This window comes from Kitasatospora sp. NPDC087315 (assembly GCF_044744345.1).
Classification (GTDB): Bacteria; Actinomycetota; Actinomycetes; order Streptomycetales; family Streptomycetaceae; genus Kitasatospora.
The window spans coordinates 223702-276559 of sequence record NZ_JBIUYD010000011.1; the positions used below are offsets into that span (position 1 = coordinate 223702).

General features: G+C 71.8%; 51 protein-coding genes and 1 other RNA gene (1 of these 52 cut by a window edge). 21 read left to right on the top strand and 31 right to left on the bottom strand.

Annotated elements, in window-relative coordinates:
• From ACIO5D_RS18310 to lanL, 4 genes are all read right to left on the bottom strand, one after another.
• Nucleotides 1-372: the 5' end (the start) of an ATP-binding cassette domain-containing protein gene (locus ACIO5D_RS18310; RefSeq protein ID WP_400796306.1), read on the bottom strand. The gene continues 1305 nt to the left of window position 1, outside the view; the window shows 372 of its 1677 coding nt (coding positions 1-372); the start codon lies at nt 370-372; its stop codon lies off the left edge, out of view.
• Between the two features lie 142 nt (nt 373-514).
• The gene (locus ACIO5D_RS18315; protein ID WP_153882823.1) at nt 515-658 is read right to left on the bottom strand and encodes a VenA family class IV lanthipeptide; all 144 of its coding nucleotides are present in this window, start codon (nt 656-658) and stop codon (nt 515-517) included.
• A gap of 139 nt (nt 659-797) precedes the next feature.
• Nucleotides 798-2813 carry an alpha/beta hydrolase family protein gene (locus tag ACIO5D_RS18320; RefSeq protein ID WP_400759068.1) on the bottom strand — a complete coding sequence of 672 codons (2016 nt, stop codon included), beginning with the start codon at nt 2811-2813 and terminating at the stop codon, nt 798-800.
• Nucleotides 2810-5779: a class IV lanthionine synthetase LanL gene (lanL, locus tag ACIO5D_RS18325; RefSeq protein WP_400796308.1), complete on the bottom strand. Its 2970-nt coding sequence runs from the start codon at nt 5777-5779 to the stop codon at nt 2810-2812. The genes ACIO5D_RS18320 and lanL overlap by 4 nt, the downstream gene beginning before the upstream one ends.
• Nucleotides 5780-6257: 478 nt before the next feature.
• On the opposite strand from lanL, the gene ACIO5D_RS18330 reads away from it, so the two are divergent.
• Genes ACIO5D_RS18330 through ACIO5D_RS18340 form a run of 3 tightly spaced genes read left to right on the top strand, consistent with a single transcriptional unit; the run spans nt 6258 to nt 9032 of the window.
• Nucleotides 6258-7094 (top strand): Nif3-like dinuclear metal center hexameric protein, encoded by an 837-nt coding sequence (locus tag ACIO5D_RS18330; RefSeq protein ID WP_400796311.1) that lies wholly within the window; start codon nt 6258-6260, stop codon nt 7092-7094.
• Between the two features lie 23 nt (nt 7095-7117).
• Nucleotides 7118-7861, top strand: coding sequence for a C4-type zinc ribbon domain-containing protein (locus tag ACIO5D_RS18335; protein WP_363610047.1), 744 nt, complete (start codon nt 7118-7120; stop codon nt 7859-7861).
• A gap of 4 nt (nt 7862-7865) precedes the next feature.
• Nucleotides 7866-9032 carry a bifunctional RNase H/acid phosphatase gene (locus tag ACIO5D_RS18340; protein ID WP_400796314.1) on the top strand — a complete coding sequence of 389 codons (1167 nt, stop codon included), beginning with the start codon at nt 7866-7868 and terminating at the stop codon, nt 9030-9032.
• Between the two features lie 42 nt (nt 9033-9074).
• Here the strand turns inward: ACIO5D_RS18340 and yaaA are convergent, their stop codons facing one another.
• Both yaaA and ACIO5D_RS18350 read right to left on the bottom strand, forming a co-directional pair.
• A complete protein-coding gene (gene yaaA, locus ACIO5D_RS18345) occupies nt 9075-9872 on the bottom strand; it encodes a peroxide stress protein YaaA (RefSeq protein ID WP_363610043.1) in 798 nt (265 codons plus the stop codon).
• A gap of 88 nt (nt 9873-9960) precedes the next feature.
• Nucleotides 9961-10410 carry a DUF3995 domain-containing protein gene (locus ACIO5D_RS18350; protein ID WP_363610041.1) on the bottom strand — a complete coding sequence of 150 codons (450 nt, stop codon included), beginning with the start codon at nt 10408-10410 and terminating at the stop codon, nt 9961-9963.
• 142 nt (nt 10411-10552) lie between these two features.
• On the opposite strand from ACIO5D_RS18350, the gene ACIO5D_RS18355 reads away from it, so the two are divergent.
• The 5 genes from ACIO5D_RS18355 to rnpB all read left to right on the top strand — a co-directional run bounded on the left by ACIO5D_RS18355 (nt 10553) and on the right by rnpB (nt 14861).
• Entirely contained in the window at nt 10553-10918 is a 366-nt protein-coding gene (locus ACIO5D_RS18355; protein WP_400796318.1) for a hypothetical protein, read from the top strand.
• Nucleotides 10915-11310, top strand: a complete 396-nt coding sequence (locus tag ACIO5D_RS18360; protein WP_363610037.1) for a Fic family protein — start codon at nt 10915-10917, stop codon at nt 11308-11310. Before ACIO5D_RS18355 ends, ACIO5D_RS18360 begins: the two co-directional genes overlap by 4 nt.
• 92 nt (nt 11311-11402) lie before the next feature.
• Nucleotides 11403-12905, top strand: a complete 1503-nt coding sequence (locus ACIO5D_RS18365) for an RNB domain-containing ribonuclease (RefSeq protein ID WP_400796321.1) — start codon at nt 11403-11405, stop codon at nt 12903-12905.
• A gap of 25 nt (nt 12906-12930) precedes the next feature.
• On the top strand, nt 12931-14448 hold the full coding sequence (locus ACIO5D_RS18370) for an MFS transporter (RefSeq protein ID WP_400796324.1): 1518 nt from the start codon (nt 12931-12933) through the stop codon (nt 14446-14448).
• Nucleotides 14449-14461: 13 nt separating this feature from the next.
• Nucleotides 14462-14861, top strand: an RNA gene (gene rnpB, locus ACIO5D_RS18375) — RNase P RNA component class A.
• 166 nt (nt 14862-15027) lie between these two features.
• Here the strand turns inward: rnpB and ACIO5D_RS18380 are convergent.
• From ACIO5D_RS18380 to ACIO5D_RS18390, 3 genes are read right to left on the bottom strand one after another with little or no spacing between them, the layout of a single operon-like run.
• On the bottom strand, nt 15028-15879 hold the full coding sequence (locus ACIO5D_RS18380) for a helix-turn-helix domain-containing protein (protein WP_400796327.1): 852 nt from the start codon (nt 15877-15879) through the stop codon (nt 15028-15030).
• A 4-nt stretch (nt 15880-15883) separates the two neighbouring features.
• Nucleotides 15884-16384 carry a DUF6879 family protein gene (locus ACIO5D_RS18385; RefSeq protein ID WP_400796330.1) on the bottom strand — a complete coding sequence of 167 codons (501 nt, stop codon included), beginning with the start codon at nt 16382-16384 and terminating at the stop codon, nt 15884-15886.
• A complete protein-coding gene (locus ACIO5D_RS18390; RefSeq protein ID WP_400796333.1) occupies nt 16353-16631 on the bottom strand; it encodes a hypothetical protein in 279 nt (92 codons plus the stop codon). The genes ACIO5D_RS18385 and ACIO5D_RS18390 overlap by 32 nt, the downstream gene beginning before the upstream one ends.
• Nucleotides 16632-17205: 574 nt before the next feature.
• Here ACIO5D_RS18390 and ACIO5D_RS18395 point away from each other — a divergent pair.
• Together ACIO5D_RS18395 and ACIO5D_RS18400 are read left to right on the top strand one after the other, a co-directional pair.
• On the top strand, nt 17206-18666 hold the full coding sequence (locus ACIO5D_RS18395) for an ASCH domain-containing protein (RefSeq protein WP_400796336.1): 1461 nt from the start codon (nt 17206-17208) through the stop codon (nt 18664-18666).
• Nucleotides 18659-19078 (top strand): low molecular weight phosphatase family protein, encoded by a 420-nt coding sequence (locus ACIO5D_RS18400; protein WP_400796339.1) that lies wholly within the window; start codon nt 18659-18661, stop codon nt 19076-19078. Before ACIO5D_RS18395 ends, ACIO5D_RS18400 begins: the two co-directional genes overlap by 8 nt.
• Nucleotides 19079-19157: 79 nt before the next feature.
• On the opposite strand, the gene ACIO5D_RS18405 is transcribed toward ACIO5D_RS18400, so the two are convergent.
• The 7 genes from ACIO5D_RS18405 to ACIO5D_RS18435 form a co-directional block, all read right to left on the bottom strand.
• On the bottom strand, nt 19158-20510 hold the full coding sequence (locus ACIO5D_RS18405; RefSeq protein WP_400796341.1) for a DUF3987 domain-containing protein: 1353 nt from the start codon (nt 20508-20510) through the stop codon (nt 19158-19160).
• A gap of 73 nt (nt 20511-20583) precedes the next feature.
• Nucleotides 20584-21297 (bottom strand): histone-like nucleoid-structuring protein Lsr2, encoded by a 714-nt coding sequence (locus tag ACIO5D_RS18410; protein ID WP_400796344.1) that lies wholly within the window; start codon nt 21295-21297, stop codon nt 20584-20586.
• Nucleotides 21298-21791: 494 nt separating this feature from the next.
• The gene (locus ACIO5D_RS18415) at nt 21792-22703 is read right to left on the bottom strand and encodes a hypothetical protein (RefSeq protein ID WP_400796347.1); all 912 of its coding nucleotides are present in this window, start codon (nt 22701-22703) and stop codon (nt 21792-21794) included.
• Nucleotides 22704-22718: 15 nt separating this feature from the next.
• The gene (locus tag ACIO5D_RS18420) at nt 22719-23069 is read right to left on the bottom strand and encodes a hypothetical protein (RefSeq protein WP_400796350.1); all 351 of its coding nucleotides are present in this window, start codon (nt 23067-23069) and stop codon (nt 22719-22721) included.
• Between the two features lie 15 nt (nt 23070-23084).
• Nucleotides 23085-23438: a hypothetical protein gene (locus tag ACIO5D_RS18425; protein ID WP_400796353.1), complete on the bottom strand. Its 354-nt coding sequence runs from the start codon at nt 23436-23438 to the stop codon at nt 23085-23087.
• A 914-nt stretch (nt 23439-24352) separates the two neighbouring features.
• Nucleotides 24353-24508 carry a helix-turn-helix domain-containing protein gene (locus ACIO5D_RS18430; RefSeq protein ID WP_400796379.1) on the bottom strand — a complete coding sequence of 52 codons (156 nt, stop codon included), beginning with the start codon at nt 24506-24508 and terminating at the stop codon, nt 24353-24355.
• A 79-nt stretch (nt 24509-24587) separates the two neighbouring features.
• Nucleotides 24588-25139 carry a hypothetical protein gene (locus ACIO5D_RS18435; RefSeq protein ID WP_400796356.1) on the bottom strand — a complete coding sequence of 184 codons (552 nt, stop codon included), beginning with the start codon at nt 25137-25139 and terminating at the stop codon, nt 24588-24590.
• 294 nt (nt 25140-25433) lie between these two features.
• On the opposite strand from ACIO5D_RS18435, the gene ACIO5D_RS18440 reads away from it, so the two are divergent.
• Entirely contained in the window at nt 25434-26501 is a 1068-nt protein-coding gene (locus ACIO5D_RS18440; RefSeq protein ID WP_400796358.1) for a tyrosine-type recombinase/integrase, read from the top strand.
• A 225-nt stretch (nt 26502-26726) separates the two neighbouring features.
• Here ACIO5D_RS18440 and ACIO5D_RS18445 read toward each other — a convergent pair whose 3' ends face one another.
• The 6 genes from ACIO5D_RS18445 to ACIO5D_RS18470 all read right to left on the bottom strand — a co-directional run bounded on the left by ACIO5D_RS18445 (nt 26727) and on the right by ACIO5D_RS18470 (nt 32609).
• Nucleotides 26727-27338 (bottom strand): NYN domain-containing protein, encoded by a 612-nt coding sequence (locus ACIO5D_RS18445; RefSeq protein ID WP_400796361.1) that lies wholly within the window; start codon nt 27336-27338, stop codon nt 26727-26729.
• A 270-nt stretch (nt 27339-27608) separates the two neighbouring features.
• On the bottom strand, nt 27609-27866 hold the full coding sequence (locus ACIO5D_RS18450; protein ID WP_363610019.1) for a Prokaryotic metallothionein: 258 nt from the start codon (nt 27864-27866) through the stop codon (nt 27609-27611).
• Nucleotides 27867-28013: 147 nt separating this feature from the next.
• Complete coding sequence (locus ACIO5D_RS18455) at nt 28014-28412, bottom strand: ACT domain-containing protein (RefSeq protein WP_363610017.1); 399 nt, start codon at nt 28410-28412, stop codon at nt 28014-28016.
• 55 nt (nt 28413-28467) lie between these two features.
• Nucleotides 28468-30093: an alpha/beta hydrolase gene (locus ACIO5D_RS18460; protein WP_400652315.1), complete on the bottom strand. Its 1626-nt coding sequence runs from the start codon at nt 30091-30093 to the stop codon at nt 28468-28470.
• Between the two features lie 696 nt (nt 30094-30789).
• A complete protein-coding gene (locus ACIO5D_RS18465; RefSeq protein WP_363610013.1) occupies nt 30790-31452 on the bottom strand; it encodes a response regulator transcription factor in 663 nt (220 codons plus the stop codon).
• Nucleotides 31449-32609 (bottom strand): sensor histidine kinase, encoded by a 1161-nt coding sequence (locus ACIO5D_RS18470; RefSeq protein WP_400652321.1) that lies wholly within the window; start codon nt 32607-32609, stop codon nt 31449-31451. The genes ACIO5D_RS18465 and ACIO5D_RS18470 overlap by 4 nt, the downstream gene beginning before the upstream one ends.
• 454 nt (nt 32610-33063) lie before the next feature.
• Here ACIO5D_RS18470 and ACIO5D_RS18475 point away from each other — a divergent pair, with 454 nt between their 5' ends.
• On the top strand, nt 33064-34554 hold the full coding sequence (locus ACIO5D_RS18475; protein ID WP_400652323.1) for a dienelactone hydrolase family protein: 1491 nt from the start codon (nt 33064-33066) through the stop codon (nt 34552-34554).
• A 267-nt stretch (nt 34555-34821) separates the two neighbouring features.
• Complete coding sequence (locus ACIO5D_RS18480) at nt 34822-35418, top strand: PadR family transcriptional regulator (RefSeq protein WP_400659763.1); 597 nt, start codon at nt 34822-34824, stop codon at nt 35416-35418.
• A 49-nt stretch (nt 35419-35467) separates the two neighbouring features.
• Here the strand turns inward: ACIO5D_RS18480 and ACIO5D_RS18485 are convergent, their stop codons facing one another.
• Both ACIO5D_RS18485 and ACIO5D_RS18490 read right to left on the bottom strand, forming a co-directional pair.
• Nucleotides 35468-35671 (bottom strand): hypothetical protein, encoded by a 204-nt coding sequence (locus tag ACIO5D_RS18485; protein WP_363610111.1) that lies wholly within the window; start codon nt 35669-35671, stop codon nt 35468-35470.
• A gap of 26 nt (nt 35672-35697) precedes the next feature.
• Entirely contained in the window at nt 35698-35928 is a 231-nt protein-coding gene (locus tag ACIO5D_RS18490; protein WP_363610005.1) for a hypothetical protein, read from the bottom strand.
• A gap of 416 nt (nt 35929-36344) precedes the next feature.
• Between ACIO5D_RS18490 and ACIO5D_RS18495 the strand changes: the two genes are divergently transcribed.
• A complete protein-coding gene (locus tag ACIO5D_RS18495) occupies nt 36345-37046 on the top strand; it encodes a bifunctional DNA primase/polymerase (RefSeq protein WP_363610003.1) in 702 nt (233 codons plus the stop codon).
• A 55-nt stretch (nt 37047-37101) separates the two neighbouring features.
• Here the strand turns inward: ACIO5D_RS18495 and map are convergent, their stop codons facing one another.
• On the bottom strand, nt 37102-37947 hold the full coding sequence (gene map, locus ACIO5D_RS18500) for a type I methionyl aminopeptidase (protein ID WP_363610001.1): 846 nt from the start codon (nt 37945-37947) through the stop codon (nt 37102-37104).
• A gap of 103 nt (nt 37948-38050) precedes the next feature.
• Here map and ACIO5D_RS18505 point away from each other — a divergent pair, with 103 nt between their 5' ends.
• The gene (locus ACIO5D_RS18505) at nt 38051-38281 is read left to right on the top strand and encodes a hypothetical protein (RefSeq protein WP_363609999.1); all 231 of its coding nucleotides are present in this window, start codon (nt 38051-38053) and stop codon (nt 38279-38281) included.
• Nucleotides 38282-38292: 11 nt separating this feature from the next.
• On the opposite strand, the gene ACIO5D_RS18510 is transcribed toward ACIO5D_RS18505, so the two are convergent.
• Nucleotides 38293-39654, bottom strand: a complete 1362-nt coding sequence (locus tag ACIO5D_RS18510) for an MFS transporter (RefSeq protein ID WP_363609997.1) — start codon at nt 39652-39654, stop codon at nt 38293-38295.
• A gap of 120 nt (nt 39655-39774) precedes the next feature.
• Entirely contained in the window at nt 39775-40380 is a 606-nt protein-coding gene (locus ACIO5D_RS18515; protein ID WP_363609995.1) for a hypothetical protein, read from the bottom strand.
• A 47-nt stretch (nt 40381-40427) separates the two neighbouring features.
• Between ACIO5D_RS18515 and npdG the strand changes: the two genes are divergently transcribed.
• Together npdG and ACIO5D_RS18525 are read left to right on the top strand one after the other, a co-directional pair.
• On the top strand, nt 40428-41120 hold the full coding sequence (npdG, locus tag ACIO5D_RS18520) for an NADPH-dependent F420 reductase (RefSeq protein ID WP_363609993.1): 693 nt from the start codon (nt 40428-40430) through the stop codon (nt 41118-41120).
• Between the two features lie 94 nt (nt 41121-41214).
• On the top strand, nt 41215-41400 hold the full coding sequence (locus tag ACIO5D_RS18525; RefSeq protein WP_363609991.1) for a hypothetical protein: 186 nt from the start codon (nt 41215-41217) through the stop codon (nt 41398-41400).
• A 45-nt stretch (nt 41401-41445) separates the two neighbouring features.
• Here ACIO5D_RS18525 and ACIO5D_RS18530 read toward each other — a convergent pair whose 3' ends face one another.
• Nucleotides 41446-42261, bottom strand: a complete 816-nt coding sequence (locus ACIO5D_RS18530; RefSeq protein ID WP_363609989.1) for a site-2 protease family protein — start codon at nt 42259-42261, stop codon at nt 41446-41448.
• 166 nt (nt 42262-42427) lie between these two features.
• Between ACIO5D_RS18530 and ACIO5D_RS18535 the strand changes: the two genes are divergently transcribed.
• Complete coding sequence (locus ACIO5D_RS18535) at nt 42428-45787, top strand: AfsR/SARP family transcriptional regulator (RefSeq protein WP_400796364.1); 3360 nt, start codon at nt 42428-42430, stop codon at nt 45785-45787.
• Nucleotides 45788-45897: 110 nt separating this feature from the next.
• On the opposite strand, the gene ACIO5D_RS18540 is transcribed toward ACIO5D_RS18535, so the two are convergent.
• The 3 genes from ACIO5D_RS18540 to panB form a co-directional block, all read right to left on the bottom strand.
• Entirely contained in the window at nt 45898-46710 is an 813-nt protein-coding gene (locus tag ACIO5D_RS18540) for an ABC transporter permease (RefSeq protein ID WP_363609985.1), read from the bottom strand.
• The gene (locus tag ACIO5D_RS18545; protein ID WP_400796367.1) at nt 46707-47726 is read right to left on the bottom strand and encodes an ATP-binding cassette domain-containing protein; all 1020 of its coding nucleotides are present in this window, start codon (nt 47724-47726) and stop codon (nt 46707-46709) included. Before ACIO5D_RS18545 ends, ACIO5D_RS18540 begins: the two co-directional genes overlap by 4 nt.
• A 178-nt stretch (nt 47727-47904) precedes the next feature.
• Entirely contained in the window at nt 47905-48774 is an 870-nt protein-coding gene (gene panB, locus ACIO5D_RS18550; RefSeq protein WP_363609981.1) for a 3-methyl-2-oxobutanoate hydroxymethyltransferase, read from the bottom strand.
• 259 nt (nt 48775-49033) lie between these two features.
• Here panB and ACIO5D_RS18555 point away from each other — a divergent pair, with 259 nt between their 5' ends.
• The 3 genes from ACIO5D_RS18555 (at nt 49034) to ACIO5D_RS18565 (ending at nt 52767) form a co-directional block, all read left to right on the top strand.
• Nucleotides 49034-50659 (top strand): MFS transporter, encoded by a 1626-nt coding sequence (locus tag ACIO5D_RS18555; protein ID WP_363609979.1) that lies wholly within the window; start codon nt 49034-49036, stop codon nt 50657-50659.
• Between the two features lie 172 nt (nt 50660-50831).
• Nucleotides 50832-51464 (top strand): TetR/AcrR family transcriptional regulator, encoded by a 633-nt coding sequence (locus ACIO5D_RS18560; protein WP_363609977.1) that lies wholly within the window; start codon nt 50832-50834, stop codon nt 51462-51464.
• Nucleotides 51465-51660: 196 nt separating this feature from the next.
• Entirely contained in the window at nt 51661-52767 is a 1107-nt protein-coding gene (locus tag ACIO5D_RS18565; RefSeq protein WP_400796370.1) for an endonuclease/exonuclease/phosphatase family protein, read from the top strand.
• The last annotated feature ends 91 nt before the right edge of the window (nt 52768-52858 follow it).

A 52858-nucleotide genomic window follows, 5' to 3' on the forward strand; every position in this document is an offset into this window, starting at 1 on the left:
GGCGGGCAGCCGGCCGCCCGCGTCGGCGGCGGAGCCCACCAGGCGCGCGGCCAGGTCGCCGGGGGGCGGCCCGCCGCGGAGCAGCCGGCCGCCGGGGCCGAGGGCGAGCAGCCGGCGGACCAGCCGTGCCCGCAGGGCGGCGGTGGTCTCGGCCGCGCAGGCCGGACCGGCCGCGGCGGCGACCGCGTTGGCGGCGGCGGCCGTCCCCAGGGCGAGGACGAGCAGAACGAGGGCGCCGGGCCCGGGTTCACGGTCGAGCGCGGCGTCGACGGCCCCGGCGAGGGTGGCGGGCAGGGCCAGTGTGGTGGCGGCCTCGACGGGCAGGGCGACCGCCAGCGCGAGGGTCCAGCCGGTGGTGGGGCGGCGGGGCATGAAGGGCTCCCGTCGGGTGAGTGGTCGAAGGAGAGAGGGCGAAGAAGAACGAGGAGGAGGGCGAACGGGTCGCCGGGAAGCAGGACGGCGCCGTCCCCGCCTGTCCGGACAGGCGGGAACGGCGCCCGCGGGTGCCGCGTGACTAGCTGATCGTGAAGATCAGGCAGGTCAGGATGAGACAGGTGTACTGGCAGCCGCCGCCGTGGCCGGTCAGCTCGACGGACTCGGTCTCCGGCAGCTCCTGGAGCGCCGCGAGGTCGGTCTCGAAGTCCACCATGTTCTCCATGATCGGGTTCCTCCCCTGGTACTTCCGCCCGCCGCGATCTGCTCTGCGGGCGTCGGGTGTTGCTCCCCGGGCGGCTCGGTCCGCCGCGCCGGGGTCCGTCCCCGGGCCGCAAGGCCCGGGAGTCTGTGGGGCCGGGTGGTCACCCCGGCCGGCCGGTCCGCAGGAAGGCGGCCAGCAGTTCGTGGAGCACGGCCGCGCCCTCCTCGGCCAGCACCTCGTGCCCGGCGCCGGCCGCCTCCACGTACCGGAAGTCGGCGCCCTCGGTGCGTCCGATCCGCAGCAGCTCGTGCCGCAGTGAACGGGACTGGCTCACCGGGACGACCTCGTCCCGGTCCCCGTGCACCACCAGCAGCGGTGCGCTCAGCCGGTGCGCGAGCTGGAGCACGTCCCGTGGTCCGCGGGCGTCCTCGATCGGCTCGCCGCCGCCCAGCCGGGTCGTCAACGCCCTGACGGGGGGCGCCGCTTCGGCCAGCAGCCGGCCGCCGGACAGGAACGGTGCGACCACCGCGCAGCGCGCGACCTGATCGGCGGGCGCGTGCGCGGCCGCCAGCAGGGCCAGGAACGCGCCGTAGCTGACGCCGAACAGGGCCGGCGGTTCCAGGCCCAGCGCGGCGCGCTGACCGGCGATGCCCTCCAGCAGGTACAGGATGTCGTCGAGGTCGGGACCGCCCCAGGCGCCCCGGATGGCCATCGCGTGCGCCACCCCGTAACCGGTGGAGCCGCGCTGGTTGGGCGCCACCACGGCCAGGCCCTCGGCCGCCATCCGCTGCAGTGCCGGATCGAACTCCAGCCGCCAGGCGTCCGCCGGGCCGCCGTGCAGTGCGAGCACCAGGTGCGGGCTGCTCAGCCAGCCGTCGCCGCCGTACACCACGGCCTCCATCGGCCCGGCCGGTCCGGCGAGTTCGAGGCTCTGCGCGGGCTGCCAGCGGCCGCCGTCGCACGGCGGGGTGCTGCCGTCCAGCCGCCAGCCGGGCAGCGGCGTCCGGGAGACGCGCGGTGCGCCGGGCTGCCAGGGCAGGATGGTGTCCCGCCACGGACCGGGCAGCCCCGAGCCGAGCGGCGCCAGTTGCAGGGGCAGCGGCACCGGTCCGGACACGGCGGTGGGCGGGCCGTGCCGCAGCAGCGCGTCCACGTCCAGGGTGGCCAGCGCGGCCGGGTGGTCGGGCGACGAGTACGGCAGCCGCAGTCCCGCCGCCGACCAGTGCCCGACCGCGCCGAGCCGGCCGGGCGGCACCGGCAGCGGGTCCAGCCTCCCGGCGGCGGGCTGCCACAGGGCGAGCGCCGAGCCGGCGCCGTGGTCGATCTGGACGGCCACCCGGGCCCCGTCCGGCGCGGGCCGCAGGGCGACCGGCCGCAGGAACATGCCCGCCATGTGCAGCCGGTCCGGGAACCGCAGCGGTGCGTCCCCGCCCAGCACGCCCCAGCCGAGCCGGTCGGTGCCGGGCGCGTCGCTGCGCACCATCGCGAAGCGGCTGTCCGGGTCGAACAGCACCAGCCGGTCGTTGCTGCGCTCGCCGATCTCCAGCAGCGGGCTGACCGTGCCGTTGCGCAGATCCAGTACCACGGTGCGGACGGTTCCGGCGCTGACCCGGTCGAGCGCCAGCAGGGCCCCGGTGTGGTCGAGCCAGACGCCGCCGCCGTGCAACCCGGGGATCTCGGCGAGCTGTTGGGGCTCGCTGCCGTCGGCGCGCACCAGCCACACGGTGGTGGCAGGCCGGGTGTCGGTGCCCAGGACGAGCGCGACCGGCGCGCGGGCGGCGTTCGGCGGACGGGGGTCGCCCGGGGCCGCCGGGATCGGCAGCAGCCGCAGTCCGGGCATCCGGATGGAGGCCAACTGCCTTTCCATGGTGGCTGGTTCACGGCCGTCCACGGAGGCCCGGAGCTGCACCAGGTCGTGCCGTTCGCCGTCGTGCCGGCAGACCAGCACCGAGCCGTCCGGCAGCGCGATCAGCTGCGAGCGCAGGCTCTCGGACCGGTTCCCGGGCAGCGGCAGCGGGGTCGGCAGGGCGGGCCCGACCGGCGGCAGGTGCCAGCTCTCCGCGTACCAGCCGCCATCGGCGGCGGAGGCCAGACAGGCCGCGTGGCTGCCGCCGGCCGCGAAGGTGAAGCTGAGGCGACGCAGGGCCTGCGTCGCGGAACGGGTGGCCACGTTCATGCCGCACTCGTCTCGTTCGGGCCCGGCCGGGTGCGGCCGGTCGTCCGGGGGTGGCGGGCCGCGGCGGGCGGCACCGGGTCCACCCAGAGCCGGGGGCCGCCGTGCCGCAGCCGCAGCAGGAAGGCGAGCGCGCCCGCCGTGCCCGTGCCGTACGCGGTGGCGCAGCCGGTACCGGTCTCGTCCGGCAGCACCAGCAGTCCGTCCCGCAGGGCCGACCTGGCGGCGATCAGCTGCGCCAACTCCTCGGCCCCGGAGCGGAATTCCGGCTCACCGGTGGCCTCGGCCAGGTCGAGCAGGTACTCGCCGCCGCCGGCCAGCCCGTGGCAGGCGCTGACACCGCTGTGCCAGCGCCCGGCCAGCACCGCCCGCCCGGCGGCGAGGGCGAGTTCGTACGCGGTGGCGTCGCCGGTGGCCTGCCAGAGCCGGATCAGGAAGCTGCCGGCGCCGGAGGAGCCGCTGCACCAGTGCGCCAGCCGGACGTGCTCCGGGTCGCCCGCGCTCTGCGGCCACCAGACGGTCCACGGTGCGCCGTCGCCGTTGTCGCCGTCGCCCCGGCGGGCGGTGGCCGCGAGGGTGCGCCCGGCCTCGGCGGCGCCGGCGAGCAGCGCCGCGTCGCCGGTGGCCTCGGCGGCGGCGAGCAGGAAGGCGCCGATCCCGGCGACCCCGTGGGCGAATCCGAGGTGGGTGATCCCGGCCAGCGCCGAGTCGAAGTCGCGCGGCACCGGCCAGACCGTGCCGTACGGCTCGCGCCGGGCGGCGGCGAGCAGCGCGTGCCCGCAGCGGGCGGCCCGGTCCAGGAACTCCCGGCCGTCGTCGTTCGCACCGGCGTCGTCGTTCCCGTCGGCGCCCTCGGGCAAGGGTGCCGCGGAGAGGCGGAGCTGGAGGAGGCCGGAGCCGGCCGCGCCGTGGCAGACGTCCGGGTTGGGCCAGGTCACCGGGATCCGGCGGGCCAGGGCGGTGGCGCGCTCGGCGAGCGGGCGGTCGGCCAGGGCCCCGGCGGCGTCGAGCAGTGCCCAGGCGACGCCGGAGCGGCCGAAGTGCAGCCCGGGCAGGACGACCGGCTCGGCGGCGCACCGGCGCTCGATCCACTCGGCGGCGGTCCGCGCCGTCCGCCGGGCCTCCGCGCGTATCCCGTCCGGCAGCCCGTCGGCGAGCGCCGCCCGGGCGAGCAGGGCGAGCACCCCGGCGGCGCCGTGCTGCACATTGCACGGGTCCGACCGCTGCCCGGCCGGCACGACGGGCCAGAGCCGGTCCGGCCGCTCGGGTGTGGCGCTCACGGCGAGATGCCGCAGCCCGTCGTGCAGCACCCGGTCGACGACGGCCGCGTCGCGCTCCCGGGCGGTCGTCTCGGTCCGCGCGGGTCCGTCCATGGGTCCGCTGGTGGGCTCGGGCCCGGCCGCGAGCGCCGCCCGTGCCTCGTCGAGGCTCCAGCGCCGCTCCGGCTCCCGCGCCCGGAGCCCGAGGACGACCGGGGCGAGCCGCCGGGCGGTGCCGCCGGCCCGGGCGGCGAGGGCGAGCCAGCGGCCCAGGCGGTCGGCGACCGGGCGGGCGTGCGGCAGGTCCTCGGGGAGCAGTGGATCGTGACCGGTGGCGAGCAGGAAGAACAGCCCGCCGAGCGCGTACAGATCGGCGGCCGGCTCGGCCCTGCGGCTGCCGTCGGTCACCAGGGCGAGCCGCCCAGGCCCCTGTTCGGGTGCGCGGTAGCCGGGGGTGCCGGCCGAACCGGCCCGGGTGCCGGCCTCGGCGGCCAGCTCCAGGTCCACCAGCCGCAGCGAGCCGTCGGGCCGGACCAGCACGTTGCCGGGGGAGAGGTCGCGCAGCACCAGCCCCTGGGCGTGCACCCGCTCGACCAGGTCGAGCAGGGCGTGGGCGAGCGGTCCGGCCTCGGCCCAGTCCACGTCCGGGCTGCCGTCGCGCCGCAGCCGTGCGGCGACCCAGGCGCCCAGCGGCTGCCCGGCGATTCGTTCCTGCACCAGGAACAGCGAGTCGTCCTGCTCGATCAGTTCGACCGGGCGCGGCGCCAGCCCCTGTCCGTCCAGCCGGGCCAGCATCGCGGCCTCGTGGCGCAGTGCCGTCCTGGCGTCGGTGCCGGAGCGGTCGACCTCGATGTGCGCGCGGGCCTGCTTGACCACGACCTCCGCGCCGCCGCCCGCGTCCCGTCCGAGGAAGACGCCGCCCTTGGCGCCGTGCCGGACGGCGGCGGTGAGCGCGTACCGCCCGGCGAGCAGCACCCCGCCGGCCCGCTTGGCGGCGGCCGGCTTCGGCGTACCGGTGGCCGGCCCGCGCTCACCGCCGCCGTCCGGAGGGCCGCCCGCCAGCGGGTCGCGCGCCCACGGCGGGCAGCGGTACGAGGCGCCGCGCACGTCCTCGACCCGCTCCCCGGCGGGTCCGTGCAGGATCGACCGGTACGCGCCGTCGTTGCCCAGCTCGGCGCGGGCCGCGAAGGCGCCGTACCGGTAGTGGACCCGGCTGCCGGGCCGGTACGGCCGGTCGGAGAGCACCACCGGGCCGGGCCGGCCGGCCGTCGCCCGGTGCAGTGCGGCGGCGAGCCGCCGGAACTGCTCGTCGTCCCGGGGGTAGACGGTGATGAACTTGCCCGCAGATCCCCGGTCGCTGTTACGTGAGTTGAGCTCGTGCAGCCGCTCCGGACCGGCGGCGAACTTGAAGGTGCACGGGTCGCCGGCCAGCACTCCGGCGACGGCCGCCAGCACCGCGCCGCCGACCTCGGACGCCGCGCTGACGTGCAGCTTCCAGCCCTGTCCTGCGGGCTCTTCCGGGACGCCTCCCGCGGTCGGCCTGGCCGTGCACCAGAAGCCCTCGACGGTGACGTCCCAGTCGCCGCCTCCCCGGCCCCCGGCGCCGGCCAGCGCCGTCCGCGCGACCTCCGGCCACGGGCCGGCCGCATCCGGCCCGTGGCCCGCCGATCCCCTGCCCCCGGCCGTACGCAGCGATGTGCCCGCCCCCATCCGCATTCACACCCCTTCGTCTCGGCCGCCGCCCGCCGGTGCCCACTGCTCCGGCACCCGGGCGCACGGCCACGGCCTGATCGGTTTCTCGGAAGTACGGGAGCGCCGCCCCGGCCGCGTCCGCCCCGGGCCCGGTCACACCTGGACCCGCTCTTCGGCGGAGCGCCGTCCCGACCCCCCGGGTCGGGGCAACTCCCGTTCGCAGAACTGAAGTTACTTTCGAGACGGGGGAGGCTCAACGCGAAGGCGGTCACTTCACTCGTAAGGGTGATCTGGAACGGGTTTCGAATATGTGCGAACGGGCCGGTGTGAGCAGCGCCCGCCCGGCACCCCGGCGCGCGGCGCCCCCGGGGCGCCGTCCGAACACCTCGAACCGCAGGTTGACGCGCACCCGGGCGTCCGCCGCGCCCCCGCCGCACAGCGGGCCGCGGCCCGGCCGGCGGCCCGACCGCCCCCGCGCGCACGGTAGTCTCGACAGGTGCCGAAACTGTCCGACGTCATCACCGCGCTCGAAGAGGTCTACCCGCCGCAGTGGGCGGAGTCCTGGGACGCCGTCGGCCTGGTCTGCGGAGACCCTCAGGCCGAGGTCCGTCGCGTGCTGTTCGCCGTCGACCCCGTGCAGACGGTCGTCGACGAGGCCGTCGAGTGGGGTGCCGACCTGGTGGTCACCCACCACCCCCTCTATCTGCGCGGCACCACGAGCGTCGCCGCCACCACCTTCAAGGGCCGGGTCGTGCACACCCTGATCCGGCACGGGATCGCCCTGCACGTCGCGCACACCAACGCCGACCACGCCGACCCGGGCGTCTCGGACGCGCTCGCCGAGGCCGTCGGAGTGCGGGTCACCGGCCCGCTGATCCCGGACCCGACCGACCCGCTGGGCCGTCGCGGTACCGGGCGGATCGGCCTGCTGGAGCCCCCGCTCACCCTCTCCGCCTTCGCCGCGCAGGTCGCCGTCGGCCTGCCGGCCACCGCCGCCGGCGTCCGGATCTCCGGCGACCCGGACCGGCTGGTCGGCCGGGTCGCGGTGTGCGGCGGCTCGGGCGACAGCTTCTTCGCCGAGGTGCGGGCGGCCGGCGTGGACGCCTACCTCACCGCCGACCTGCGCCACCACCCGGCCTCCGAGGCCGCCGAGGCGTCGCCGGTCGCGCTGGTCGACGCCGCGCACTGGGCCACCGAGTGGCCCTGGCTCACCCTGGCCGAGCGGGCTCTGCACCGGGCCGCCGACGCGTCCGGCTGGGCCGTGGAGACCAAGGTCTCCCACCGGGTCACCGACCCGTGGACCGCGCACGCCCCCATGTCCTTCACCGCCTGACCCGATTCACAGGAGCTCTCCGCTTGAACGCCGCGCCCGCCGACCAGATCCGCCTGCTCGACCTCCAGGCCATCGACTCGAAGCTCGACCAGCTGGCCCACCGGCGTCGCAGCCTGCCCGAGCACGCCGAGATCGAGAAGGCCACCGCCGACCACACCGCGCTCAAGGACCTGGTGGTCGCCGCCCAGGCCCAGCAGGGCGACACCGCCCGTGAGCTGACCAAGGCCGAGCAGGACGTCGAGCAGGTCCGCGCCCGGTCCGCCCGCAACCAGCAGCGGCTGGACTCCGGCGCGATCACCTCGCCGAAGGACCTGGAGAACCTCCAGCACGAGATCGGCTCGCTCGCCAAGCGCCAGGGCGACCTGGAAGAGGTCGTCCTGGAGATCATGGAGCGCCTGGAGTCCGCGCAGACCCGGGTGACCGAGCTGGGCGCGCGGCTGGAGCACTCGACCATCGTCCTCACCGAGGCCGAGGGCCGCCGCGACGCCGCGTTCGCCGAGATCGACGCCGAGGCGGAGAAGGTCAGGCGCGACCGCGAGGCCGTCGCCGCCGTCGTCCCGGCCGACCTGCTCAAGCTCTACACCCGCCTGCGCGAGCAGCAGGGCGGCGTCGGGGCGGCCCGCCTCTACCAGCGCCGCTGCGAGGGCTGCCGGGTCGAGTTCGCCGTCTCCGACCTGAACGCCATCAAGGCCGAGCCCAAGGACGCGGTGGTCCGCTGCGACAACTGCGGCCGCATCCTGGTGCGCACCCCCGACTCGGGCATCTGATCCGGTGGCGGGGCGCAGGTTCATCGTCGAGGCGGACGGCGGTTCCCGGGGCAACCCGGGGCCGGCCGGCTACGGCGCGGTGGTCCGGGACGGTGACACCGGCCAGATCATCGCCGAGGCCGCCGAGTTCATCGGCCACGCCACCAACAACGTCGCCGAGTACAAGGGCCTGATCGCCGGTCTCAGGGCGGCCAGGGAGCTCGACCCGGACGCCTCGGTGGACGTCCGGATGGACTCCAAGCTGGTCGTCGAGCAGATGTCCGGCCGCTGGAAGATCAAGCACCCCGACATGCAGCCGCTCGCCGCCGAGGCGCGCACCGTCCTGCCGCGCGGCCAGGTCAAGTACACCTGGATCCCGCGCGAGCGGAACAAGGACGCCGACCGGCTGGCCAACGAGGCGATGGACGCGGGCCGGGCCGGCCGGCAGTGGGAGCCGAAGGCGGCCGGGGCCGTTGCCGCGGGTGCCACCACCGCCGTCGCCGTCGCCGAGGAGCCGCCGCTGGAGACCGCCGCGCCCAAGGTGGGCTGGGCGGCCTCCGCCGACCTCGGCACCCCGACCACCTTCGTCCTGCTCCGCCACGGCGAGACGGCCCTCACCCCGGAGAAGCGGTTCTCCGGCAGCGGCGGCAGCGACCCGGAGCTCTCCGAGAAGGGCCGCTGGCAGGCCGAGCGGGCCGCCGAGGCGCTGGCCGCGCGCGGCAGCGTCCAGGCCGTGGTCAGCTCCCCGATGCGCCGCACCCGGGAGACCGCCGAGACCGTCGCGGCCCGGCTGGGCCTGGAGGTCCGGTACGAGGAAGGGCTGCGCGAGGTCGACTTCGGCGACTGGGAGGGCCTGACCTTCGCCGAGGTGCAGCAGCGCTACCCGGACGACCTCAACGCCTGGCTGCGCTCCACCAAGGCCAAGCCGACCGGCAGCGCCGAGAGCTTCACCACCCTCACCCACCGGGCCGGGGTCGCCCGCGACAAGATCCTCGCCCGCCACCCCGGCAAGACGGTGCTGGTGGTCTCGCACGTCAGCCCGATCAAGACGCTGGTCCGGCTGGCGCTCGGCGCCCCGCCGGACTCGCTCTACCGGATGGAGCTGTCGGCCGCCTCGCTCTGCGCCGTCCAGTACTACGCGGACGGCAACGCCTCGGTGCGGCTGCTCAACGACACCGGCCACCTGCGCTGACCGCCCGGGGAGGCGGGGCGCCCGCCCCGCCTCCCCGGCGCCTCAGTGCACCTCGGTGACCACCACGTCCAGCTGCCACGGCTTGCGGGCGGTGCCCTCGGCCGCGACCTCCACCCGGTGGCCCAGCTCCGCCAGCGCGTCCACCAGCTCGCCGGGCGTCTTCGGCTCGGCGCCCGCGACCAGCAGGTCGCGCACCAGCCGGCCCTTGGTGGCCTTGTTGAAGTGGCTCACCACCGAGCGCTTCAGCACCCCCGCGACCTCGCGCTCGTGCAGCACCCGCACGGTCGCCGTCCGGGAGGCCACCTCGCCGGCCGGCTTCCACGCCGCCGCGTACGCGGAACTGCGCAGATCCAGGACCAGCCCGTCCGTCACCTCCGGCAGCACGGACGCCATCGCGCTCCGCCAGTACGCCCCGAGCGCCCCCGGTCCGGGGAGTTTCACACCCATCGAGCAGCGGTAGGGCGGGATCCGGTCGCCGATCCGCACCGCTCCCCAGAGGCCGGAGAACACCAGCAGCGAACGTTCGGCCCGGTCGTACGCGGCCTCGTCCAGCGTGGCCAGGCCGAGGTTGTCGAAGAGCACCCCGGTGTACACCTCGCCGGCCGGCAGCGCGCCCGCCGTCGGCAGGCCCGCGTTGCGCGCGAGCTCGCCGCGCAGGCCCGGGCTCAGCCCGAGCACCTCGGCGGCGGTGTCCTGGTCGCCCCGGCAGAGCCCGACCAGGGCGTCCAGCACCTGCGCGCGCGCCGCCGTCAGCCCGGGCAGCGAGAGCCGGTCGAGCGCCACCGGCACCCCGCCCCCGGACGCGGCCTTGCCCTCCGAGGGCGGCAACAGCACCAGCACAGCGGACTCCTCAACGGTTTGCGGTGGATCAACGGTTTGCGGTGGACAACCCCGCCACCCTACGCAAAAGCCGGCCCGGCACGGCACCTCACCTGGGGCCCGGCCCCCGGCCCGCCGCCGCGACCACGGCCGCCCCGGCCCCGAGTGCCAGGCAGAGCGGCGAGTAGTAGCGGACGTTCAGCCGCCTGAACCGCTCGGTGCGCTCGGTCAGCCCGCCGAACACCAGCGGCCCGGCCGCGCCGCGCGCCAGCAGCACCCCGGCCACCGCCCGGACGCCCGCCCGGCGCACCCACCGCGGCCCCGCGGCCGGCAGCACCCCGGCCTCCGCGCCCACCAGGCAGGCGGCCGTTCCGAGCGCGCCGGCCACCGCGAGGCAGGCCGCCGCCGACGGCGCCCCCTCGCCCGCCCCGACCATCGTCTCCGCGAACTCCTCCGGCGTCCGCAGCGGCCACGGCGTCACCGCCCACAGCGCGTGCAGCGCCCCCGTCGCCGCCAGCGCCCCGGCCACCGCCGTACCCGTCACCCGAACCGCGTCCATCGGCCGAACCCCCTGTGATCATTGTTCCTCCGGCCACCCTACGAGCACTTACGCCCTCCTCCCCGAAGCCCTTCGCCGGCTGATTCACTGGGCCGCACGGCTGTCACCCCTCTACCGTGGGGCGGAGAAGGAGCGTGACGAGATGACCCTGCACCCCCTGGACCTGGTCCCCGGCGACGACGACGCGGTGGAGGAGTCCCTGGCCGTCCGCCTGCCCGCCGACCTGCCACCGCAGACCCGGCAGGCCCTGGAGTTCGCGCTGCGCGCGGCGGCGCAGGCCGTGATGGCCGGGCGGATCAGGGTCACCGAGGCGCCGGGGGCGGACCGCGCCGAGCTGGTCCTCGAGGTCCGTCAGTCGGAGGTGCCGCCGTCCCTCACCGAGCCGTCCCTCACCGAGCCGTCCCTCACCGAGCCGGCCCGGCCCGGCCGGGAGGAGCGCCGGGCCGCCCTGGTGAACCGCATCCGCGAGGCCAACGCCGAGACACTGGAGAGGCTCGCGGACCTGTGACCGCCCAGGACGGGACGCGCCGGGTCGAGTACCTCGACCTGGAGGACGTCAGCTACCTCGCCGGCGGCCCGCGGAACATCCGCGACCTCGGCGCCCTGCTCGCGGCCCTCGGCCGGCCGCAGGCGAGCCTCTTCGGGGGCGACGCCTACCCCGACCTCTGGACCAAGGCCGCCGCCCTCGGCCAGAGCCTCGCCCGCAACCACCCGCTGATCGACCGGAACAAGCGCACCGCCTTCGAGGCCATGCTGCTCTTCCTCGACTACAACGCCGAGCCCTACACCGACCCGCACCCCGACGCCGCCGTCGCCTTCATGCTGCGCCTGGCCACCGGGGGCTACGACGACGCCGTGGCCCTCGCCGCCAAGGACCTCCGCGCGCTGCTCGGCCGCTGACCGGGGGCCGGCCGGCCGGGTACCCCGGCGGGACCGGCGCGCCCCGCGTCCGGTTCCGCCGGGAATCACCCGATTCGCCCTACGCTGCCTGCATGCCACGCCGAAAACTGCGCGTCAAGGCCGCCGACTCCGCCCGGATCAACGCCGAACTGGCCGAGCTGCGCGCCCGCCTGGAGATCCACACCGAGTGGCCCGAAGCGGTACTGGCCGAGGCGGAGGAGGCGGCCGACGCACCGCGGCGGCCCGAGGACGACGCCACCGAACTCCCGCTGTTCACCGTCGACCCGCCCGGCTCCCGCGACCTCGACCAGGCGATGCACCTCGCCCACCGGCCCGGCGGCGGCTACCGGGTGCACTACGCGATCGCCGACGTCGCCGCCTTCGTCCGCCCCGGCGGGGCGATCGACACCGAGGCGCGCCGCCGCGTCCAGACCCTCTACTTCCCCGACCACCCCGTCCCGCTGCACCCCGCCCGGCTCTCCGAGGACGCCGCCAGCCTGCTGCCGGGGGAGACCCGCCCGGCCCTGCTCTGGCAGCTCGACCTGGACGCCGACGGCGCCCTCGTCCTCGCCGACCTGCGCCGCGCCCTGGTCCGCTCCCGCCGCCGGCTCGACTACGCCGGCGTCCAGCGCGCCCTGGACGCCGGCGGCGCCGACGAACAGCTCGCGCTGCTCGCCACCGTCGGCCGACTGCGCGAGGAGCGGGAACGCGCCCGCGGCGGGATCAGCCTGCCCGTCCCCGAACAGGAGATCGAGGAGACCCCGCGCGGCTACCTCCTCGGCTACCGCGCGCCCACCCCCGCCGAGGGCTGGAACGCCCAGATCTCCCTGCTCACCGGCCTGGCCGCGGCCGACCTCATGCTGGACGCCGGCGTCGGCCTGCTGCGTACCCTGCCCGCCGCCCCCGCCACCGCGTACCAGCGGCTGCGCCTGGTCGCCCGCGCGCTCGACATCGACTGGCCGGACACCCTCCCGTACCCCGACCTGATCCGCTCCCTCGATCCGGACCTCCCGCTGCACGCCGCCTTCCTCAACGAGTGCACCGGACTGCTGCGCGGCGCCGGCTACCGCGCCTTCGACGAGGCCCGGGGCCTGCCCGCCCCCGCCGACCCGGCCCATGCCGCGCTCGCCGCCCCGTACGCGCACTGCACCGCGCCGCTGCGCCGCCTCGGCGACCGCTTCGCCCAGGAGGTCTGCGCGGCCGTCGCCGCCGGCGACGAAGTCCCCGGCTGGGCCCGCGAGGCGCTGCCCGCCGTCCCCGCGCTGATGGCCGGCGGGGACCGCCGCTCCGCCGAGGTCGAGCGGGCCTGCGTGGACCTGGTGGAGGCGGAACTGCTGGCCGGGCGGGAGGGCGAGGACTTCACCGCCGTGGTCGTCGACGTGGACGGGGAACGGCCCGGGTACGGCACCGTCCAGCTGCGCGAGCCCGCCGTCCGGGCCCGCTGCGACGCTGCTGGGGACGGTGACGGGGACGGTGACGGGGACGGCCGCGACGGCGGTCCCGGCCGGGCCGGTCTGCCGCTCGGCGGCCTGATCCGGGTCCGGCTCACGGTGGCCGATCCCGCCACCCGGACGGTCCGCTTCGCCGCCGTCTGACCCGTCCGGGTGGGAGGATCGACCCGTGGCCCATCCGATCCCCTCCCGTACGCCGACCCCTTCGGGCACGGAGTCCACCGCGCTCGGTCGGCGCCGCAGGCTGCTGATCCTCGCGATCTGCTGTCTGAGCCTGTTCATCGTCGGGCTCGACAACACGGTGGTGAACATCGCGCTCCCGGCGATCCAGAAGGACCTGGACGCCCCGGCCTCCGGCCTGCAGTGGATCATCGACGCCTACACCCTGGTGCTGGCCTCGCTGCTGATGCTGTTCGGCTCGGTCGCCGACCGGTTCGGCCGCCGCCGGGTGTTCCAGACCGGGTTGCTGCTCTTCGTGCTCGGCTCGCTGCTCTGCAGCCTGGCGCCCAGCCTGGAGTGGCTGGTGGTGTTCCGCGCGGTGCAGGCGGTCGGCGGCTCGATGCTCAACCCGGTGGCGATGTCGATCATCACCAACACCTTCACCGAGCCGGCCGAACGGGCCCGGGCGATCGGCGTCTGGGGCGGCGTGGTCGGCATCTCCATGGCGCTCGGCCCGCTGCTCGGCGGCTTCCTGGTGGACGGCGCGGGCTGGCCGTCGATCTTCCTGATCAACATCCCGATCGGTCTGGCCGCCTGTCTGCTGACCGCCCGCTACGTCCCCGAGTCGCGCGCCCCCAGGCCCCGGCGGCTGGACCCGGGCGGGCAACTGCTGATGGTGGTGCTGCTCGGCTGCGGCACCGCCGCGATCATCGAGGGCCCCGGGCACGGCTGGACGTCCCCGCTGATCCTCGGACTCGCCGCCGCCGCCGTCGCGGCGCTGATCGCCTTCCCGCTCTGGGAACGGCGGGTCGCCGAACCGCTGGTGGACCCGAGGTTCTTCCGCAGCGCGCCGTTCACCGGTGCCACCGTGACGGCCGTCTGCGCCTTCTCCGCGCTCGGCGGCTTCCTCTTCCTCAACACCCTCTACCTCCAGGACGTCCGCCACTACAGCCCGGTCGAGGCCGGGCTCTGGACGCTGCCGATGGCCGGGATGATGCTGGTCTGCGCGCCGCTGTCGGGCCGGATCGTCGGGGGCCGGGGCCCGCGCGGCCCGCTGGTCGCGGCCGGCCTCGGGCTCACCGCCAGCGGCATCCTGCTCACCCGGCTCGCCGCCGACTCCCCGCCGGCCCTGCTGCTGGTCGCGTACGCGCTGTTCGGCTTCGGCTTCGGCATGGTCAACGCGCCGATCACCAACGCCGCCGTCTCCGGCATGCCGCGCGCCCAGGCGGGCGTGGCCGCGGCGGTCGCCTCCACCAGCCGGCAGGTCGGCCAGTCGCTGGGCGTCGCGGTGATCGGCACCGTGGTCACCTCGGCCGTGGTCGGCCTGTTCGCCACCGGCTTCGCCCCGGCCAGCCACGCCGGCTGGTGGATCGTGGCGGCGCTGGGCGTCGCGATCCTCGTCCTGGGCCTGGTCACCACCACCGCCTGGGCCACCGGCACCGCCGCCCGGGTGGCCGCCTGCTTCGGCGCCGAACCGCCCGCGCCCGGCCCCGGGGTACGGGAGGCCTCGTCCGAGCGGCTACCATGACCACTACGGCGGACGAGCCGGCCGGGCGGTCGCGACGGGTCCTCAGGGGCTCGCCGAGGAACGTCCGGGCTCCACAGAGCAGGGTGGTGGGTAACGCCCACCCGGGGTGACCCGCGGGACAGTGCCACAGAAAACAGACCGCCCACCGCTTCGGCGGCGGGTAAGGGTGAAACGGTGGTGTAAGAGACCACCAGCGACCGAGGTGACTCGGCCGGCTAGGTAAACCCCACCTGGAGCAAGGTCAAGATCGGTGCCCTCGGGCGCCGTGCGCGGATGTCCGAGGGCTGCTCGCCCGAGTCCGCGGGTAGACCGCACGAGGCTGTCGGCAACGGCAGCCCTAGATGGATGGCCGCCTCCCCGGGCCGCGCAAGCAACCCGGGAGACAGAACCCGGCGTACAGGCTGACTCTTCCGTCGCCTAGCTTGAGTGAGGCTCCCTGACCTGCAAAACAGCAGGTCAGGGAGCCTCTACCTTTGAACCACCCCGGGTTGTCAATCCAGGGTGGTTCTGCCCGTTCGGGGCCGTTTCTCGGCGCTCTGTGGCGATGATGTGGCGGCGCCGTCGGCTGATCACCGCTCCTCAGGTCCCTTGAAGACGGCCACGGGCCGCTTCGATCTCGCTCCGGGCCGCAGTGCCGAACACGGCTTGGTCCCGCAGAGCGGCGAACACGCGGACGAAATACGAGATGTTCTCGGGCCTGGCTGTCTGGAACGCCCCCGACCAGAACTCTTGCTTGAGCAAGCTCTCATCGAACAGGTAGAAGCCCTCGCCGGGGTAGAGCGACCGTGGCCGACCTTGCGGGATGATCCCGATGGACACGTACGGGAGCCTGGACACTTCCAGGAGGTGGTCAAGTTGCCCGTTCATCACCTCGGCACCACCCGTATTGTTAGTTAGCGCTGAGGCTTCCAGGAGGAACGAGAAGATCGGTGCCCCGGTGCCGAGGAACCGTTTCCGGACCATGCGGTTCTGTGCCGCTTCCTCCACGTCATCCAACGGCAGGCCGTGCAGCTTGGCATGGATGGTGAACTGCGCCTTGGCGTACTCGACCGTCTGTAGGAAGCCGGGGACGAACAGCGACTCGTACACCCGGAGCAGCTTGGTCTTCGCGTACAAGTCCATGGCTTGGAACTGGAGACGCTTCATCCCAGGTCGGTGCCACCGCTTGTAGTCGGTCCACATCTGTTCGATCTCGCGACTCATCGCGATGAGCTCGGGAGTCTGCCCCTCGACGGCACAGGCCGTTGCCCATCTTCGGATGTCTTCCTCGGTGGGGATCTGCGTCCCGTGCTCGATCTTCGACACCTTGGTCTTGTGCCAACCACAGCGCTGCGCGAGTTCGACACCCGACAGATGGGCATCCCGGCGGAGTTCCTTGAGCTGAGTCCCGAAAGCGCGCCTTGCGGACTCGGATGGTTCCTGGTCAGACATGTCGCTACGGCTTGTACTCACCATTGGGGACGCCGAGCGACCAAGCCCGCTCGAACGCCTCGTTGCAGAACCGGACCACGTCCGCATCGGTTGAGAGCTGGATGTCGGTCTGTTGGTTGTCTCCTCCGATGAGGTTGAAGACCACCAGGTCATCCCGGATCAGGCAGTCATTCCCCGGCAAGGGCAGCGCCGACACGAGACGGCGGGGAAGCCACCGAAGACGCTCCGTGGGGTCGGCCAGCTCGACCGCCATCCGCTGGTAGTCCGAGAGGGGTTCGGAGACGACCCGCACACGCCGGTAGGGGAAGCCGGCAGAGGCCTTCCCGGTCAGGAACGCACGATGCCCGCGCATCGTCTCCTCGACCGTCTTACGGTCGCCTGAGCGCCATGCCTCGAACAACGGGCGGTCCACCTCATAGAAGTCCCGTAGCTCAAGCTTCCGGACCTCTTGGGCGGGCTCACCGAACAGCAGCTCAATTCGGCGTGCCGCCGAGATCAATTCCATAACGCTCCCTGACGTACTTCCGAACGAACACATCCATGGTCCGCCCGGACATCTCCCCGAACGTCTCGTCATCGGCAAGGGCGACGAGCTGGTCTCGAACCTTCGGCCCGCGCTTCTTGAGTTGCACGATCCATGAGTCACGGTCGGTCTCATAGAACGTCTCGCACTCGACGCCGCCCTGAGAGTTGGGGTCCGTGCAGAAGAAAGTAGCGGTCAAGTCATCGCCATCGCTGCTGTGTTGCCGCATGTTGCTCCCCCCGCGATCCGGCCGCATGTCACCTCCGACCTTCGCCCCACGACTACTCCCAGGTCAAGCGTTCGACAGCACCGAAGCTCACTCAGACGGGTTCCAGCAACTATGAGCAACTTCGTTGAGTGCCGCTGGCCGAGGTTCGTACGGTCTACCCCACACGCCCCCACGCGTCGGCGAAGGAGAGGAGCCAGGCATGTCCGTTGCCGTAAAGTCCGCTGGTTCGCAACGGAGTAGGGAGCGGGCCAGCCCGCAAACGATGGCCGCGATCCTGAACGAGTACCGGTTGGCGCAGTCGAAGTCCCGGCCGGTGCGATACCCGCTGCCGCCGGGGTGCAGGTGCCCCGGGTGCCCCACCGGGGGCACCGGTGAATGACGCGGTTGCCCTTCCCGCTCCGACCGAAGAGGGCGAGTCCTCGACGTCCGCCGAGCCGCCCAACACCCTGGAGGCGCCGGACCCCGTGAGCGCCGCTGTGGAGCGGTTCAGGGCCCTGCATGCCGAGCGCATGCGCCACCGACACCAGCACTGAGCCGGCCGTCAACCGGTTCATGAGCAGAGCGGAGGCACCACTTGAACACCATCGACCTTCTCAGGTCGCCGAACACCGTGCTGGCCAACGCCGTTGACGATGCCCTGGACGTGCTGCGGCCCCGTCTCCTGGAGGCCGGAACGGAACGGATCGAGTTCGCCGTGGGGACGCAGCTCAACGGGCGTCCGCACATCGGCACGCACTTGGTGCAGAGCTTGTCGTTCCTGGTCGCCGAGCGGGCCCGCGATGAGTTCGGGGTCGATACGGCCGTGGACTTCATGGCGCTGGACAACGCCCCGGCGGAGACCATCACCGACGCCGGTCGGATGTACCAGCTCACCTACCACCACCAGCTTGGTGACCACGGCATCCGTGCCCTGGTCGCCGAGTACTACGCCCCTCTCCTGGACGCGATGACCAGCCGCACGGGCGTGGAGTACCGGGTCAGCACCTACACGGAGCAGCAGGCGGGCCCGGAGTTCCGGGCCGAGTTCCTGCGGACGCTGGAGTTCCTGGATCAGATCCGGTTCTGGCTGGCTCCGGCCAGCGGGACGGCGCACATCCGGTTGCCGTGTCCGGCGTGCGGGTGGGCCCAGAAGTACGCCGACCACACGCGACTGTTGGAGTTGGACGACTCCGGGGCACTGTTCGAAGCGATGTGCCACGAGCACGGCCGCTACGAAGCCGACATCACGCCGTTCGGCGGCGGGTACCTGGACCTGTCCACCCTGTACCGGAACGTGGTCAAGGAACGGTCCTACCGCCCCGACGACGGCACGTTGCACGTCATGGTCAAGGGCGGGGACTGGGCGTTCGGCTGCCAGCTGGTGGACGGTGCTCACGTCGCGATCGGGGCGCCGGCCGCTCCGGTGCCGCTGCGCGTCTTCACCCCTCAGATCCTCGGCAGCGACGGCGGGAAGCTCTCCAAGAGCCTCCTGCGCGCTTCTGCCGACGCCGGAGACGCGACGGGAGGCAGCACCGCGGAGTGGCTGCTCGACCCGGCCGCCTGGCCCGGCACGCAAGCGGACTACGTGGAAGCGCTCACGGGTGCCGGTGAGCTGATGCTCAGCAGCCCGAGGCACTTCTTCCGGTCCTACACGACGACCGCATTGGAAGCCCTGATGACCACCCGCCAGCCTGCCAGGAACCACTCCCAGGCTCATGGCCGTCCCCGCAGCATCCAGATCTACAAGGAGTACTTCGACCTGATCGCCGACGGCTCCAAGACCGTCGAAGTCCGGGTCGCCTACGCGTCGATGAAGCGGATCAGGGTCGGGGACCTGCTCAACTTCACCTGCCGTGGTGAGGAGTGCCTGACCAAGGTGACCCGCATCGGCACGTACCGGACCTTCAAGGAGATGTTCGGGACCGAGGACGTGAAGGCGGTCAACCCGCACGCGACCGAGGCCGAGCAGTTGCGGGCGATCCACGCGATCTTCCCGCCCGAGAAGGAAGCCCTCGGCGTGATCACGTTCGAGATCGAGCGGGTGCCGGGTGAGTAGGCGCAAGCGGGTCCTGGTGGTCTGCAAGGGGAACCACTGCCGTTCTCCGATCGCCGCCCTGATCATCGCGGAGCGGTCCGGGGGCGCGCTGGACGTGCGCTCGGCAGGCACCCGCGACTGGCACGTGGGCAAGCCCGCACACCCGCTGATGATCGAGGCCGCTTCCGCCTTCGGCTACGACCTGACCGGCCACCGGGGCCGGTTCCTGGACGAGGGGCTGCTCGGGTGGGCTGACGACGTGATTGCGGTCGACGACGAAACGGCGCTCGCGGTCGAAGCCGTCGTCGGCCCCGACCGACCGGTGAGAATCCTCGGTTCGGGCATCACCGACCCGTGGGGCGGTGGTCCCGAGGACTTCGCCGCTGCCGTCCTGGAGATCCAGGAAGCCACGGCCTTGTTCTACATGGTCTAACCGTCGTCCCGAGTATCTGAGCAAACGAAAGAACCGCCCCGGCCAAGTAGGCCGGGGCGGTTTGCTTTGCTTCGAACGTTCAGAGGAGGGCGAGGAACGGGTTCCCGGAGGCCACGGGAGCAGGCAGGGACGCGGGTACGGGGACCGGAGCAGGGGGCATGGTCTTGGCCGGTCGGTAGGTGTCCATGCGGACCACGGTGGCCGGACGTTCGTCACTCTGGGCAGGTCGCCGGCTGACCGGGGCGTGACCGGTCTCGTCCTCCGTCAGGGTGTAGACCGTGGCCGGACGTCCCAGGCCGGAGCGGTCGAGAGTGACCTTCACCCCCGGCAGCGCCTTGACCTCATCGGCTGAGGCCCCGACGTACGGCAGCAGTTCGGAGGACTTGGCCTTCCCCCCGTGCATCTCGATCCGGGCCCGGACCTTCTCCGCCAGCGTCGGCACCCGGCGGGCGGGCTTGGCGCTCTCAGTACCACCGGTGATGCTCACCGCGCAGCGGACGCTGTAGCGCACCAGGGAGAACGCGGCGGACAGACAGGCGTGGTCGATCACCTCGGATCGTTCCGAGGCGGCCAGGCAGGCCGCTACCCGGATGGTCTGTTCGGCGGTGCGCTCCACATACACGGCCTGCGTTTCGGGGAGGTTCTCGGAGATGATGCGGGCGTACCGGCGGACGACCTTCCACAGTGGCCGGGCGTCGTCCCCGAGGCTGACCGTGTGCCTGTCACCGGCCGCCCAGTAGTACGCCTGAGTGATGTCCCAGCCATCCACCTCCGGCAGGGTGGCTCCGTCGTCGTCCAGCATCGGCACGGACCCCAGAGCGAAGGGCATGATGCGGTTGTAGGACCCTCCGGCCGCCTCCGTGGCGCCGATGTACTTGGTCCAGTCGGACGGCGTGATGTGGGCGTGGAAGACCACCGCCGGATCATCCACGGACTGAGCCTCGGCCTTGGTCGTGTTCCGAATCGGCGCCCCGTCCCAAGCACTCCGGAGCTTGGCCGTGAAGCTGGCATCCCGTCGGACCCTTCGAAGCGTTTCGCTCCATTCCTCCTCGATCACCAGGGCCCGGACGTCGCGCCCGGCCTCCGTCTCCTCCGTGGCTTCCACCTGTTCAGCGAGATGGTTCACGAGGCTTGCACCAGAGGTGATGCCGGACGTGGTGTGGGTCTCCAGGAAGCGGCCGAGGGCAGGCTTCATGATGTGCTGTGCGGCCCGCAGGGCCGTGCCCTTCCCCTTGCCGGTACCCCCGATCAACGCACTCCAGAGCAGGGCCGGACGGGCGTTGCCCCGGCTGGACACCTTCACCGTCTGGCCGATGGCGGCGGACCACATGCTCAGAGCGGCCACGTAGATGCCGACCGGATCGCACTCGACGTACGGGCTGACCTTCTCGACGGCGCGACCGATGGGCCCGTACAGGGTGATGGTGCTCAACTTCTCTTCTCCTGGGACTGGTTGGGATCGGGTGGCCGGGCCGACCCCGGCCACCCCAGGTACGTGCTGCTGGTCAGGCTGCTTGCCTGGTGGCCACGCGGTAGGCGTGGCGGACCGGTGCGGGGATGGGCCCCTTGGCGTTCACCGTGTAGCCCTGGGCCTTGGCCCAGTCACGTATGGCCTGCGCCTCGGACTTGGCCCTGATGGCCTGAGCGTCCACCCTCACCGGCTCGGGGAGCGGGTCACCGCCCTTGAACTTCCCGGCGCACACGGCGTCACGGAACGCTCCCGGCTTGGACGCGTCGAAGCACGGGATGCCGAACTCAACTGCGTCTTGCAGCTTCTTGGTTGCCCGCTCCGCGCCCTCACCGCAGATGATCAGCACCGTGTTGGCGTCGGCCCGGCCGACCACCTCATAGCCAAGGTTGCGGACAGCTTCCCGCGCGTCGTCCCACTCGTAACCAGGGATCTCCCCGGACACCAGCACCGTCGGACGGACCTCCGGCTCCACCTTGGTCACGTCGTCCTCTTCGGTGTCGTCCTGGTGGTCGGCCTCGGCAACAACCACGGACTCCTCAGCAGCAGCAACCGGCACAGCCTCAGGCTGACCAGGCACACCAAGCGCATCCATCAGGTACCGGGTGAAGACGACACCGTGTTCCAAGCACAGGTCCCATGCGTGACCGGCAATGGTCAGAGACTCCGTGGCCTCTTCCTGACTGCCGTTCTTGGCAAGGTGGGCATCACAGAACGTCTTCTCTACGGGCACCAAGACAGTCGTGCGCATGGGTTTGTTCATTCCTTAGGTGGAGTGAGTTCCAGTGGTTCAGCCGGAGCCTTGCTTCTTACGGCTGCCATTCCCGCCCACCGGCCCGACCGGCGAACGTCTCCATTCTCCCATCGGAAGCCCAGGAAGCGCCCCGTCTGCCATCACGAGTGCATTTCTTCTAGATAACTGGATGGTAAATGTGCTGGGGGTAATAGGTAGTTAGACACCCTAAAGACCCACCGGGGGTGCCGTCCTTCCACCGTGTACGGGTTTCAAACTTTCGGCCGGCAGGCAGGCGCGGGGGTAGATCAAGGCCAGTTGCGTCATCTACGGGTCAGATCGGCCGCTTGTGGCGTCTGAATTAGTGGCAAATGCCTACTTACGGGGAGTGGCCTACGCCCCAAAGCAGTGACTCGTGTCCGAAATCCTGTTGATCGACACATACTGTCCCGGTTCTCAAAGCAAAAAAGCGGACCCCCGCCGAGAAGGCGAGGGCCCGCGAAGGGAATGGGTTAGGAAGTAGGCCAGTCCACTGCGGCCTTAAGGATGCCCTTGGTGGACTTGGTCTCATCAAAGGTGTGGTCGCTCTTAACCGTATCTAGACCCGGCAGTCGAACAATTTTCGCGCCGTAGAAATGTGCGGCATCAATGTAATCCGCTCGGTACTTCTCAGACTGGCCAGACCTAAATCCGCTCAGCTGGGAGGCGAACGTGGCGAATCGCGGATGCCCGACGACGATATCGGCTCCAGCCGGCATGGCCGTGGTGGACAGCACCGTGAAGCCCGCCAGGCGGGCAACAACACCGTTAGCGGTCACCCCAGCCTCGCCGTAGGCCCCGGCGTTGGCGATGGCTGGGTGCTCAATCAGGTGCCGCTTGACGCGGGGAGACACAACTGCATAGCGAGCATCACCCGGAATATCGGCGGTGTCCAGATCAAGCATGAGGTCCAGGATGGCCCCATAGAGGGCCTGAGGGGCGCCCCCGGCCGCCACCTTGATATTCGGTACGGCGGTGGCCCCGGCGGCGATCACGCGGCCCATGAAGCTGTCGGCCTCACGAGCCAGGGCCCGCACCATTTCCTGATTGATCGGGGAGCCCATAACTCCCGCCACCTGAACCCGTTCGATCTGCTCTACGAGAATCTGAATGTACTTGGCTTCGGTGATCGGAAGAACCTGGTCAATGGTTTCCGGCCGCTGGGCCGTCATGCCCTCGGGAAGTCGGTAGTCCCCTACGGTCGGACGAGCGAGGCTATTGATGTGCACAATATCGCCACGCTTGCTGATATCGCCCTCGTAGGACCGGTTGGTCACGAGGCGGGAGGCCCACACGAGCAACGGGTCAAGCTGCGTGATGAGCGCACTGTTCCACTCTTCACTGACAAACGTCTGGGAAAGCTGGTTCTGGTAGCTGTAAGTCAATATGACTCCTAATGCCTATCGGTATCGCGCGTCGAGGGCGCGCGAGTTGCTGAGAACGGGGATGGTGTAAGACGAACCCTGGCGGCCAAGGCCCAGGTTCTGGGCATACTCGGGCTTGGCAGGCTTCAGGAACGGTGCGATGGCCTCGCCGACAATCTCGCTGGACGGCAAGCCGTCTTCTCCGAGCAGTTTGGAAATGTCCAGAAACTTGAACGCGGCGTCAGGAAATTCACTACCCGCCTGGGCTGCCTGAGCCTTGATCATTGCCCGGGCGAGATGGGGAGCCATCTCTGCCAGAGCATCCTTGCGGGCCTCTTCCCGTACGGCCTCAAGGTCGGGGCTGGAATTAGTCTCGTTGTCAGTCACGAAATGTCCAAAAGATCAGCGATGGCGGGCGTCGAGAGAAACAGTGGCAGGCTTCGGGGCGGTTCCCCGGTGGTATCCGGCACCCTGAAGTTCCGGGAAGGCCCTGGCTGCCTGATTCGCACGTTCCTTCTCGATCAGCTCCCGGATGACCTCGGTATTGGTCGTGCCATCCTCGGAAAGGAAGCAGTTCGGGTCGTAGTAGTCAGCCAGAACGGTCACGCCCGCAATGGCGGCCTGGGCCCTCACCTCAGCCAGGGCGAGCCTGCCCGCGTACTCGCGCTGAATCTCTGCCCGGATGGCCTGGGCCGGATCAGCTGGCACGGCCTCCGGAGAACTGGAATCACCAGTGAGAGTCTGTTCGTCGCTCATGGCGACACCTCCTAGTCAGAACTAAAGATCAAGAGAGAAGAGAGAGTATGAGGAGTAAGCCGCCTTAAGGGGCGGCTATATCTCACAACAGGACAACGTAAAGAAGACGGGCCCCTTCCCCCAGGAATTTAACTTCACAGGGGATAGGGACACTCTCCGGTTGTTTGCTGTGGTCTCACAGGCAGGTATCCGCAGAGCCGCATTCGAGCATCTTCACAACGTGCTCTGGACTTCGAACGGGCCCGGACTCTCGTCCGCGTCAGAGGACCACCGCCCAGTGGCCTTGACTCCAAGGGAGAACTTCCCTCACCTATAAGAATTAACGGACGCACCCATGGTGAACGGTTCCATGGCGGGTACTGGGCCCCGAGTGCACAAGGGTTCCGCATGCCACCAGGGTCGGGCTGATCCGATCACTGACAGCCCGGTATTGGTCCGGCCCGTTTCCGGCCCGGTCCTTGCCTCCCTCGTGTCTCGAAACCACAGCTGGACCGTACGGCGGTCTTCGCTGCTGGAGTACCGGAGGTCAGGGTGAACACGTCGTTCCCGTTCGGATCGGTTGTCATGGGCCATGGGTGGGGTTTCGAACTGCAAGACGTCTTCGGTATGGACCCCGGCGCGCCAGGCGATATCGAGGGCGTCCGCCCTGTCAGGCCGGCGCTTAGATTGCAGGCCGTCCCGCTTGCGTCGTCGAGACTGTGCGCGGCCTAGGTTTTCCCGCCTTCGCAGGCACTGGGGATGCGCTGGATTCGTAGCTGGATTCGGCCCTCGCTTACCAATCGGGCGTTCATGGACGTACGGCTCACGGCATGTCGCACAGATGAGGTCGATTTTCTTCATGGCTGGTGTGGTCAGGTTCTGCTCCAGAAACAAAGAAGCCCCCGCGGTGCCTCGGGGGCTGTGTGTCGAAAGAATCAATACGTCTGCTGGTCTAGCCATTTCTCCAGGTCTCCAGGGCGGCACCGGAGGGACTGGCCTACCTTTCGGAACGGGATGCCTTCGCGCTTCCATTGGGAGTAGACCCAACTCTTCGGCTTATGAAGGTATTCGGCTACATCGGAGACGGTCATCAGCTTCGTCAAAGAATCTCCCCGAGAAACAAGAAGCCCCCGAGAAGCCTCGGGGGCTGATGAAGTGATCAGAGTTGGGCTACTGCTGAGGTGGCGCCTCGGCCATGGCCTCCATGACGGCCATGGCCTTGTCGGTCAGTTCTCCGCCGGCTTTTCCGGCCAGGGTGCTCAGGTATCCATCCCGGCGGGCCTTCTTCAGGTGGTCCTTCACTGTCTCGGGGCGTCGGTCGATCAGCTGGGCCAATCGCGGGATGGGGGCGGGGAAGCCGGTGTCAGACATGGCCTTGTACGTGGCTGCCAGCATCACGAGGTACCGCTCTGACACGCCCTCGTTGGCCAGAAGCAGCCCGGCGGCCTCCCCTGACGCGGTGAAGCTTTGAGCCAGTTCCTCGAAGGTCTGCTGTGCCAGGGGAGCTAGATCCTTCACCGAATCCACGGCGGCCGAGAGGTCGAGCCTACGGAGGACGGTGGTGGAGATGCCTCGGGCCACGTCGCGGGGCGACGCCCCCTCGGCCTTCTCGATGGTGATGCGTTGGGGGCCGCCTGTGATCGGCCCCTCTGGCCACCACATCCGGACCGCCCAGGCTCCTTGTTGCTGGGTGACCTCTAGCCCGCGTTCCTCTTCCGTCATAGCCACAACGTACCACACCGAGTGGTCCACCCTAGGTTGACAACCCTGGGTGGGCCGTGATCAAACTTGTGCCGCCGGAGCGAAGGGGCGGATCGGCCGCCCTCGGTCCGGACCTGGAAGGGGAGTCGAATGGCAGTAGGTAAGCGGTGCAAGTGCCCGTGCCTGTGTGCGGAGAAGTGCAGGCACAAGGACCCGCTGAAGTGCATGTGTCGTGTGCGGTGCCAGTGCGAGCGCAAGGGGTGCTCCCATGGCTGGACGGCCCGTGTGCGTGACGCGAACGGTGACCCGGCGGACATGACCTTCGAGAAGAAGGCCGATGCTCTGGCCTACGAGCGCAAGGTCCTTGAGGCGAAGTCGTCGGGGGTTGCGGTCAAGCCGAAGCACTTGAGGACGACGTTCCTCAAGTGGTCCGAGCAGTGGCTCAATTCGAAGGAACGCAGGCCCGGGACGCAGGAGTCGTACGAGCGGAACATGCGCAATCACATACAGCCGGAGTTCGGTGGCAGCCTGCTCCATCGGATCGAGCCGGCCGACGTTCAGGAGTGGATCACCAGGCTTCGAAACAAGGGGTTGGCGGCCCGGACGATTCACCTGATCTACAAGACGTTCCGTGCTTGCATCAACAGTGCGGTGCGTAAGCGGGTCATCCCGTTCACGCCCTGTGTGGACATTGACCTGCCCGAGGTGAAGCGGAAGAGGATCGTGCCTGCGACGCGGGAGCAGGTCTGGGCCCTCTATGAAGCGATGCCGATGCACAGTCGGGCGCTGGTCATGGTGGGTGTCGGCTGCGGGCTTCGGTCGGGGGAGGCTCTTGGCCTCTGCCTGGACGCCATCGACTTCGAGGCTGGCGTCCTGACGGTCCGGAGGCAGGTCATCAAGGAGCGCTCAAAGGCTCAACTGGTTGACTACAACAAGACGGAGAGTTCGCATGGGCGGGAGGTGCCCCTTCCCGCCTTCACTCACCGGGCCCTGCTCGATCACCTCGACAGCAACTCGGTCCTGGTGATGGCGGACGGCGCCAAGGTGCTGTTCCGCTCGTCCAGGGGCAACCTGTTCCGGCGTGACGCCTTCTACAAGACGTTCAAGAGGGCCCTGGCCGTTGCGGGCCTTCCGGCGGACTTCCGGTTCCACGACCTTCGCCACAGCTTCGCCTCCCACGCCCTCGATCAAGGTGTCCCTGAGTCGACAGTGCAGCTCTACATGGGCCACGCCTCGGCGGAGGAGCTGAAGGGTACCTATCACCATCAGGTGAAGGGCGCGGCGGCCCGGGATCGGAAGGCCCTCGAAACGGTCTTCTTCACGGAGGCCAGGGATGTCGCGATCCCGGATGCCGTGGACGTGGACGACGAAGAGGCGGCCTGATGTGTGGCGGCTGGCCGGGGTGTGGCGATCGCGTGGCGATCTGGCCGGGCTGGATAGCATCGCCGCAGCTCAGAGCCGGTATGGCAGCAGTTCCCGGCGTACAGGCCGCCTCGTCCGCCCCTTGACTTGAGGCAATGCCCCTGACCTGCGCTTTCGCAGATCAGGGGTCATTTGTCCTTCGCGGCGTGGCACGCATGCGCCGATGATGGCAGCCGGTGCTCTCGCTCACGGGGCCTTGGCGTAGTCAGTCGTATCCCTCACCTGCCGGTACACGGCATCACCGACCCAGTGGCAGTACAGCGACGTTCCTGGAATCGAAAGTCGGGGGGAGTGCTGCCCCGCCGAGGACCAGGCCGCGACCTCGGCCCGCGGCTTCCGGTTGTTGTTGAGGGCGGCGACGAACTCCAGCGCGGGCTTGAGATCGGTATCGGCCGACATCATGATGCCGATGTCGTATGCGTCCTGGGAGGCCAGGGCGACGAAGTCGACGGCCAGCTGGACATCGATGCCCTTCTCCTGAGCGGGGTCCGCCGGCCACCCCTGCGGGTATCGCAACGGCCGGGTCACCAGGTGTACCAAGGGGTCGCGTTGCCACATGGCGTGCTGGCGACGGGACGCGCCGTATGAACCGGGCTGTTTCGTCGCGTCCGGCTGTCCACGGTAGATCCGGACCTGGGTCAGCTGCCTGTCATAAGGGCTGTCCCGGGTGATGTGCTGGGCCAGCGCCACTGGGTTGACATGACCACAGGCTGAGGGTTCCCAGTGGCTGTGGAATCGGCGACGCGCGCCTCCGTAGACGTTCTGGTAGTCCAGGAAGACGATGACCCGGTCCGGCACGCGCCCCTCCCCACGGGGCGCTCCAGGCCCCCAGGAACGAAATAATCCCCGCCAGTGCGGGCTATGCCCGGACGGCGGGGAGGAATGCCTCAAATATAGGCGTGGGCGAGCCGAACGCGCAGCCGGAGCGCCACCCAGGGGTGAGACCTGCGTCACATTCGCTCGAACGGGTGGCCAAAGATGCTGCCGGATTCGAGTCCGCAGTGGGCGATCGACAACCGGTTCGATCGGTGGCAGGCCGCCTCCGCCCCCTCTTCCCCCCTGGCCCGGTCAGCCCGGGTGGGCGCCGACCGCGTCGCGGATCCGGTCGCCCAGGCCGCCGTTGACGCGGGCGCAGTTGGCGCAGCAGAAGAACCGGCCGGATACCTCGACGCCGTGGCCGACGATCCGGACCTGGCAGTGTTCGCAGCGCGGCGCGAGCTTCTCCATCGCGCACTCGAAGCTGTCGAAGGTGTACACGTCGCCGGTGATCGTCTTGATCTCGAAGGCCAGCCAGTAGTCGTTGGAACAGACGTCGCAGACCGCCATGGGGCCGTCTCCCTTTCCTGGTACGGGGCTTGCTGTCGGGGCCGGGCGGCCGGGTGGGCCGCTCGGTCCCTCCCAGTGTCGGAGCCGCCCCCGGGAGCGGCCACCCGGAGCGGGCGATCAGGCGGACGGGAGGGCGAGGGCCCGCGGTCAGGCCGACCGGGCGGCCAGCTCCTCCAGCGCCCGGACGGCCGGCTCGGCGGCGTCGGCGGCGACGAACAGGTGGTCGTGATGGAACCCGGCCACCACGTTGCAGCTGATCCCCTCCTCGGCGAGCCGACCGGCCACGGCGGCGGTCAGGCCGACGGCCTCCAGCGCCGAGTGGATCCGCAGCGTGATCCAGGCCGCCACGTACTCGTAGCGCAGTCCGAGCGCGTCCGCCTCCTCCTGCGCCACCACCACCGTCACCCCCTCCGGTTCGGCGACGGTGACCACCGGCCGCATCCCGGCGGGCACCTTCGCGGGCAGCGTGCAGTACACGTACCGCCCCGGGTTGAGCTGCGGGTGCATCCCGCGCAGCAACGTCGCAAGATCTCTTTCACCGGCCATGCCCGCCACCGTAGCGGCTCGGCCCGGGCGGGGGCGGTCCCGGCGGATGTGACGTTCAGGGAGAGTCGACACCACCCGGTCGGTCCAGCCGGGGTCCGAGGCCTCTTCCGAGAGGGCGGTCGTGACGGGGCGGCGTTCCCGGGGCGTCGGCCCAGGAGGCTTGCGGCGCTCGGCAGGTCAGGTCCTCGGCCGGGAGCCTGCCCGTGGTCAGATAGGCCGTGAGGCTCTTGTCCGCACAGGAGTTGGAGCCGTGGACGATGTGCCCCTCACCTCCGGCGACGGTGACCATCCGGGAGCCGCGCAGGGCCCGGTGCATCCCCTGGCCGCCGGCCAGGGGCGTTCCGGGGTCCCACTCGTTCTGCAGGATCAGTGCACCGACCTTGTTGTTCACCGTTGTCCCGGGCTCGTTGCCCTCCTTCCAGAAGGCACACGGCTTGATGTTGGACGCGAAATCGCCGTACAGCGGATACCGGGCCTTGTCGCGGATCGCGTCGCGGCGGTACTGCTCGGGGTCGCGCGGCCACGTACGGGTGTCGGCGCACAGGACAGCCCAGGCACTCGCGGCCTCGTTGTCCGGGGGAACGTCACGGGCGAAGGCCGGCGGGACGGGGCCCGGGGTCCGCTCGGGGGTGCCGGACGGGGCCGGCTTCTTGCCCTCGGCCGCCTTCTTCAGCCGGGCGACCCATTCGGCGGCGGCCTGAACGTGGAAGAACGTGGCGTGCTCGGCGCGGATGCCGTCACCGGTGAGGGGCTTCCCGTCGGCGTCGATGGGCTTGCGGTCGGCCTGGGCGACCAGGTCCCAGAAGGTCTTGCGGACCTCGGCCGGGGAATCACCCAGGTTGTACGTCGTGTGCCGCTCGGCAGTCCATTCGCTCCATCGCGTGAAGGCGGCCTCGGTCCCCTCCGCCATCTCCTGGAACATGCCCCGCCAGATCCGTGCGGGGTCGGTCGCGCTGTCCAGCACGAACCGGTCGGTCCGCCGGGGGAACATCTGCGTGTAGACGGCGCCGAGGTAGGTGCCGTAGGAGAACCCCAGGTAGGAGATCTTCTTCTCGCCCAGCACGGCACGGATGACGTCCATGTCGCGAGCGGTGTTGCGGGTGGTGAGGTGCCGCAGTGTGTCACCCCCCTTGGCCCGGCACTTGTCGGCCACCGTGCGCGCCCACTCCACATCCGCCGCGAATGTCCCGGCCCTGTAGGGGCGTTCAAAGTTCTGTTCGTCGTCGGTCAGACCGCAGCTGACGGGAGAGCTCTGTCCGACGCCCCTCGGGTCGAATCCGATGAGGTCGTACCGTTTCCTGACTTCCTCGGGGAGGTTCAATTCCGGGTCGACAGGCAGATTCAGGCCCGGCCCGCCGGGGCCGCCGGGGTTGAGCAGCAGAACGCCGCGACGTTCCTCCGCACTGCCGGCCGTCAGCCGGGATATCGCGATGTCGATCTTCTTGCCACCGGGATCGCTGTAGTCCAGCGGCACCTTGAGAGTCGCGCACCGATAGGTGGCGGGGCTCCCCGCGTCGCAGCGCTGCCACCGCGGCTTCTGCTGCGTGTACTGCCACAGCGGGTCCTTGGCCGCGGAGGCCTCGGACGCGGAGGAGGCTGTTGCGGGAGTAAGCGCCGAAACGAGAGTTGCCACGGCGCCGACAGCCAGAAGAGATGCTGTTCGTCTGTTTCGCACGATCATGCTCGTCCTTGCCGGGGAGGGGTTGCTGGTCAGGACACGATCCTGGTTTCCGGGGCCTCGGGTGCGCATCGCGGGAAGGCGGGAGAAAACGCTCCCTCGATCGGGGGAGATCGCCGGTGGGCTGCCCGGCCATACTGACGATCATGATCAGGGGAATCCGGCCGTTGCTGCGCGGCTCCACGTATGCGGGTGCGTTGTTCGCCTACTGCGGGGCGCTGGCGAGTCTGCCGCTGCTGCCTTTCGCCATGCTGCCGGCGCTGGCGTGGCGGTCCGCTCCTTACGGGGTTCAGTTCGCGCTGACCCTGTTGGTCCGGGCGGCGCTGATCGTCGTGGTCGGGCTGGCCCGCACCTGTGCTTTGCGTCGATCCGGTGGCGGCGCGGGCGGCTCTGCGTGGTATCGAGGAGTCGGCCCGGGCCGCGTTGGAGGACCTGGACTATGTGCTGGGTGTGCTGCGTGAGGAGGAGCCGGGGACGGCGCCGGCGCGGACTCTGGAGGATCTGCCCGAGTTACTGGACCGGTTGCGGTGCGCGGGTGCGGTGGTGGAGCCGGAGCGGGGGCGGGTGTCTTTCCGACGTCCGGGCACGGTCTGCCGGGGCTGGCCGACCCTGCCGGCACCCCCGTGACACTCCCGGTACCCGCCCGTGCAGCGCTGGTGACGCCCGGGGCCGAGGACATCGCCGTTGGCTCCGGCGGCGTCAGGCCGGGTGGATGAGGCGGCTTTCGTAGGCGAAGACCACGGCCTGTATCCGGTCGCGGAGTTCGAGCTTGTGCAGGATTCGCCCCAGATGGGACTTCACGGTCGCCTCCGCGAGGTACAGGGTGGCCGCGATCTCGGTGTTGGACAGGCCGCGGCCCACCTGGACGAGCACCTCGCGTTCACGGGCGCTGAGCCGGCTCAGCCGTTCGTCGCGGTCGGCGCTGCTGCCGTCGGGGATGTGCGGGCGGAGGTTCTCCAGCAGGCGTCGGGTGATCCGCGGGGAGACCACCGCGTCGCCCGCGGCGACGCTGCGTATCGCGGTGAGAAATTCCTCGGGCCTGGTGTTTTTCAGCAGGAAGCCCGAGGCTCCGGCGTTGAGTCCGGCGAAGGCGTATTCATCCAGGTCGAAGGTGGTGAGGATCAGCACTCTGCTCTGCGGGGAGATCCTGATGACCTGTCGGGTCGCCTCGATCCCGTCGGTCCCGGGCATCCGGACGTCCATGAGGACGACATCGGGGCGCAGCTCCCGGGCGAGGCGGATGGCCTGGGCGCCGTCCGCGGCTTCGCCGACCGGTGCCATGTCGGGCTGGGCCTCCAGGACCGTGCTGAAGGCCATCCGGAGCAGCGCTTCGTCGTCGGCGATCAGGATGCGGATCGTCATGCGGACGCCGCTCCGCTGCTGCCGAGGAAGAGGAGGGTATGGACTCCCCAGCCGCCGCCCGGAAGCGGTCCGGCCCGCAACTTCCCCCCGTAGGCGGCCGAGCGCTCGCGCATGCCGGGGATGCCGTGGCCGGATGGTGTGGCGGCGGGAAGTGGCGGGCAGGGGCCGCTGTCGGTGACGTCCACGGTGACGGTCTCGGTTGAGCACCGTATCCGGACCTTCGCGTGTGTGCCGGTGGGTGTGTGCTTGAGGGAGTTGGTCAAGGCTTCCTGTACCAGGCGGTAGACGGTGAGTTGTGCGGTGGCGGGTATGTGGGTGTGGCCGCCGTGGACCTCGAGGCGGGTCGGCAGCCCGGCAGCGCACATCTGGTCGGCGAGGGTCTCCAGTTGTGCGATGCCGGGCAACGGGTGGCGCTCCGCGTCCGGTTCGTCGGTCCGCAGGATGCCCAACGAGCGCCGCATGTCGGTCAGGGCCTGTCGGCCTGTCTCGGAGACCTGGAGCATCGCGGTGGTGGTCCGGTCGGGCGACCGGTGCTGCGCGTAGACGGCGGCGTCGGTGAGCGCGACCATGACGGACAGGTTGTGGGTGACGATGTCGTGCATCTCCCGGGTGATGCGTGTCCTTTCCTCGGCGACGGCCAGTCGCGCCTGCTGTTCCTGTTCCTGCTCCAGGCGTGCGGCCCGTTCCTCCAGGGCCGCGAGGTAGGCGCGCGTGGTCCGCACATTCACACCGAGGACGGCGGCGGCGACGGCCATCGCGGTGACCGCGACGAAGGGGGTCAGGAATGCGCCTTCCGCCGCCCAGCGCAGGCAGGCCAGAAGGACCCCGGCCTCCACGATGGCACCGGCGACAAGCGTGCCGCGCCGGCCCGAGTTCGCGGCCGCCGTGTAGAGAGCCACCAGCAAGGCGATGTCCGCCGGCAGCTGGACGTCCATCAGCCACTGGACGAAGGCCGCGGCCGCCACGGCGCCGAACACCGTGAGCGGGGCCCGGCGCCGCCACACCAGGGGCAGCGCAAGGGCGGCGGTGAGGGCCACGGCCACCGGCAGCTCCTGCGGCGCGCGTGTGGTCACGACGTTGAAGAGGAGAAGCGTCGGCAGCAGCGAGTCCCACACCACGGGCGGCAGCCGGGAGCCCCAGCGCCCGGCGGCTGTCATCAGTCGCGCCGCTCGTGCGGAGGCCAGGTCGGCGTACCCGGTCAGCCGTAAGGCTGTCCTCGCCCACCGCACCCGGTCCCGGTGGCGTACCCGGTGGGCATGGCCGGGTTCCGCGGCCGCCTCGGTCATCACACGTCCCTGTCGATTCGGCATCATGGTGGCCCCGGCCAGGGCTGCCACCGCGTACAGCCGGATCCGGGCCGAGTACGGGGAACGTACGCCTCGCGCTGCCCGGCACGTACCGCAGCCCTGTCACGGTAGGCCGCGGGCCCCGCGAAGCACATGAGCCCACCGTCTGATGGCACCGTGCCGGGATACGACCGCAGGAGGAGTCCCGCCACCTCCCGTGGTCGCAGGGCGGCCGCTGATCCGGCGTGCTCGATTGCTGCTCCGGTTGCACGGGGACCCGCCACGGATTGCGACCCCGGTCGCACACGATGGCGACCCGGGACCGATGTGGCAGCGCATACCCGGCGCCGAGTATGGCCGGGTGACCGAGATCATCGCGGGACTGTACATGTCCCCCCTGGAAATCCTTGCCTTGCTGGGCGCCGTCGCACTGGTGGTGGCGCGCTGGCTTCCCCCCGCCGCCCGCCCACGCGTCACGATCGTGGCGGGGGCGGTTCTCGTGCTGTCCGCGGTCCTGCTGAGTGCGGCGGGGATCCGCTGGCAGATGCTGCCGGTACTGGCAGGCGCTGCCTTCGCGTTGCCGTTCGCCTTCTCTCCCCTGCTGCGACGCCGTACCGGCCGGCCGGCGTGGCGGGCCCGCTGGTGGCTGGCGTTGCCGGGATCGGTGGCCTGCGTCGGCCTGGTCGCCACGGGCCCGGTGGCCGCCTGGGCCTTTCCCGTACCCGTGTTCCCCGAGCCGTCGGGCGACTTCGCGGTCGGCACCCGCGTGGTGCAGTGGACCGACCCGGGCCGCCCCGAGACCTTCACCGCCGATCCGGACGACCGGCGCACCGTCGTGGTCCAGCTCTGGTACCCCGCGCAGAAGAGCCCCGCAGGCGCGCAGCGGGCCCAGTACCTCGGACGCACGGAGGCCGAGGCGCGCACCGTCTCCGACGCCCTCGCCCGCGGAGTAGGCCTGCCGGGCTTCCTGGTCGACGGTGTTCCGCGTGCCCGCACCCATTCGGTCTTCAACGCCCCGGTGGCCGGTGGGGGCGAACGGTTCCCGGTCGTGCTGTTCTCTCCCGGGTCGGGCGGAGTGCGCACCCAGAACACCGCCTGGGCGGAGGAACTGGCCAGCCACGGCTATGTGGTCGCCGCCCTCGACCACCCGTACGACTCCGCCGCCGTCGTCCTCGCCGACGGCCGGACGATCACCACCGAGACCGCCTCCAGCGGCGACCCGGACGAGGACGACAAGCTGGCGGCCGACTGGACAGCGGTCCGAGCCGCCGACCTCAGCTTCGTCCTCACCCAGCTGGACAGTCTGGACCGAGGCGAGATCGCCGGCCCGCTGAGCGGACGCCTGGACACCAGCCGGGTCGCGGTGACCGGCCACTCCATGGGGGGTGCTGCCGCCCTGCAGGCGGCCCGGCAGGATCGCCGGTTCGACGCCGTCATCGATCTGGACGGCTACCCCCACGGCCCCACCTCGCCCTCCCTCGACCGGCCGACGCTCGCGCTCACCCAGGCCGTCACCCCGGGAACCGACCCGCGCTACGTACCCCGCCTCACCGAGGTGCTCAAGTCCAGCACCGCGACGAGCTACCGGCTCACCATCCCCGGCGCCGCACATCTCACCTTCATGGACGGCCCCCTGTATCTGCCGCCCGTGCCCTCGATAGTCGGCTCCCTGGGCCGCACCGAGAGCCCGCGCGTCGTCGCCGCAGCCACCCTCGCCTTCCTGGACGCCGTTCTGCAGGACAAACCCGGCGACCTGGCGGGCGTTCTGCCGGCCTACGGCAACCTCAGCGTCTACCACCCGGACAACGGCCGCTGATCAGCCGTTCCGGGGCACGTACGACTGCCGGACGAGGACGACGAGATCATCGACCCCGGACGGCCGCGCTCGAACCGCTGGTAGGCGGACCGTGTCGGGGAGCGTTGACGAGCGACAGTCACCGATATATCGTCGAGATATCGAGACATTTACTCGACGACTGTCCGGACAGACCGGGAGGTGGGCGCGATGCGCTCAGGGAGGCGATTTCGTGAGGAGGGCCCGCGCGGCGGACGGCGCCGTGGACCGGGCCCGGAGTTCGGGGGGATGCCCGGGGAGGGGTTCGAGGGCCGGGAGGCGTTCGGCTCCTTCGGGCCGCTGTTCGGCGGGGGCGGTCCGGGCCGTCCGGTCGGCGGGCCGTTCGGTCACGGCTTCGGCGGGCACGGCGGGCGCGGGCACGGTCCGCGTGGCCGGCGCGGCGGACGGGCCCGGCGCGGGGACGTCCGGGCGTCGCTGCTGGCGCTGCTCAAGGAACGGCCGATGCACGGCTACGAGATGATCGCGGAGATCACCGAGCGGACCGGCGGGGCCTGGCGGCCGAGCCCGGGCTCGATCTACCCCAACCTCCAGCTGCTGGAGGAGGAGGGTCTGATCACCGCCGAGGAGGTCGGTGGCAAGCGACTGGTCTCGCTCACCGAGGCCGGCCGGGCCCAGGCCGAGGCGGGGCCCGCCGAGCCGTGGGCGGAGGCCGGCCGCGAGGTCGACTGGGAGGCCGTCCAGGAGGTCGATCAGGCGCTCGGCGCGGTCGACCACGCGATCCGGCAGGTCATGGCGACCGGCACCGAGGCGCAGCGCGCCAAGGGTCTGGCCGTGCTCAACGAGGCCCGCAAGAAGCTGTATCTGATCCTCGCCGAGGACGCCTGAGCCGAGGACGCGTGACCGGTCGGGGCGAGCGGGTGGGCGGTGCCGCCGCTCAGGGGCGGATGGCGAACAGCCCCAGGCACACGAGCAGCAGCACCGCCCAGCCGAACCAGAGCCAGCCGTCCGATCCGAAGGCGGCGCAGTAGGCGCCGACCACCACCAGCAGCGCGGAGGTCAGCCAGACCGCCTGCCGGTTGCGGCGCGTCGCAGCCCGGGGTGTCGCCCTGGGGCGGGGGTGTCGTACGGTCTTCGCCATCGCCGTCCTCCCGGGGGGAGCGGCGGTCACCCGGAGGCGCGGTCGGTGGCCGCCTCGTCGAACTCGTAGCGCCAGAACCAGCCGGCACCCCGCTGCTGCTTGGCCCTGACGTACACCAGTGTGCGCGCCGGACTGTCCCCGTGCGAGGGAACCGGCACCTTGTACGTCCTGGGCACGCCGTACATCGGCCCCAGGGGGATCGGCAGGATCCGGCCGTCCAGGGGGCCGCCGACGAATTCGGTGTCCGCGCTCTTCACTCCACCAGGGTCTCACCTCGCCGCGATTCCCCCGGCGGCCCGGGTCGGCGAGGGGGAGGGGTGGTGGCGGGCCGGTGGCGGGAGTGTGACCGGAGAGGCACCGCCCCCGGTCATCCGCAGGCCCCGCGCACCCTTATCCTTCCTGTACGCCCTCGGGGTTCACCCGGGTCAGCGGGCCTGTACGGGCCGGGTGAGGCGCACATCGGCGCGCCCGCCGAGGCGCAGCCTGCGTGCTGCCGCGACTCCGTACCGTGACCCGGCGTCGGCCGTCCGGCAACCCCGGGCACCGGTCGGCAGGGCGCGGACGACAGGGCCGAGCACCACCCCGGGAAGCAGCGGGGGGCGCCGTGCGTTGCGTCCAGTGGTACGTCGAATGCTGTGTCACACCAGGCATGGCAGTGCGCGGAAGGGGCCCGATGGAAGCCGGCAGCAGGTGGACGACCTGGTGGCAGAAGCGTGAGCGGCAGCGGGCCCGGTCGGGTGACGTGGACAGCCCCGCCGCCAGACTGGACCAGCTGCTCGGCGCCGTACGCGCCGGTTTCCCGCTCGCACCCGCCGCGCATCCGGCCGGCTACCGGTGTTCCTGTGACCGGGTGGCCTGCCCGGCCCCCGCCCAGCACCCGGTCTCCTTCGCCTGGCAGACCCAGGCGACCACCGACCCGGAGCAGCTCGCCCGCTGGCTCTCCCGCGACCCGCGGGCCAACTTCGTCACCGCCACCGGCCGCGCCCACGACGTGCTGGACGTGTCGGCCGAGGCCGGCCGGCTCGCCCTGGAGCGGCTCGCCGCGCTGGGCGTCGAGGGCCCGGTGGCCGCCGTCGGCGAGGACCGCTACCTCTTCTTCACCGCCACCAGGGGCACCCCGGTCGACGAGGACGAGTGGTGGCCGAGCGCGCTGGACTCCACGCCGGACACCATGTCCGAGCACCCCGGTCTGCGCTGGCACTGCCGCGGCTCGTACACCCTGCTGCCGCCCGCCGCGCTGCCGGACGGCTCCGAGGTGCGCTGGCTGCGCGGGCCCGAGCAGCCCCTGCCGGACCCACTGCGCGTCCTGGACGTGCTGACCGACGCCTGCACCGAGGTGGGCGCGGTCGCCGAGGAGCAGTGGCTCATCGGCTGAGGCCCGCGCCCACCGGGGGTCGCCGCGACGGCCACGGCTACGGTCGCCGCGACGGCTACGGCAGGGTGAGGATCTCCGCGCCGTCGGCCGTGACCACCAGCGTGTGCTCGAACTGGGCGGTGCGCTTGCGGTCCTTGGTGACGACCGTCCAGCCGTCCGCCCAGATCTCGTAGTCGTAGGTGCCCAGGGTCAGCATCGGCTCGATGGTGAACGTCATCCCGCGCTTGATCACCTCGGTGGCCCGCTCGCTGTCGTAGTGCGGGATGATCAGGCCGGAGTGGAACGACGTGTTGATGCCGTGCCCGGTGAAGTCCCGTACCACGCCGTAGTCGAAACGCTTGGCGTAGGACTCGATGACCCGCCCGATCACGTTGATCTGGCGGCCCGGCTTGACCGCCTTGATGGCCCGGTTGAGCGCCTCCCGGGTGCGCTCGACCAGCAGCCGGGACTCCTCGTCCACATCGCCGCACAGATAGGTGGCGTTGAGGTCGCCGTGCACCCCGTGGATGTACGCGGTGGCGTCGATGTTGACGATGTCACCGTCCTGGAGGACGGTCGAGTCCGGGATGCCGTGGCAGATCACCTCGTTGATCGAGGTGCAGACCGACTTGGGGAAGCCCCGGTAGCCGAGGTCGGACGGGTAGGCGCCGTGGTCGCACATGTAGGTGTGGGCGACGGCGTCCAGCGCGTCCGTGGTGACGCCCGGCGCGATCAGCTTCGCGGCCTCCTCCATCGCCCGCGCGGCGATCCGGCTCGCGATCCGCATCTTCTCGATGGTCTCGTCGGTCTGCACCTCGGGCCCGGTGTAGGGCGTCGGTGCGGGCCGGCCGACGTACTCGGGGCGGGCGATGTGCGCCGGGACCTTGCGGGTGGGGGACTGGATGCCGGGTACGAGAGCCATGGCCGCGAGTCTAGCCGCCGGGCCGGACCCGGCCGGGGGTGTGCGGGACAGGTGGGGCCGGGGAATGATCGGTATGACGCATCCGTCGACGGGAGTGACCACCATGCCCCTGGGATTCCATCGCAAGCCGACCGGCAAGCCCGGCGAATGGTTCTACTGCATCAAGCACGCCAAGGTGGAGGAGGGGCCGGAATGCCCCGCCAAGGACCGCCTCGGCCCGTACGCCAGCCGCGAGGAGGCGGCCCACGCGCTGGAGATCGCCGACGAGCGCAACCGCGAGTGGACCAGTGACCAGCGCTGGAACGACAAGCCCGCGGACGGCGACGCGCGGTAGCCGGCCCGGCCTCAGGCGGCCGGCCCGGCGGCGGCCGCCCCCTGCCCGTCCTGCTCGCGCTCCGACCTCTCGGCCTTCTCGTGTTCGGCGCGGACGGCGGCCGCGTGCGGGTCGGTGCGGTCGTCGTAGGCCAGCAGGCTGGGCAGGGCGGCGGCGAGGGCGAGCACACCCACCACGCACGCGATCCCGCCGGCCCAGACCGAGGCGCGGACGCCGACCAGCCCCGCCATGCCGCCGGCCCGGACCTGCCCGAGCTGCGGGCCGATCGAGTAGCTGAGCAGCTCCACGCCGGCCATCCGGCCGCGCACCCCGTCGGGGATGGACTGGTTCCACATGGTGGAGCGGGCGATGCCGCTGATCTGGTCGGCGCCGCCGGCCAGGGCCAGACAGAGCAGCACTGGCCAGACGCTGCCGGACAGCCCGGCCAGGGCCATCGCCGTGCCCCAGACGAGCGCCGCGACCACCAGCAGCCGGCCGTGCCGGTGGATCCGTGAAGTCCACCCGCTGGTCGCCGAGACCAGCAGCGCGCCGACCGCCTCGGCGGCGTACATCGGGCCGAGCGCCCAGTCCGCGCCCAGCTCCGAGGCGAGGAACGGGAAGATCGCCACCGGGAAGGCGAACAGCATCGCGCAGGTGTCGATGGCGTAGGTGCCCAGCAGGTCCTTGCGGCTCCAGGCGTACCGCACCCCGGTGAGGACGGCCCGGACGGAAGGCTTCTCGGCGCCGGTGGGCGGCGGCACCGCGCGGATCCGGGCGAGCAGCAGCAGCGAGGCACCGAAGGTCAGCGCGTCCAGCGCGTACGCGGTCTGCACCCCGGCGAACGCCACGATGATCCCGGCCAGCGCCGGGCCGATTACCGAACCGGCGTTGCGGTACAGGGAGTTGAGCGCGAAGGCGGCGGTCAGCTGGTCGTGCGGGACGATCCGCGGGGTGAGCGAGTCCAGCGCCGGGCGCTGGAGGCCGTCGGCGGCGGCGACCAGCGCGGCCACCAGGTAGACGGGCCAGAGCAGCGGGGTCGGCAGCAGCGCGTTGAGCAGCAGCAGACCGGTGAGCAGGGCGAGCCCGGCCTCGGAGAACAGCACCAGCCGGCGGCGGTCCAGCGCGTCGGCGAGGGCGCCGCCCCAGAGCCCGAAGACGATCAGCGGCACCAGTTCGAAGGCGCCGACCAGACCCACCGCGAAGGACGAGCCGGTGAGCTCCTTGATCTGCATCGGCACCGCGACATACGTCAGATAGCTGCCGAGGCTGGTGACGCACCCGGAGAGCCAGAGCAGCCGGAAGTCCGGTGAGGAGTGCCAGGGGGCCAGGTCGGGGCGGAGGGAACGCAGGAGCGTCCGCAGCCGTCCGTGCGGGGGTGGTTCGGCGTCGTTCACGAACGGACATCCTCGGCCGCCCGTGCCCGCCGCCGCAACGGGTTTTTCCCGCCGGGAGCGGTCGTCGGCGGGCCGGTGCGGTGCCGGTGCCGGGGGCCGTCGGCGGGCCGGGCCCGCGGTTCACCAGCGGCTGATCGCGGGCCCGGCGGTGAGCCGCCCGGCGAGGTCGGCCAGCCGGCCGAGGGCGGAGCGGCGGGCCGCCGGCCGCCCGGCGGCGGCGCTGACCAGGTGCTGGGCGAGGTCGAACGGCTCCTCCTCGGCCGTTCCGACCGCCAGCCGCTCGTGCGCGAGGCCCGCCAGCTCACCGGCGGCGGCGGGACCGGCGCCCTCCAGCGCGAGCACCGTCGCGCCCTGGCGGCGGGCGTCCTGCACCCGCTCCAGCAGCGGTTCGCCGGCCGTCGCCGGGGCCACCACCAGCACCGTGGCGCCGCGCCCGGCCCCGGTGAGCCGCCCCAGGTCCTGCGCCAGATGGGCCGGGGCCCGGGCCGGCACCCGGTGGCGCAGCAGGGTCGGCGCCAGCCGGGGGACGTCCGACCAGGCGGCCTCGTCCCGCAGATGGGCGGCCAGGTGCCAGGGCTCGTACGCCTCGGTGCCGACCAGCAGAAGTTCGCCCGCACCGCGCCGGGAGACCGCGTGCCGCAGCGAGCCGGCGAAGCCGCCGACCGCCTCCAGCCAGCCCGTTCCCGCCAGGCGCTCCCCGAGTGCCGAAACTCTCACCGCGTCCATGCGGCCCAGAATGCCGCGCGGGACCGGGTGTTTGACAGGATCGGCCCATGACTTCCCTCGATTCAGCGACAAACCCGGCCCATGAGCTGCCGGATGTCTCGCAGCTGGTGGTCGGTGTCCTCGGCGGCACCGGCGACCAGGGGCGGGGGCTGGCCCACCGGCTCGCCAAGGCCGGCCAGCAGGTGATCATCGGCTCCCGGCACGCGGCCCGCGCGGAGGCCTCGGCCGCCGAACTCGGCCTCGGCGTCCGCGGCGCCGACAACGCGGCCACCGCGCGCGACAGCGACATCGTGATCGTCGCGGTGCCGTGGGACGGTCACGCCGCCACCCTCTCCGCCCTGCGCGAGGAGCTGGCCGGCAAGATCGTGGTGGACTGCGTCAACCCGCTCGGCTTCGACAAGCAGGGCGCGTACGCGCTGGTGCCGGAGGAGGGCAGCGCCGCCCAGCAGGCCGCCGCCCTGCTGCCGGACTCCCGGGTCACCGCCGCCTTCCACCACCTCTCGGCGGTGCTGCTCCAGGACGAGTCGGTGGAGCGGATCGACACCGATGTGATGGTGCTCGGCGACGAGCGCGCCGCCACCGACGTCGTACAGGCGCTGGCCGGCCGGATCCCGGGGATGCGCGGCATCTTCGCGGGCCGGCTGCGCAACGCCCACCAGGTGGAGTCGCTGGTGGCGAACCTGATCTCGGTCAACCGCCGTTACAAGGCGCACGCGGGCCTGCGGATCACCGACGTGTGACACCCCCGGCGCCGGCCTCACCCCTGGACCGCGTCCGGAGGTGAGGTCGGCGACAATGGGGACCGACCGTTTCCGGCCCTAGGAGCCCTTCGCCATGCCCCGCACGTCCCGCTACGCCCTGATCGTCGTCGTTCTCGCGGTCGCCGCCGCCGTGGTCTCCCTGGTGCAGGGCTTCTGGCTGGGCCTGATCTGGATCCCGCTGGCGGGCGTGGCCAGCAACGTCCTGTGGCTGAACCTGCGCCGGGCGAAGCTGGCGAAGGCCGCGGCCGAGCGCGCCTGAGGCCCCGCGCCCAGGCCCCGGCGCGCTGGTTCCTACCGAAACGCGCTAGTTCTTCCAGAAGGTGAACAGCTCCCGGCCGAACACCGCGTACGCCCGGTCGACGCCGAACACGTCCATCAGACCGTAGACGGCGTCGAAGAAGAAACGGTTCACCTCCGGCTGCCACAGCAGGGCGAACACGGCCAGCATCCCGTACGGCGCGAACGGCTCGACCGCGCGCCTGGTCCCGTAGGAGAGCCAGGGCTCGATGATCCCGTAGCCGTCGAGACCGGGCACCGGCAGCAGGTTCAGCAGGGCCGCGCTCAGCTGCAGCATGCCGAGGAAGCCCAGCGCCAGGGCGAGCGGCGAGACGGCCAGCTCCTGGCCGTGCCAGACGGCGTGCACCTTCGGGTCGTCCAGCCAGCCCGCGCCGACCGGGACCAGCAGCAGGGCCGCGCAGACCACGTTGACCAGCGGGCCGGCCGCCGAGATCAGGCTGTGCTTGAGCCGCCCGCTGATCCGGTGCCGCTCGATCCAGACCGAACCACCGGGCAGGCCGATGCCGCCGAGGATCACGAAGACGATCGGCAGGACGAAGCTGAGCAGCACGTTCGCGTACTTGAGCGGGTTGAGCGTCAGATAGCCCTTGGCGCCGACGGTGAGGTCGCCGCCGTGCATCGCGGTGCGCGCGTGCGCGTACTCGTGCAGGCAGAGCGAGACCATCCAGCCCGCCACCACGAACAGGAAGACGCCGAACGAGGCGTTCCCGTAACCCGCGTAGACGGCCCAGCCGGACGTGCCCAGGATCGCGAGGAGCGCCCAGAACACCGGACTGATCCGGCGCTCCTCGCTGCGTGAGCGCTGCGTTGCGGCGAAGGTCATGGTGTGGGTGCTCCGGGAGTGTCGGGGGTGCGGGCAGAGGACCGATCATGCCGGGCGGGCCCGTCGCCGGACAAGCCGTCCCAGGTGAACGTACGGCAGCCCGGTCCCGGTTCCGGACGGGGACAAATGTGCGTGCGCACCGGCGGGCATCGACCAGAATGGGCGGGTGCACTACGGCATCCTCGGAACCACCACGGCCCACCATGACGACGGCACGCCCGTCCCGCTCGGCGGAGCCCGGCTGCGGGCGCTGCTCACCGCGCTGGCCCTGCGGCAGGGGCGGCCGGTCCCGGCCGACCTGCTGGTGGACGAGGTGTGGGACGCCGAACCGCCGCAGGACTCCTCCGCCGCGCTGCAGACCCTGGTCGGCCGGCTGCGGCGGACCATCGGCCGCGCCGAGGTCGGCTCCGGCCCGGCCGGCTACTGGCTCACCGACCCGCGGACCGACCTGGCCGAGTTCCAGCGGCTCTCCACCGAGGGCCGCCGGGCCCTGGAGAACGGCGACCACCCGCTGGCCGCCGAGCGGCTGCGGGCCGCCCTGGCGCTCTGGCGCGGCCCCGCCCTGGCCGACCTGCCCGACCGCGGCGGCCCCGCCACCCGGCTGGAGGCGCAGCGCGACGAGGCCTGCCGGCACCGCATCACCGCCGACCTCGGCCTCGGCCGGGCCGCCGACCTCACCGCGGAGCTGGCCGAGCTGTGCGAGCGGCAGCCGCTGGACGAGTCGCTGCAGTACCTGATGGTCCGGGCGCTGCACGAGAGCGGCCGCACCGCCGAGGCGCTGCGCCACTACGAACGGACCAGGCGCGCCCTGGCGGACGAGCTCGGTGCCGACCCGGGCCGCCGGCTCCAGCTGCTCCACGCCGAGCTGCTGGCCCCGGCGGACCGGCCCGAGCAGCCCGCGGCCCCCGTGCGGCCCGGGCCGCCGCCGGAGGCGCCCCCGGCCCGCAGCGCGGGCAATCTGCGCGGCCGGCTCACCAGCTTCGTCGGCCGGGAGAGCGATCTCGCCGCCCTGCGCGCCACCCTGACGGGCAGTCGGCTGGTCACCCTGACCGGTCCCGGCGGCTCCGGCAAGACCAGGCTCTCGGTCGAGGCCGGCCGCGCCGAACAGGCCGCCGGGTCCTGGCCGGACGGCGTCTGGCTGGCCGAGCTCGCCCCGCTGGAGAGCCCGGCCGCCGTCCCGGCCGCGGTGGTCTCCGCGCTCGGCCTGCGCGAGACCCTCCTGCACACCGGCGGCATGGTCGCCGAGGTGATCGAGCCCCGTACCGACGACCCGGTCCGCCGGCTGGTCGAGCACTGCGGCCGCCGCCGGATGCTGCTCGTCCTGGACAACTGCGAGCACCTGGTCCAGGCCGCCGCCGACCTGGCCGACCGGCTGCTCGCCGAGTGCCCCGGCCTGACCGTGCTCGCCACCAGCCGCGAGCCGCTCGGTGTCCCCGGTGAGACCGTCCTGCCGGTCGAGCCGCTGCCCGACCCGGTGGCCCTGCGCCTGCTCGCCGAGCGCGCCGCCGCCGCCCGCCCGGGCTTCGACCCGCGGCGCGAACCGGAGGCCTGCGCCGAGATCTGCCACCGGCTGGACGGCCTGCCGCTGGCCATCGAACTGGCCGCCGCCCGGCTGCGGGTGATGACGGCCCGCCAGATCGCCGACCGCCTGGACGGCCGGTTCGCCCTGCTCACCGCCGGCAGCCGCACCCTGCTGCCGCGCCAGCAGACCCTGCGCGCGGTGGTCGACTGGAGCTGGGACCTGCTCGGCAAGCGCGAACGGGCGGTCCTGCGCCGGCTGTCGGTGTTCGCCGGCGGCTGGACGCTGGAGGACGCCGAGGCGATCTGCGCCGACGACGCCGACGTCCCCCGCGAGGAGGTCGCCGACCTGCTGCTCTCGCTGGTCGACAAGTCCCTGCTGGTCGCCGACCTCGGCGGGGGCGGACCGCCGCGCTACCGGATGCTGGAGACCATCCACGAGTACGCCGTCGAGCGGCTGGCCGGGGCGGCCGAGCGGGACGAGACCGAACGCCGCCACGTCGCGCACTTCCGCGCGCTGGTGTGCGCCGCCGAGGAGCGCATCCACGGGCCGGAGCAGCTGGACTGGCTGGCGGTGCTGGAGCGCGAGCAGGACAACATCCGGGCCGCGCTGCGCCGCGCGGTGGACCGCGGCGACGAGCAGGAGGGCCTGGCCCTCGCGCTCGGCATGAGCTGGTACTGGTCGCTGCGCGGCTTCAGCCTGGAGGCCCGGGGCTGGTACGACGCGGTGGCGGCGCTCGGCCCGGACCCGTTCGCCCCGGACGCCCCGCCGCCGGTGCCGCTGGACCGGCACGTGCTGGCGTACGGCCTGCCGATGCCCGAGGGGGTCGCGGCGGAGACCCGCCGGATGGTCGCGATGTACCGGCTGGTCGGCCTGTTCGAGGGGAACCTGGAGGTCCTGGGGGACCAGGAGGCGATAGCCATCTCGCAGCGCATGATCGACGTGTACACCCCGGAGCTGCCGCAGGGGTACCGGTTCCCCGGGCTGATGCGGGTGTTCGGGGCCTTCCTGGTCGGCCGGCTGGATCTGATGAAGGAGCTCCTGGAGGACGCGGTGGAGGGCTGCCGGGTCCACGGCGGGCCCGGTGACCTGGCGTTCATCCTGCAGGTCCGGGCCAAGGTGATGAACGACTGGCCGGGCGGCCTCGAACAGAGCGTCCGGGACGGCGAGGAGTCGCTGGAGCTGTACCGCCGGAGCAGCGACCTCTGGGGGATGTCCCAGGCCTACGCGGCCCGGGGCGAGTCGATGGCCAACCAGGGCCGGTCGCGGGAGGCCGCCGACGCGTACCGGCGGGCGATCGAGCTGGCCGAGGAGCTGGGCGCCCCGCAGGAGGTGCCGATGCTGCGGGTGCATCTGGGCAGTGCGCTGCTGGAGGAGAGCCTCGACGAGGGCGAACGGGTCATCCGGGCGGCCCTCGCCTCCATCGACGGGCCCGGGCCCAACCAGGCCGCCAACGGCGCGCTCCTCTTCGGCCGTCTGATGCTCTGTGGGATCCATGCCCAGCGCGGCGAGTACGAGCAGGCGCTGGCCGAACTGGAGCTGCTGGACCAGGGCCGGGTCGGCGCGTTCGCCCCCGGCCTGGTCGGCGGGCTGCTGACGACCACCCGGGGCTGGATCCTGGCCCGGGCCGGCGATCCCGAGCAGGGGCTCGAACTGCTCCGGCGAGGGCGGTCGTTGCTGAGCTCGATGCACACCGCCAGCGGCTTCGGCGAGCACATGACGGTCATGGTGGCGCCCGCGGCCGTCGGCGTGCTGCAGGCCTTCGCCGAGCGCGACGGCGATCCGGAACCGGCCCGCCGGGCCGCGGTACTGCTGGGTGCGCACGCCGGGCTGAACGGTCCGAAGGGCAGCTACCTGGACCGCCGGGAGCGGGAGCGCGCCGAGGAAGGGCTGCGCGCCCTGCTCGGGGACGAGGGTTACGAGGCGGCGCTCGCCGAGGGCCACGGCCTCACCCCGGTGCAGACCGCCGAGCTGCTGGACCGGCTGGTCGTCCCGCCCACGGGCTGACCGGCCGTCCGCTCCCGGCCGCCCCGGGAACGGGCCGGGAAAGGACCGGCCGGCCGGCCTCGGGGCCCGTCCCCCCGAAGCCGGCCGACCGGTGGATCGACGGCCCGCGGTCACGTCCGCTTGCGGAACCGGGCCACCGCGAGCGGTGCGAAGACCGCGGTGATGCCGGCCGACCAGACCAGCACGATCAGCACCGGATGGGCCACCGCGCCCTGGCCGTTGAGCAGGCCGCGGCAGGCGTCGGCGAGCGCGGAGAGCGGGTTGTACCGGGTGAAGGCCTGCAGCCAGCCCGGCATGGTGTCGACCGGGGCGAAGATCGAGCTGCCGAACTGCATCGGCATCAGGACCAGCATCGAGACGCCCTGGACGGCCTGGGCGCTGCGCAGCGCCATGCCCAGCAGCATCGAGATCCAGACGACCGACATCCCGAAGAGCAGCGACAGGCCGATCGCGGCCAGCAGCTCCAGCGGGCCGGTCTTCACCTCGAAGCCGATGCAGAGCGAGAAGACGATCATGATGGTGAAGGAGAGCAGGGCCCGGCAGGTCTCCGCCGCGATCTTGGAGAGCAGGACGGAGGCCCGGCCGATCGGCAGGGTGCGGAAGCGGTCCATCACCCCGGTCTGGAAGTCGCTGTTCAGCCCGGTGCCGACGGCCATCGCCAGGGTGATGCCGGTCTGCCCGAGCAGGCCCGGGATCATGTACTGCTTGTAGGCGTCCTGGTTGCCGGAGACGGCTCCGCCGAACACGTAGACGAACAGCACGGTGAAGATGATCGGCATCAGCACCGCGTCGAACATCGACTCCGGGTCGGCCTTGATCCGCATCAGGTTGCGGCGGGTCAGCGCGCCGATGTGCCGGAAGGTGCCGGCCAGACCGATCCGGCTGTCCTCCGCCCGGGCGGGGGCGAGTGTGGCGGTGCTCATGCGACGGGCTCCTTGACGAGGCGGGGGGCGGTGTCCGCGGCGGCCGCGGGCTTGCCGGTGATGGTGAGGAAGACCTCGTCGAGGCTGGGCACCTTGGTGTCGATGCCGGCGATGGCGAAGCCCCGGGTGCCGAGCACCCCGACCACGGCGGTGAGCTGCTTCTCCCCGGTGATCGGCACCGAGAGCAGGCCGGTGTCGGCGGAGAAGGTGGCGGTGACCCCGGTGTCGTGCAGGCAGCGGGCCATCTCGGGCAGCTCGGCCGGGTGGGCCGGGCGGACCTGGAGGGTCTGGCCGCCGACCCTGGCCTTGAGTTCGGCGACGCCGCCGGCGGCGATCACCCGGCCCTTGTCGATCACGGTCAGCTCGTCGGCGAGCTGCTCGGCCTCCTCCATGTACTGGGTGGTGAGCAGCACGGTGGTGCCCTCGGCGACCATCCGCTGCACCTCGTCCCAGACCTCGTTGCGGGTCCGCGGGTCCAGGCCGGTGGTGGGTTCGTCCAGGTAGAGCACCCGGGGGCTGCCGATCATGCTGGCGGCCAGGTCGAGGCGGCGGCGCATGCCGCCGGAGTAGGTCTTGGCGACGCGCTTGGCGGCGTCGGTGAGCGAGAAGCGCTCCAGCAGCTCGGTGGCGCGGGCCTTGGCGTCCCGGCGGGAGAGGTCCAGCAGCCGGCCGATCAGGTAGAGGTTCTCGTAGCCGGAGAGCAGTTCGTCGACGGAGGCGTACTGGCCGGTCAGCCCGATGGTGCGGCGCAGCTGCTTCGGCTGGCGCAGCACGTCGTAGCCGCCGACGACGGCGGTGCCGGCGTCCGGCTTGATCAGGGTCGACAGGACGCGGACCAGGGTCGTCTTGCCGGCCCCGTTCGGGCCGAGCACACCGAGCACGGTGCCTTCGCGGACGGTGAGGTCGACACCGTCGAGCGCCTTGGTGGCGCCGTAGTGCTTGACGATGCCGTGGACCTCGACGGCGTTGCCTGCGGCGGGCCCCCGGTCGTTCGGGGCGGTGGCGATGCGTGTCATGCCTTCAGGCTGTCCGGTCCCGCTGTCAGCGGTCTGTCGCCGCCCGGTCGGACCGGTCGGCCCGCTGTCGGTTCGCTGTCGGCTCGCTGTCACGGCGCCGTCGGCGGGTGCCGGGAGACGACAGGAGCCCCGCTCCACGGGGAGCGGGGCTCTGCTGTCGGCGGCGTCCGCCGGCCGGTCAGTGGAAGGTGTGCTCCGGCGCCGGGAAGGTGCCGGCCGTCACCTCGGCGGCGAACTCGCGGGCGGCGTCGCCGAGTACGGCCCGCAGGTTGGCGTACTGCTTGACGAACTTGGGCACCCGGCCCGCCGTCATGCCGGCCATGTCGGTCCAGACCAGGACCTGGGCGTCGGTGTCCACGCCCGCGCCGATCCCGACGGTCGGGATCGCCAGCTGCTCGGTGACCTGGGCGGCCAGTTCGGCGGGCACGGCCTCCAGCACGACGGAGAAGGCGCCGGACTGCTGGACGGCCTTGGCGTCGCGCAGCAGCTGGTGGGCCGCCTCGTCGCCGCGGCCCTGGACGGGGTAGCCGCCGAAGGCGTGCACGGACTGCGGGGTGAGACCGATGTGCGCCATCACCGGGATGCCGGCCTCGACCAGCAGCTCGATCGAGCGGGCGCTGCGCTCGCCGCCCTCCAGCTTGACGGCGCCGACCCCGGCCTCCTTCATCAGCCGGGCCGCGTTGTGCATGGCCTGGGCCGGGGACTCCTGGTACGAGCCGAACGGCAGATCGGCGACGATCATGGCGCGCTTGGTGCCGCGGACGACGGCGGCGGCGAGCATCACCATCTGATCCATGGTCACCGGCACGGTGGTCTCGTAGCCGAGGTGGCAGTTGCCGGCCGAGTCGCCGACCAGCAGGACGGGGATCCCGGCCTCGTCGAAGACGCCGGCCGTCAGGGCGTCGTAGGCGGTGAGCATCGACCACCGCTCGCCGCGCTGCTTGGCCGCGGCGAGATCGCGGACGGTGACGCGGCGGTTGGTGACCCCGCCGTAGAGGGTGGTGGTCGACGCCTGGTTCTGGGCAGGCGAAGGCGAAGAAGCGTTCATCGAACGGGCTCCTGAAGGTTTGTCGTCTCGTGGCGCCGTGCGGCGTCCCCGGATCACCTCCATGCTTGCACGCCTCGGCGCGGGCGCAAAGAGGCGTGCGCGCCGTTCGGTGCGATCTGCCGCACACCGGTCTTTGCCCGGTCTTTACGAAACGGAGTCGTCTCGTATCGAAAGTCGCGCTACTCTGGTCCGGGGGTTACGAGACGTATGCGACTCGGAAATGCCCGCCAGTGTCACGCCACCACGGACGGGAACACCAATGACCACCGCAGCCGCGCCACCCCGCGTGCCGGAAGCAATCCACCGTCGGCGCTGGGCCATCCTGGGCACCCTGGTGCTCGCCCTGCTCGTCGTCGTGCTCGACAACTCGATCCTCAACGTCGCGATGAAGACCATCGCGTCCCCGGCGCCCACCGGTCTCGGCGCCAGCCAGAGCGACCTGGAATGGTCGATCAACTCGTACACCCTGGTCTTCGCCGGGCTGCTGTTCACCTCGGGCCTGCTCGGCGACCGCTTCGGCCGCAAGCGCGCGCTGCTGGCCGGCATGGTGGTCTTCGGCGTCGCCTCGCTGCTGTCCGCGCTGGCCGCCTCGCCGGGTGAACTCATCGGCTACCGCGCCCTGATGGGCGTCGGCGGCGCGCTGGCGATGCCCGCCACGCTCGCCATCATCATGAACGTCTTCGACCGTTCCGAGCAGCCCAAGGCGATCGGCATCTGGGCCGGCGCGGTCGGCCTGGCCATCGCGATCGGCCCGATCACCGGCGGCCTGCTGATCGAGCACTTCTGGTGGGGCTCGGTCTTCCTGATCAACGTCCCGATCGTGATCGTCGCCCTGGTCGCGATGGTGCTGCTGGTCCCCGAGTCCAAGGACCCGAAGCCGGGCCGGCTCGACCCGGTCGGGGTGCTGCTCTCGATCATCGGCCTGGTCTCGCTGATCTACGGCATCATCAAGGGCGGCGAGCTGGCCGACTTCACCGCCGTCGGCGCCTGGGTGCCGATGCTGGTCGGCGTGGTGGCCCTGGCCGCCTTCGTCTGGTTCGAGAAGCACACCGCGCACCCCGCGCTGGACGTCACCTGGTTCCGCAACAAGGTGTTCAGCGCCTCCGTGGTCGTGGTCGGTGTGGTCTTCTTCGCGCTGATGGGCGTCTCCTTCTTCGGCGTCTTCTACATACAGAGCGTGCGCGGCTACAGCGCGCTCCAGGCCGGTCTGCTGATGCTGCCGCTGGCCGCCGCGCAGCTGCTGTTCGCCCCCCGGGCCCGGCTGGTGGTCGACCGCATCGGCATCCGCGCCACCTGCGCCGGCGGCATGGTGCTGATCGCCCTCGGCTTCCTCGGCTACCTGCTGCTGGATGTCACCACGCCGATCTGGGTCCTGATCGTGCTCGGCCTGCTGATGGGTTCGGGCATGGCGCACGTCATGCCGCCGGTCACCGTCGCGATCATGGCCTCGCTGCCGCGCGAGAAGGCCGGCGCCGGCTCGGCGATCAACAACACCTTCCGCCAGGTCGGCGGCTCGCTCGGGGTCGCCGTGCTCGGCGCGGTGCTCTCCACCGTCTACCGCGACGGCATGGCCGACAAGCTGGACCACCTGCCGACCGAGGCCCTGCGGGAGAAGGCCGGCGAGTCCCTGGAGGCCACCCGGGCCATCGCCGGGAAGCTCGGGCCGCAGGGCGCCGAGCTGATCGGTCCGGCCAACGACTCCTTCATCAACGCCATGCACGTGGTGGCCGGAATATCCGCCGGCGTCACCGCCGTCGGCGCCCTGCTGGCCTGGTTCCTGCTCCCTGGCCGGATCACCGGCGGCCCCGGCGGGGCCCCGGCCGCCGCCGAGCAGACGGCGGGCGGCTCCGGGCCGGCCCGGGAGACGGAGGCGGCGGGCGCCTGACCTGCGGTCGCTGGGCGAGAATGGGGCCCTGTCACTCCGGGTACGTCTGGGGCGGCAGGGCCACCGTCGGTGCCACGCGGCTACCGCCGGGCCCCGTCCACGGACGACAATCGGAAACGGAACGGCTCCGCGCGTCCGCGAACGCCCGGAACACGCAGAGAGAAGAGCGGGGATGAAGACGGACACCACGGCCGAGACGCCCTGTGCCGCCCCGCGCCGGGGCCGCCCGCGCAGTGAGGCGGCCGAGCAGGCGATCTTCACCGCGGTCGAGGAGCTGATGGCGGGCGGCACCACGCTGTCCGAGCTGACCATCGAGGGCATCGCCACCGCCGCCGGAGTCGGCAAGGCCACCATCTACCGGCGCTGGCCCAACAAGGAGGCCCTGCTGGTCGACATGGTCAGCCGGCTGGAGGCCCCGGTGCCCGATTCGACCGGCGACTCCGTCCGGGACGACCTGATCGCGATGATCGAGTACATGCGGATCCGCGGTCTGGCCAAGCGCTCCCGCTGGGTGCTCAAGGCCGCCCTCGGCCAGATGCACAGCTGGCCCGAGCTGCACGCCGCCTACCGCGCCCGGGTGATCACGCCGCGCCGGCAGATGGCGCAGAAGGTGATCCGGCGCGGCATCGCCGAGGGGGCGCTCCGCTCCGACCTCGACGAGGAACTGCTCGGCGACCTGCTGCTGGGCCCGATCCTCGCCCGCAGCGTGCTCTGGGACGACTCCGACCTGGACGATCCAGGGCTGGCCGCCCGGATGATCGACGCCCTGCTCAGCGGGCTCGCCCCGCAGCCCGGGAGCCGTTAGGGCTCGTCCGCGGCCGTCGGGCGTGGCATGACTCACCAAACGGACCGCGCCGGAACCCGTCCGGCGGGCCCCGCGTCTGTCCCGACATAGGCTGAGCCGGGAATCCGATCAAACCGGCACCAGTCCGGCAGTCGTCCGCTCCTCGCGCGGATCCGGCGTCGGACCGGCAGACGGCACGAACGACGGGAGCCACGGAATGGCGCAGGCGGACAGGGCGGACCGGCCTACGGCACCGGTGGCGGAGAACGGCGGGAGCGGCCCGGCCATCGCCGGGGGCCCCGGCATCAACGGGGTCGGCATCAACGGGTTCGGTGGCACCGGTGGCGGCACCGGCGGCTTCCTCGGGCTCCGGCACTGGGGCCGGGACGGCCGGGGGAGCACCACCTGGCGGCGCGGCCTGGTCATCGCCCTCCTCGCCGGGCTCGCCGCCGCCCTGCTGGCCTTCCACTCCGAGGTGCCCAACAGCGTCGGCAACCTCGGCAGTCTGCTGGAGACCTTCCTGCCCTGGCTGGGCCTGGCCGTCCCGGTGCTGCTGGTGCCCGCTCTGCTGCGGCGCTCCGCCACCGCCCTGCTCGCGCTGCTGCTGCCCGCGCTGATCTGGTTCAACCTGTTCGGCGGGCTGCTCAGCGACCGGAGCGGCGGCACCGGCGACTGGACGGTGGTCAGCCACAACGTGGCCGCCGCCAACACCGACCCGCAGGGCACCGTGAAGCTGCTCAACGACTCGGGCGCCCAGATCGTCGCCCTCCAGGAGCTCGCCGGAAAGCCGCTGCGCACCTACGAGAGCGGGCTGGCCGGCACCTACCCGTACCACGTGGTGGAGGGCACGGTCGGCCTCTGGTCGAAGTACCCGATCGGCGACGTGTCCGTGGTGGACATCAGGATGGGCTGGACCAGGGCCTTCCGCGCCCAGGTCACCACCCCGCAGGGCCCGGTCGCGGTGTACGTCGCGCACCTGCCGTCGGTCCGGCTCAAGGCCGAGGGCGGCTTCACCGTCGACCAGCGGGACGTCAGCGCGCAGGCGCTCGGCGACGCGATCCAGGCCGAGCCGCTGAAGAAGGTGCTGCTGCTCGGCGACCTCAACGGCACCATGAACGACCGCAGCCTGGCGCCGGTCACCTCGCAGATGCGCTCGGCCCAGGGCGCCGCCGGGGACGGCTTCGGCTTCAGCTGGCCGGCCGGCTTCCCGATGGCCAGGATCGACCAGATCATGAGCAAGGGCGGCCTGCGGCCCACCGACTCCCGCACCCTGGGCCGGGACGGCAGCGACCACCTCGCGGTGGCCGCCACCTACCGGTACTAGGGCCTGTGTGATGTCGTGATCAATATTGCGGTTCCGTGCCCACCCGAAGGCGGAATCCGGTAGGACGCTGTGTGTGACGCGTAGGCAACTC

Coding starts and splice junctions, on each gene's coding strand:
- ACIO5D_RS18460 (WP_400652315.1), bottom strand. CDS start 30,093: ATGATCGTGCGAAACAGACGAACAGCATCTCTTCTGGCTGTCGGCGCC.
- npdG (WP_363609993.1), top strand. CDS start 40,428: ATGACTTCCCTCGATTCAGCGACAAACCCGGCCCATGAGCTGCCGGAT.
- ACIO5D_RS18385 (WP_400796330.1), bottom strand. CDS start 16,384: ATGGAATTGATCTCGGCGGCACGCCGAATTGAGCTGCTGTTCGGTGAG.
- ACIO5D_RS18380 (WP_400796327.1), bottom strand. CDS start 15,879: ATGTCTGACCAGGAACCATCCGAGTCCGCAAGGCGCGCTTTCGGGACT.
- ACIO5D_RS18350 (WP_363610041.1), bottom strand. CDS start 10,410: ATGGACGCGGTTCGGGTGACGGGTACGGCGGTGGCCGGGGCGCTGGCG.
- ACIO5D_RS18435 (WP_400796356.1), bottom strand. CDS start 25,139: ATGACGGAAGAGGAACGCGGGCTAGAGGTCACCCAGCAACAAGGAGCC.
- ACIO5D_RS18425 (WP_400796353.1), bottom strand. CDS start 23,438: ATGAGCGACGAACAGACTCTCACTGGTGATTCCAGTTCTCCGGAGGCC.
- ACIO5D_RS18455 (WP_363610017.1), bottom strand. CDS start 28,412: ATGGCCGGTGAAAGAGATCTTGCGACGTTGCTGCGCGGGATGCACCCG.
- ACIO5D_RS18450 (WP_363610019.1), bottom strand. CDS start 27,866: ATGGCGGTCTGCGACGTCTGTTCCAACGACTACTGGCTGGCCTTCGAG.
- ACIO5D_RS18355 (WP_400796318.1), top strand. CDS start 10,553: ATGACCCTGCACCCCCTGGACCTGGTCCCCGGCGACGACGACGCGGTG.
- ACIO5D_RS18315 (WP_153882823.1), bottom strand. CDS start 658: ATGGAGAACATGGTGGACTTCGAGACCGACCTCGCGGCGCTCCAGGAG.
- ACIO5D_RS18495 (WP_363610003.1), top strand. CDS start 36,345: ATGGAAGCCGGCAGCAGGTGGACGACCTGGTGGCAGAAGCGTGAGCGG.
- ACIO5D_RS18430 (WP_400796379.1), bottom strand. CDS start 24,508: ATGACCGTCTCCGATGTAGCCGAATACCTTCATAAGCCGAAGAGTTGG.
- ACIO5D_RS18485 (WP_363610111.1), bottom strand. CDS start 35,671: ATGGCGAAGACCGTACGACACCCCCGCCCCAGGGCGACACCCCGGGCT.
- ACIO5D_RS18565 (WP_400796370.1), top strand. CDS start 51,661: ATGGCGCAGGCGGACAGGGCGGACCGGCCTACGGCACCGGTGGCGGAG.
- ACIO5D_RS18505 (WP_363609999.1), top strand. CDS start 38,051: ATGCCCCTGGGATTCCATCGCAAGCCGACCGGCAAGCCCGGCGAATGG.
- ACIO5D_RS18365 (WP_400796321.1), top strand. CDS start 11,403: ATGCCACGCCGAAAACTGCGCGTCAAGGCCGCCGACTCCGCCCGGATC.
- lanL (WP_400796308.1), bottom strand. CDS start 5,779: ATGGGGGCGGGCACATCGCTGCGTACGGCCGGGGGCAGGGGATCGGCG.
- panB (WP_363609981.1), bottom strand. CDS start 48,774: ATGAACGCTTCTTCGCCTTCGCCTGCCCAGAACCAGGCGTCGACCACC.
- ACIO5D_RS18465 (WP_363610013.1), bottom strand. CDS start 31,452: ATGACGATCCGCATCCTGATCGCCGACGACGAAGCGCTGCTCCGGATG.
- ACIO5D_RS18480 (WP_400659763.1), top strand. CDS start 34,822: ATGCCCGGGGAGGGGTTCGAGGGCCGGGAGGCGTTCGGCTCCTTCGGG.
- ACIO5D_RS18440 (WP_400796358.1), top strand. CDS start 25,434: ATGACCTTCGAGAAGAAGGCCGATGCTCTGGCCTACGAGCGCAAGGTC.
- ACIO5D_RS18540 (WP_363609985.1), bottom strand. CDS start 46,710: ATGAGCACCGCCACACTCGCCCCCGCCCGGGCGGAGGACAGCCGGATC.
- ACIO5D_RS18560 (WP_363609977.1), top strand. CDS start 50,832: ATGAAGACGGACACCACGGCCGAGACGCCCTGTGCCGCCCCGCGCCGG.
- ACIO5D_RS18320 (WP_400759068.1), bottom strand. CDS start 2,813: ATGAACGTGGCCACCCGTTCCGCGACGCAGGCCCTGCGTCGCCTCAGC.
- ACIO5D_RS18555 (WP_363609979.1), top strand. CDS start 49,034: ATGACCACCGCAGCCGCGCCACCCCGCGTGCCGGAAGCAATCCACCGT.
- map (WP_363610001.1), bottom strand. CDS start 37,947: ATGGCTCTCGTACCCGGCATCCAGTCCCCCACCCGCAAGGTCCCGGCG.
- ACIO5D_RS18470 (WP_400652321.1), bottom strand. CDS start 32,609: ATGACAGCCGCCGGGCGCTGGGGCTCCCGGCTGCCGCCCGTGGTGTGG.
- ACIO5D_RS18390 (WP_400796333.1), bottom strand. CDS start 16,631: ATGCGGCAACACAGCAGCGATGGCGATGACTTGACCGCTACTTTCTTC.
- ACIO5D_RS18530 (WP_363609989.1), bottom strand. CDS start 42,261: ATGACCTTCGCCGCAACGCAGCGCTCACGCAGCGAGGAGCGCCGGATC.
- ACIO5D_RS18545 (WP_400796367.1), bottom strand. CDS start 47,726: ATGACACGCATCGCCACCGCCCCGAACGACCGGGGGCCCGCCGCAGGC.
- ACIO5D_RS18475 (WP_400652323.1), top strand. CDS start 33,064: ATGTGGCAGCGCATACCCGGCGCCGAGTATGGCCGGGTGACCGAGATC.
- ACIO5D_RS18410 (WP_400796344.1), bottom strand. CDS start 21,297: ATGCGCACGACTGTCTTGGTGCCCGTAGAGAAGACGTTCTGTGATGCC.
- ACIO5D_RS18515 (WP_363609995.1), bottom strand. CDS start 40,380: ATGGACGCGGTGAGAGTTTCGGCACTCGGGGAGCGCCTGGCGGGAACG.
- ACIO5D_RS18525 (WP_363609991.1), top strand. CDS start 41,215: ATGCCCCGCACGTCCCGCTACGCCCTGATCGTCGTCGTTCTCGCGGTC.